At 59.7% G+C, this 50,136-nt stretch carries 45 protein-coding genes and 11 pseudogenes; 31 read left to right on the forward strand and 25 right to left on the reverse strand.

What is annotated here, in order from left to right:
- Positions 1–275 (reverse strand): annotated as a pseudogene (locus NKJ11_RS30360) (IS630 family transposase); the annotation flags it as partial.
- Between the two features lie 186 nt (positions 276–461).
- Between NKJ11_RS30360 and NKJ11_RS30365 the strand changes: the two are divergent.
- Positions 462–905: a hypothetical protein gene (locus NKJ11_RS30365; RefSeq protein ID WP_352794909.1), complete on the forward strand. Its 444-nt coding sequence runs from the start codon at positions 462–464 to the stop codon at positions 903–905.
- A gap of 350 nt (positions 906–1,255) precedes the next feature.
- Here NKJ11_RS30365 and NKJ11_RS30370 read toward each other — a convergent pair whose 3' ends face one another.
- From NKJ11_RS30370 to NKJ11_RS30380, 3 genes are all read right to left on the reverse strand, one after another.
- On the reverse strand, positions 1,256–2,002 hold the full coding sequence (locus tag NKJ11_RS30370; protein ID WP_352794910.1) for a macro domain-containing protein: 747 nt from the start codon (positions 2,000–2,002) through the stop codon (positions 1,256–1,258).
- A gap of 138 nt (positions 2,003–2,140) precedes the next feature.
- A complete protein-coding gene (locus tag NKJ11_RS30375) occupies positions 2,141–2,656 on the reverse strand; it encodes a TIR domain-containing protein (RefSeq protein WP_352794949.1) in 516 nt (171 codons plus the stop codon).
- A 307-nt stretch (positions 2,657–2,963) separates the two neighbouring features.
- Positions 2,964–3,551, reverse strand: coding sequence for a hypothetical protein (locus NKJ11_RS30380; protein WP_352794911.1), 588 nt, complete (start codon positions 3,549–3,551; stop codon positions 2,964–2,966).
- Between the two features lie 105 nt (positions 3,552–3,656).
- Between NKJ11_RS30380 and NKJ11_RS30385 the strand changes: the two genes are divergently transcribed.
- The 7 genes and pseudogenes from NKJ11_RS30385 to NKJ11_RS30410 all read left to right on the forward strand — a co-directional run bounded on the left by NKJ11_RS30385 (position 3,657) and on the right by NKJ11_RS30410 (position 12,922).
- Positions 3,657–4,427, forward strand: a complete 771-nt coding sequence (locus NKJ11_RS30385) for a DUF5131 family protein (protein ID WP_352794912.1) — start codon at positions 3,657–3,659, stop codon at positions 4,425–4,427.
- Between the two features lie 84 nt (positions 4,428–4,511).
- On the forward strand, positions 4,512–5,747 hold the full coding sequence (locus NKJ11_RS30390; RefSeq protein ID WP_352794950.1) for a three-Cys-motif partner protein TcmP: 1,236 nt from the start codon (positions 4,512–4,514) through the stop codon (positions 5,745–5,747).
- Positions 5,748–6,170: 423 nt separating this feature from the next.
- On the forward strand, positions 6,171–6,623 hold the full coding sequence (locus NKJ11_RS30395; protein WP_352794913.1) for a hypothetical protein: 453 nt from the start codon (positions 6,171–6,173) through the stop codon (positions 6,621–6,623).
- Positions 6,624–6,649: 26 nt separating this feature from the next.
- Positions 6,650–7,183, forward strand: a complete 534-nt coding sequence (locus NKJ11_RS30400) for a hypothetical protein (RefSeq protein WP_352794914.1) — start codon at positions 6,650–6,652, stop codon at positions 7,181–7,183.
- Entirely contained in the window at positions 7,147–7,971 is an 825-nt protein-coding gene (locus tag NKJ11_RS30405) for a hypothetical protein (RefSeq protein WP_352794915.1), read from the forward strand. Before NKJ11_RS30400 ends, NKJ11_RS30405 begins: the two co-directional genes overlap by 37 nt.
- Before the next feature lie 41 nt (positions 7,972–8,012).
- Positions 8,013–8,125, forward strand: a pseudogene (locus NKJ11_RS33920) (VOC family protein); the annotation flags it as partial.
- A gap of 459 nt (positions 8,126–8,584) precedes the next feature.
- Positions 8,585–12,922: a hypothetical protein gene (locus NKJ11_RS30410; RefSeq protein ID WP_352794916.1), complete on the forward strand. Its 4,338-nt coding sequence runs from the start codon at positions 8,585–8,587 to the stop codon at positions 12,920–12,922.
- A 111-nt stretch (positions 12,923–13,033) separates the two neighbouring features.
- Here the strand turns inward: NKJ11_RS30410 and NKJ11_RS30415 are convergent, their stop codons facing one another.
- The 6 genes from NKJ11_RS30415 to NKJ11_RS30440 all read right to left on the reverse strand — a co-directional run bounded on the left by NKJ11_RS30415 (position 13,034) and on the right by NKJ11_RS30440 (position 20,823).
- On the reverse strand, positions 13,034–13,972 hold the full coding sequence (locus NKJ11_RS30415; RefSeq protein WP_352794917.1) for a hypothetical protein: 939 nt from the start codon (positions 13,970–13,972) through the stop codon (positions 13,034–13,036).
- Complete coding sequence (locus tag NKJ11_RS30420) at positions 13,965–14,651, reverse strand: TauD/TfdA family dioxygenase (protein ID WP_352794918.1); 687 nt, start codon at positions 14,649–14,651, stop codon at positions 13,965–13,967. Before NKJ11_RS30420 ends, NKJ11_RS30415 begins: the two co-directional genes overlap by 8 nt.
- A gap of 11 nt (positions 14,652–14,662) precedes the next feature.
- Entirely contained in the window at positions 14,663–17,638 is a 2,976-nt protein-coding gene (locus NKJ11_RS30425; protein WP_352794951.1) for a TrlF family AAA-like ATPase, read from the reverse strand.
- Positions 17,639–18,284: 646 nt separating this feature from the next.
- Positions 18,285–18,893, reverse strand: coding sequence for an RES family NAD+ phosphorylase (locus NKJ11_RS30430; protein ID WP_352794919.1), 609 nt, complete (start codon positions 18,891–18,893; stop codon positions 18,285–18,287).
- Positions 18,894–19,580: an XRE family transcriptional regulator gene (locus tag NKJ11_RS30435; RefSeq protein WP_352794920.1), complete on the reverse strand. Its 687-nt coding sequence runs from the start codon at positions 19,578–19,580 to the stop codon at positions 18,894–18,896.
- 91 nt (positions 19,581–19,671) lie between these two features.
- Positions 19,672–20,823, reverse strand: coding sequence for an RHE_PE00001 family protein (locus NKJ11_RS30440; RefSeq protein WP_352794921.1), 1,152 nt, complete (start codon positions 20,821–20,823; stop codon positions 19,672–19,674).
- Positions 20,824–21,355: 532 nt separating this feature from the next.
- On the opposite strand from NKJ11_RS30440, the gene NKJ11_RS30445 reads away from it, so the two are divergent.
- Entirely contained in the window at positions 21,356–22,294 is a 939-nt protein-coding gene (locus NKJ11_RS30445; RefSeq protein ID WP_352794922.1) for a recombinase family protein, read from the forward strand.
- Here the strand turns inward: NKJ11_RS30445 and NKJ11_RS30450 are convergent.
- The 3 genes from NKJ11_RS30450 to NKJ11_RS30460 are packed head-to-tail and all read right to left on the reverse strand — an operon-like array spanning position 22,227 to position 25,491.
- Positions 22,227–23,363, reverse strand: a complete 1,137-nt coding sequence (locus NKJ11_RS30450; RefSeq protein ID WP_352794923.1) for a TniQ family protein — start codon at positions 23,361–23,363, stop codon at positions 22,227–22,229. The two genes, NKJ11_RS30445 and NKJ11_RS30450, sit on opposite strands and share 68 nt — an antisense overlap.
- On the reverse strand, positions 23,363–24,280 hold the full coding sequence (locus tag NKJ11_RS30455; RefSeq protein WP_352794924.1) for a TniB family NTP-binding protein: 918 nt from the start codon (positions 24,278–24,280) through the stop codon (positions 23,363–23,365). Before NKJ11_RS30455 ends, NKJ11_RS30450 begins: the two co-directional genes overlap by 1 nt.
- A complete protein-coding gene (locus NKJ11_RS30460) occupies positions 24,277–25,491 on the reverse strand; it encodes a TnsB C-terminal domain-containing protein (protein ID WP_352794925.1) in 1,215 nt (404 codons plus the stop codon). The genes NKJ11_RS30455 and NKJ11_RS30460 overlap by 4 nt, the downstream gene beginning before the upstream one ends.
- A 643-nt stretch (positions 25,492–26,134) precedes the next feature.
- On the opposite strand from NKJ11_RS30460, the gene NKJ11_RS30465 reads away from it, so the two are divergent.
- Positions 26,135–27,232, forward strand: a complete 1,098-nt coding sequence (locus NKJ11_RS30465) for a hypothetical protein (RefSeq protein WP_352794926.1) — start codon at positions 26,135–26,137, stop codon at positions 27,230–27,232.
- A 9-nt stretch (positions 27,233–27,241) separates the two neighbouring features.
- Positions 27,242–28,411, forward strand: a complete 1,170-nt coding sequence (locus NKJ11_RS30470) for a site-specific integrase (protein WP_352794927.1) — start codon at positions 27,242–27,244, stop codon at positions 28,409–28,411.
- Positions 28,412–28,422: 11 nt separating this feature from the next.
- On the opposite strand, the pseudogene NKJ11_RS33925 reads toward NKJ11_RS30470, so the two are convergent.
- Positions 28,423–28,547, reverse strand: a pseudogene (locus NKJ11_RS33925) (IS256 family transposase); the annotation flags it as partial.
- A gap of 213 nt (positions 28,548–28,760) precedes the next feature.
- On the opposite strand from NKJ11_RS33925, the gene NKJ11_RS30475 reads away from it, so the two are divergent.
- Entirely contained in the window at positions 28,761–29,183 is a 423-nt protein-coding gene (locus NKJ11_RS30475) for a hypothetical protein (RefSeq protein ID WP_352794928.1), read from the forward strand.
- Positions 29,184–29,224: 41 nt separating this feature from the next.
- On the opposite strand, the gene NKJ11_RS30480 is transcribed toward NKJ11_RS30475, so the two are convergent.
- Both NKJ11_RS30480 and NKJ11_RS30485 read right to left on the reverse strand, forming a co-directional pair.
- Positions 29,225–29,743 (reverse strand): RES family NAD+ phosphorylase, encoded by a 519-nt coding sequence (locus tag NKJ11_RS30480; protein WP_352794929.1) that lies wholly within the window; start codon positions 29,741–29,743, stop codon positions 29,225–29,227.
- On the reverse strand, positions 29,740–30,129 hold the full coding sequence (locus NKJ11_RS30485) for an antitoxin Xre/MbcA/ParS toxin-binding domain-containing protein (protein ID WP_352794930.1): 390 nt from the start codon (positions 30,127–30,129) through the stop codon (positions 29,740–29,742). Before NKJ11_RS30485 ends, NKJ11_RS30480 begins: the two co-directional genes overlap by 4 nt.
- 128 nt (positions 30,130–30,257) lie before the next feature.
- Between NKJ11_RS30485 and NKJ11_RS30495 the strand changes: the two genes are divergently transcribed.
- The gene (locus NKJ11_RS30495) at positions 30,258–30,497 is read left to right on the forward strand and encodes a hypothetical protein (RefSeq protein WP_352794953.1); all 240 of its coding nucleotides are present in this window, start codon (positions 30,258–30,260) and stop codon (positions 30,495–30,497) included.
- A 177-nt stretch (positions 30,498–30,674) separates the two neighbouring features.
- On the opposite strand, the gene repC is transcribed toward NKJ11_RS30495, so the two are convergent.
- The 3 genes from repC to repA form a co-directional block, all read right to left on the reverse strand.
- Positions 30,675–31,880 (reverse strand): plasmid replication protein RepC, encoded by a 1,206-nt coding sequence (repC, locus tag NKJ11_RS30500; RefSeq protein WP_352794931.1) that lies wholly within the window; start codon positions 31,878–31,880, stop codon positions 30,675–30,677.
- 156 nt (positions 31,881–32,036) lie between these two features.
- Positions 32,037–33,041, reverse strand: coding sequence for a plasmid partitioning protein RepB (gene repB, locus NKJ11_RS30505; protein WP_352794932.1), 1,005 nt, complete (start codon positions 33,039–33,041; stop codon positions 32,037–32,039).
- 67 nt (positions 33,042–33,108) lie between these two features.
- Positions 33,109–34,314 carry a plasmid partitioning protein RepA gene (repA, locus tag NKJ11_RS30510; RefSeq protein ID WP_352794933.1) on the reverse strand — a complete coding sequence of 402 codons (1,206 nt, stop codon included), beginning with the start codon at positions 34,312–34,314 and terminating at the stop codon, positions 33,109–33,111.
- Positions 34,315–34,670: 356 nt separating this feature from the next.
- On the opposite strand from repA, the gene NKJ11_RS30515 reads away from it, so the two are divergent.
- Positions 34,671–35,069 (forward strand): GNAT family N-acetyltransferase, encoded by a 399-nt coding sequence (locus NKJ11_RS30515; protein ID WP_352794934.1) that lies wholly within the window; start codon positions 34,671–34,673, stop codon positions 35,067–35,069.
- Between the two features lie 182 nt (positions 35,070–35,251).
- Here NKJ11_RS30515 and NKJ11_RS30520 read toward each other — a convergent pair.
- Positions 35,252–35,727, reverse strand: a pseudogene (locus NKJ11_RS30520) (hypothetical protein); the annotation flags it as partial.
- Positions 35,728–36,834: 1,107 nt separating this feature from the next.
- On the opposite strand from NKJ11_RS30520, the pseudogene NKJ11_RS30530 reads away from it, so the two are divergent.
- Positions 36,835–37,177 (forward strand): annotated as a pseudogene (locus NKJ11_RS30530) (type II toxin-antitoxin system RelE/ParE family toxin); the annotation flags it as partial.
- A gap of 3 nt (positions 37,178–37,180) precedes the next feature.
- Positions 37,181–37,507: a helix-turn-helix domain-containing protein gene (locus tag NKJ11_RS30535; RefSeq protein ID WP_352794952.1), complete on the forward strand. Its 327-nt coding sequence runs from the start codon at positions 37,181–37,183 to the stop codon at positions 37,505–37,507.
- A gap of 104 nt (positions 37,508–37,611) precedes the next feature.
- On the opposite strand, the pseudogene NKJ11_RS30540 reads toward NKJ11_RS30535, so the two are convergent.
- Positions 37,612–38,738, reverse strand: a pseudogene (locus NKJ11_RS30540) (site-specific integrase).
- Here NKJ11_RS30540 and NKJ11_RS30545 point away from each other — a divergent pair.
- From NKJ11_RS30545 to scpB, 5 genes and pseudogenes are all read left to right on the forward strand, one after another.
- Entirely contained in the window at positions 38,691–38,879 is a 189-nt protein-coding gene (locus NKJ11_RS30545) for a hypothetical protein (protein ID WP_352794954.1), read from the forward strand. The pseudogene NKJ11_RS30540 and the gene NKJ11_RS30545 overlap by 48 nt on opposite strands.
- A 60-nt stretch (positions 38,880–38,939) precedes the next feature.
- Positions 38,940–39,116, forward strand: coding sequence for a hypothetical protein (locus tag NKJ11_RS30550; RefSeq protein ID WP_352794936.1), 177 nt, complete (start codon positions 38,940–38,942; stop codon positions 39,114–39,116).
- Positions 39,113–39,157: pseudogene (locus NKJ11_RS30555) on the forward strand (hypothetical protein); the annotation flags it as partial. The gene NKJ11_RS30550 and the pseudogene NKJ11_RS30555, both read left to right, overlap by 4 nt.
- A 260-nt stretch (positions 39,158–39,417) precedes the next feature.
- Positions 39,418–39,795, forward strand: a pseudogene (locus tag NKJ11_RS30560) (DUF1403 family protein).
- A 13-nt stretch (positions 39,796–39,808) separates the two neighbouring features.
- Positions 39,809–40,535: pseudogene (scpB, locus tag NKJ11_RS30565) on the forward strand (SMC-Scp complex subunit ScpB).
- 73 nt (positions 40,536–40,608) lie between these two features.
- Here the strand turns inward: scpB and NKJ11_RS30570 are convergent.
- Both NKJ11_RS30570 and NKJ11_RS30575 read right to left on the reverse strand, forming a co-directional pair.
- Positions 40,609–41,322: an RES family NAD+ phosphorylase gene (locus NKJ11_RS30570; protein WP_352794937.1), complete on the reverse strand. Its 714-nt coding sequence runs from the start codon at positions 41,320–41,322 to the stop codon at positions 40,609–40,611.
- Positions 41,319–41,927: a hypothetical protein gene (locus tag NKJ11_RS30575; RefSeq protein WP_352794938.1), complete on the reverse strand. Its 609-nt coding sequence runs from the start codon at positions 41,925–41,927 to the stop codon at positions 41,319–41,321. The genes NKJ11_RS30570 and NKJ11_RS30575 overlap by 4 nt, the downstream gene beginning before the upstream one ends.
- A 383-nt stretch (positions 41,928–42,310) precedes the next feature.
- On the opposite strand from NKJ11_RS30575, the gene NKJ11_RS30580 reads away from it, so the two are divergent.
- The 9 genes and pseudogenes from NKJ11_RS30580 to NKJ11_RS30620 all read left to right on the forward strand — a co-directional run bounded on the left by NKJ11_RS30580 (position 42,311) and on the right by NKJ11_RS30620 (position 49,007).
- The gene (locus NKJ11_RS30580) at positions 42,311–43,075 is read left to right on the forward strand and encodes an SDR family oxidoreductase (RefSeq protein WP_352794939.1); all 765 of its coding nucleotides are present in this window, start codon (positions 42,311–42,313) and stop codon (positions 43,073–43,075) included.
- Positions 43,076–43,192: 117 nt separating this feature from the next.
- Entirely contained in the window at positions 43,193–43,999 is an 807-nt protein-coding gene (locus NKJ11_RS30585) for an SDR family NAD(P)-dependent oxidoreductase (RefSeq protein WP_352794940.1), read from the forward strand.
- A 47-nt stretch (positions 44,000–44,046) separates the two neighbouring features.
- Complete coding sequence (locus NKJ11_RS30590; RefSeq protein ID WP_352794941.1) at positions 44,047–45,069, forward strand: hydroxymethylglutaryl-CoA lyase-like TIM-barrel protein; 1,023 nt, start codon at positions 44,047–44,049, stop codon at positions 45,067–45,069.
- A 347-nt stretch (positions 45,070–45,416) separates the two neighbouring features.
- Positions 45,417–46,334 (forward strand): PLP-dependent aminotransferase family protein, encoded by a 918-nt coding sequence (locus tag NKJ11_RS30595; RefSeq protein WP_352794942.1) that lies wholly within the window; start codon positions 45,417–45,419, stop codon positions 46,332–46,334.
- A 4-nt stretch (positions 46,335–46,338) separates the two neighbouring features.
- A complete protein-coding gene (locus NKJ11_RS30600; protein ID WP_352794943.1) occupies positions 46,339–46,737 on the forward strand; it encodes an SET domain-containing protein in 399 nt (132 codons plus the stop codon).
- Positions 46,734–47,714 carry an HAD-IIA family hydrolase gene (locus tag NKJ11_RS30605; protein ID WP_352794944.1) on the forward strand — a complete coding sequence of 327 codons (981 nt, stop codon included), beginning with the start codon at positions 46,734–46,736 and terminating at the stop codon, positions 47,712–47,714. The genes NKJ11_RS30600 and NKJ11_RS30605 overlap by 4 nt, the downstream gene beginning before the upstream one ends.
- Positions 47,715–47,837: 123 nt before the next feature.
- A complete protein-coding gene (locus tag NKJ11_RS30610; RefSeq protein WP_352794945.1) occupies positions 47,838–47,981 on the forward strand; it encodes a hypothetical protein in 144 nt (47 codons plus the stop codon).
- Positions 47,978–48,177 (forward strand): annotated as a pseudogene (tnpB, locus tag NKJ11_RS30615) (IS66 family insertion sequence element accessory protein TnpB); the annotation flags it as partial. The gene NKJ11_RS30610 and the pseudogene tnpB, both read left to right, overlap by 4 nt.
- A gap of 83 nt (positions 48,178–48,260) precedes the next feature.
- Complete coding sequence (locus tag NKJ11_RS30620) at positions 48,261–49,007, forward strand: GntR family transcriptional regulator (protein WP_352794946.1); 747 nt, start codon at positions 48,261–48,263, stop codon at positions 49,005–49,007.
- On the opposite strand, the gene NKJ11_RS30625 is transcribed toward NKJ11_RS30620, so the two are convergent.
- Complete coding sequence (locus tag NKJ11_RS30625) at positions 49,004–49,210, reverse strand: hypothetical protein (RefSeq protein WP_352794947.1); 207 nt, start codon at positions 49,208–49,210, stop codon at positions 49,004–49,006. The two genes, NKJ11_RS30620 and NKJ11_RS30625, sit on opposite strands and share 4 nt — an antisense overlap.
- 91 nt (positions 49,211–49,301) lie before the next feature.
- Here NKJ11_RS30625 and NKJ11_RS30630 point away from each other — a divergent pair, with 91 nt between their 5' ends.
- On the forward strand, positions 49,302–49,466 hold the full coding sequence (locus NKJ11_RS30630) for an ATP-binding protein (protein WP_352794948.1): 165 nt from the start codon (positions 49,302–49,304) through the stop codon (positions 49,464–49,466).
- Positions 49,467–49,813: 347 nt separating this feature from the next.
- Here NKJ11_RS30630 and NKJ11_RS30635 read toward each other — a convergent pair.
- Positions 49,814–50,136, reverse strand: a pseudogene (locus NKJ11_RS30635) (hypothetical protein); the annotation flags it as partial.

The raw sequence follows: 50,136 nt of genomic DNA on the forward strand, positions 1-50,136 counted from the left end.
CAGATCGTGCTCGGCGCGAACACGACCGCATGCTCCGCCCTGAGAAATTCAGCCAACTCGACCAGTGTGATGTCGTCCTGACCTTCGATCACCGCTAGGATCGTATCCCGGTAGGCTTCGATCCGCTGGGAGCGCTTGTCTCCGCCTTGGGGCTTTGCCCGCGTCGCGCCGCTCTCTCGCCATTCGCGGACCCAGCGGACCGCGCTTGCCGCGGCAACACCGAAACGATCCGCCGCAGCCCGCCGCGACAGGCCACTCTCAACCGCTGCGATCACTCGCGAACGCAAATCCTCCGATATGGCTCTAACCATGCCTGCTGGCCTCCATACCCAGCCGACATGATGAATCAGATATTCTCCCCGATGGGAATCCCTCGCGATTCCATCAGGTCAGATTATGCTCTAGCTGCGGAGGCTCTCGTCCGGAACGGATTTCAGGCCGTTCGCAATCTGAACCACGACGTGCACAACCAGCCATTCGCGGACCTCATCGCCGAGAAGTACGGCATCCGCTATTTCATCGGCGTGAAAGCCCGAAACGAGGAACGCGACGTGGGCGGGCTGAACGAGTCCTACAACTGCGTGCTCGTGCCCGATGCCATCAACAGGCGAATGAAGGAGAAGGGCGCGACCGTCGACGACATAACTGCCCTGGCGCTCCGCCAGGTTCATCTACTCGCCGAGCGCTTCGCTGCCATCCCAGCATGGCTCACGGTTCCGCTCCGCCCCATGCAAGGGACGTACGCGGCGTATTTTGGTCTCTTGAAGGAGCTTGGCAACAAGCGTTCCATCCCGATGACGGGAGCGGCACGAGCCAGCTACGTCTGCCTGGCCGACTGGGCGGTGGACGCGCGGATTACGTCCGACCTCTGCAATGCCGCAGGCGGCGCTGGTCCCGAGTCCTAACCCGGGACACAGCCTGTGCTTTGGGGCTTCTTCCCAATTGCGAGAAAATACTTCCCATTTTCTTTGGCATTTCCACCCACAATCTCATTCTCCAGCCGCTGACCCCTCAGCCGAAGATTAGATTCGCACCCGGTTTCAGTTTGCCCTTTTATGCAACTTTCGAAGCACAAATCATGAACGTGGGATGACGTGGTGTCGGGTTCAAATTCGCCGCCAGGGGTCAGCTTCGCGCCCCATAGGTGCGGATTTTGTCATCAAACATTGGGGTACCTATCCGGTCCAGATGCTTGACGGAATAGGAGCGGGACTTGAAAGCGGCGTGGTGCCTGGTTGGGAACAGGCGCGAAGCGTTAGACTTGGAGGCTTTGAGAAAGGTAGTCGCGAACCTCAAAGAGATTGACACCAAATCGCTCGGCATCACCAGGGAAGACAACGATCGACAGTTTGTTTGAAAATACCTTGTCGTACGAAGCGTCCGCAAAGGATTGCGCGACCTTCTCGATAACCTTCTTTCTCGGCAATCCAACGCGACCGCGACCGGTGCCGATCAAACCGATCGCAGTATCGCCAAGCTCGCCCTTCATAGCCATGAATTGCCAAAGGGCCTCTAGCGCCTCGTCGAGCATTTTTGGCGTCGACTTGGCAGTACCTTCTTCATTTAGTTCGGCCATCGCCGAGAGGTAGAATGTCTTTCCATGCGAGCTGACCTTTGCGACCGTCCCAATGGGATATCTACGTTTTTTCCCCTTGCCAACCGAGTGCTCTTTGAAAACCATTCCTTTGAGGGACATAGCCAGTTGCTTGTTTAACTCAACCGTGTTCCCCAAAAAATACTTGTTCGTGAACTTCCCCTGCAAGCTGTCCGGATTAATCAGGCCGCTGGCTATGTCAGTGTCAAACGTCGTGTTTGTGCTGATCACTATGTTGGTGGCGGGCGACTCCAGGAGGTCCCCAATAAGAACCTCGTAGCTAAAATCCTTTTTTGGAATGCGATAAGAAATTCGAGATACTGGTCGCCTGGAAAGAAGGGCGGCCACCACGGCAAAACCCAACACCAAAAAGAAGCTGTACGCGCTGTATTTGTCTCGGGTGTACATGCTAAAGAAATCCAGCATATCCAGCAGAAGGTATATTCCCCCGAGAACGGCGAGAATCCTCGCTAATCCGTCAACTGATAGGATGGCATACCGCCAATACGACCAAGTTCGGATCGAGCTGAAAAAATACTTCACGATCTACAGCCCGAGATTTTTGTAGGTTTGGTCGAGGTAGTGATACGGACCGGTTTTCCCCTCTTTTCGATGCTTGGCATGACTGTCTGTCCAATTAGTCATGGCATACTCTACGATCTTCACCCCAAATGGGACGTAGATAGCCAAGCTCTCCCGAATTGCTGGCGGGCAACGGTCGTCGCGATGCCGGGCGCCATTTAGATTTACCCCAATAATTGGCAGGTCAAGCTTCAGCGCGGCTTCCATTTCCCACTTAACGAACTTCGTCAGCAGTTTTGTCTTTTCGCCGATAAGGACGATCAACAGCTTTGAGTTGGCGAAGCGCTCGCGAAGTTGACGCTTAATGCTTTCTTCTTGGCTTGTATCCCGTGCTGTATTTAAGTCATGCGCATTGTGGAAATCGAACGTGAATTTCTCATTCTCCGCCCATGCCGTCATGAGGCGATAGTAACGCATGTCCGTATCGCCGTCGAAGCAGATATAAGTCTTATTCCTGTACGCCATATCTTCCGCCGCCATTGAACGGAAAGACTTGTCACAGAACAAGAGAGTCGTCTAGCCTCGGAGTGATGGCGTTTTCCACAACCACCCAGCCGCCCTCAACATAGCATTACGCAAATTGTCATTCGCCGCGATCAATGCCCGATTGCCGCGGCGTTCGGCCGTCTTGCCTGCATAACCAAGCGCCTCGCCTATGTCGCTCATGTTCTGTGCTGTAAGCGTGATGTCGGGCGTGGCTTTGGCCGCACGCAATTGTGAGACAGAGCACCACTGCGCCGCGTTGTCGTTATTCTGCGCGCGGCAAGGAGCTGATCGTCAGCGGGCATTAGAGATCAGAGCGCAGACCCGCGTCTACCGCTTCGTCAGAGAAACCGCGGTCGATCGCCGCTATCAACCTTTCCCGTGATCGCAGGGCGTCGTGATGGGTCTTCGCGTTGGCGTAGAAGGCGACGTGCACCGCTCCGGTCGCTTGGTCTACGTCATCGATGTCTATCCAGACCGGCTCAAGTTTGAAGTGCACGTCCCATTCGTCCAGGTGGGCGGACTGTTGAAGTGTGTCGGAAACGCCGTTGCAAAGACGAGCCCAATCTTGTGGTCCAACGCGATCATAGAGGCTACTCGTCAGTTGGATATATCCGCCTGCTACGCGTCGACGGCCCTTTGGTGCCGCCGGATCGACGTGCTGCCCCAGGTCACAACCGATGGAAAACAGGGTCGTTCGTGTCGCGGCGATGCGAACCAAAAACGCTCGCAAGGCCTTCGAGGTCTCGGCCTCTGCGATGCTGACAGCCAACTCTGGTCGGCCGCGAAGATCCACAAAACCCCTGTTGCTCCGTGTTGAGCTAAAGAATGATGGATATGGCACGCTGGTATGCACTTCGTAGCCGTGCGCATTTGTTATATTCACCGGCATCGCTGGGGCTCTCCGCTTAACCAGATTGGTAGCAGCATTGATATCGAACTTGCCGCCTGAATCGCCAGCGTGCATAGATGCCCGGTGTGTGAGGAGATTGTTCCCATGGCGCAGACTTCTATTGAGTGGACGGATGTAACATGGAATCCGGTCGCAGGCTGTTCAATCGAGTCGGACGGCTGCAAATTCTGTTATGCTATGCGAATGGCTGCCCGCCTTGAGGCCATGGGGGTCAAAAAATACCGGGGACTGACTAGGAAAAGTGGCGGTCGCAGCAAATGGACTGGCAAGATATCGCTGGACGAGAAGGCACTCGCGGCGCCGCTTAAGTGGAGAAAGCCGCGTCGAGTGTTTGTCAACTCAATGTCGGATCTCTTCCATCCGAGCGTTCCAGCTGTATTCGTCGCTGCGGTTTGGGCGACGATGGCCAAGACTCCGCATCATACCTATCAGATCCTCACAAAGCGGCCGGCACAGATGGCTGACATGCTGCGCTCTTCTAATTTGCCGGTGCTCCCGAACGTCTGGTTGGGTACCAGCATCGAGGACCGCCGCGTCGCATCGAGGCTCGATGATTTGCGCCGCGCACCTGCACTCGTCCGCTTCGTCTCCTTTGAGCCTCTGATCGGGTCCGTGCGCGGAGTGAATTTGGAGAGGATCGACTGGGCCATTGTTGGCGGAGAGAGCGGCCCACATGCCCGTCCGATGAATGTGGTCTGGGTGGATGAAATTGAAACGATGTGCCGAGCTACCGGCACTGCGTTCTTTTTTAAACAGTGGGGCGGCAAGAACAAAAAGGCTTCCGGCCGACTGCTTAACGGTGAGATATTCGACGAAATGCCGGCAGTATATCAACTTGAGGCCGGACGAGCTTGACTTCCGGCTCTCCAATTGCTGCAATTCCAGCGGCTTGTGGGGAGTTGATCCATTCCACGCTTCGTTTGGAAGACTGATGGGACGCTGCCGGGCGCCAGCGCGCACAGCCTAGCGAAGTTGCGCCTCATTGATTTTTACCTCCAACGCTACTTTGAAACGGTTGCCGTCAATCCAGCTATGGACGTGCTGCGGATCACGTTTGTCGATGGATTCTGCGGCGGTGGAGCCTACAGTGATCGGGGAACGACCGTAGAAGGCTCGCCGTTGGTGCTGCTTGGTGCGGTTGAAAAGGCCCGGAGGGCGCTCAATGAGGGCCGGACGAAACCGATAAACATCGAGGCCCAGTTCTATTTCGTCGACAGTGACCAGACAGCCATCGACGTGCTTCGGGGGAACTTGGCGAAGGCGGGACACCTGACCCGGCTCGGCCAGGACATCCACCTGACGAGAGCCCCTTTTCAACAGGCCTTTCCCGATATCAAGGCCGCAATCAAAGCGAGAACACGGGGCAACGTAGGCCGCTCGGTCTTCGTTTTGGATCAGAAGGGATACACCGACGCGCCACTGCCTTTGGTCAAAGACATCCTAGAGAGTTTCTCCGGCTGCGAGGTAATCCTAACATTCGCGGTCGGTTGGTTGATTGATTACCTGAGTGACAAGCCCCAGACCCTAAAGGCCGTTGCACCCCTCGGACTTTCGGAGGGGCAGATTCGGGAATATTTGCAGCTGAAGGACCAAAGGGGTGGACGGATCGTCATAGAACGCCTGCTTCAACAACACCTACGTCGAGAAACCGGAGCCACTTTCTCGAGCCCATTTTTCATTCGGTCGGTTGAAGCCAACAAGGACCTGTGGATTATTCACCTCTCAAACCATGTGACTGCACGGAACGTGATGGTGGAAGGACATTGGCTGATCAAGAACAACTCGCTGCATTTCGGAACCGGCGATTTCGAGATGATGGGCTTTGACCCTCATTTAGACCCAGCAAGCACCCCGGATTTCTGGTTCGGCGATTACGAGCAGGAACTTATGCGCGAGCGCCTCAAAGACGGAGTACTTAAACGGTTGCGCGACCGCTACGCTTCGGAGAGCGTCGAATACCTCACGTTCGTGCGAGAGGCGGCGAACGAAACACCTGCCAGGTTGGCCGACTTTGACCACGTTGCTGGCCTTCTGGTGGACGAAAAGCAATTGAGGCTAGCGACTCCAGATGGGCAAAGTCGGCGTAGCAGGCGCCCGGATCGGCGCGACCTCATCGGCATACACCCACAAAGCTCCTTCCACTTCATTCGGCACTCGACCAAGACCGGACGCTGAGTAGCCGGCATTGGACCGACTCAAGGCCGCTGGGACGACCGGCCCACTATCCCGTCGCGACCGACATTTTGGGTGCCAAGTGAAATTACGCGGCGGGTGCCACCGATTTTTATCGGACCTATTTCCTGTATCGGCTTGAACATGCCGCGCCCGGTCTCGACGAGATCGTGCTCAAGCTGCTCGAGGACACGGTCAGGGAGAGAACCCGATTCCGGCCAGGATCGCTTCGCGCCTATGGGACGGGGCTGCTCGCCGGCGAGCCAATCAAGATCAGTGACGCGGAGGTCGAGCGCTACAATGCGCTCCAGTTCGCGCAGTCGCGGCGGTTCCTTTTCTCGCACGCCGCCAATTTTGACCGCGCCCGCGAACGCCTCGCCACACACAAGACGGGGCTGCGGGAGTTACTGATGCCCCCTCGGCCGGATGGGCGAAGGCCCGCCGCCCCGCACGCGCATGCCCGAGGGCTGGAACCTGGTCGTCCATGGTCCGCGCGACCATCAACTGTTGCACCTCGAGGAGGTTGACAAGGAAGGCGAAGGCATTACCGCGCGAACCAGCCATCTTGAGTTGCTGAATACCGTGGCAGCGGATACACGCCTCGACTACGTCGAGCTCTATCATGGTTCTCGCCAGCGCCGGCACCAAGTGAAGCTCGAACTCCTCGCCGATGCCGGCCCCGGCTGGTTCAGGGCGGTGCATTACGACGAGTCGACGCGGGAGTTCGACCGCCGGATCAGCGCGACAAGAGGCAAGAAAACGTGGTACTTCCGAGCGGCGCAAATTACTCGTCCATCCACGATCCAACATTTTCGATTCGACGCTGAAACAATTCAAGTTCATCTAAGATGGCGCTATTCCAGCCAACTGATCGGATAGGGCTTGCGTGAGGAAGACGTGCATCTGTGGCAATTCTTGATCCGCGCCTGCTCGAGCTGATCGAGACACTAGTGGCCGCGCGGCTCGACTGGCTGGCGTTCGAACTGATGGAAGGTGTCCAGGTCGGTCGGCCGCCTGAAGAGTCCGAAGAAGCACTCGCCGCGGTGCGGGAGTCGATTCGCGGCAATGCGCAGCCGAAGGCGCGCGGCGAGCCGCAGGCTATTGCGGTGGAGACAAAGCCGATTCCGCCTGAGGACCAGGTCGAATGGGCCGCCGCCTATGTCGAGGAGCGGCTCGGCGACGCGCTCGAGCAGCTCCAGGCGTCGATCGACACGCTCGACTTCGTCGTCAAGGAGACAACCGAGCGGCGAGACAAGGCTGGAGCTGTGGCACAGCCAACCGACGCGTCGGAGCCAAGGGCAGTCGCGGTGCTGCTGGATCTCGACGGCGAGCGAAAGAGCGGCCGCGACGACGTCGTCGTCGCAAGCGAGAGCTTTCCCACCCTGCGCACCGCGCTAGCCGAATGGACCGCGAAATCGCGCGGACAGGCGACGACGTGATGATCCCAAATGTCCAATCCGCCCTCGACACGATCGTCGGCCGCATCACTACGCTCGAACATGCCTCGGGCGCTGGGCGCATCTTCGAGCTGTTCGTCATGACCAGCCTCGCGCGCGGCTTGCGCAATGCCGGGTTCAGCGTCTGGCTGCAGCGCTCGGACGGGACCATTATTCAGCCCGGCGACGCGGACCGCCGCTTCATCCAGCGCGGCGGCGCGCCTACAGGCGTTCCCGCGGCTTCAGCCGGGCCTGACAATGCCAGCGTCATCGGGTTCCGAAGGGGACGCCGTCAGAAATGGGAGATCTGGAATGGCATCCAGTTCGCGGGCCGCAGCTCGGCGACACACGAAATCGACATCTCGATTGTCCCCGGCAGCGTCGGGACTGCGATCCGTGGGACCGGCGGCATTCCGGTGGGGCGCCCGCGCGTCGCGATCGAATGCAAGGATGTGGGCACTGCGGGTAGCCTCGACGAGATGCGCGCCTTCATAGCCCGGCTCTACGATGTGACTCTGCTCCATGCGCATCATCGCCATATGCACTTCCCGCACGCCCGCGCGCTCCATCCGGGCAGCCCTAACGAGCCGAAGCACCGCGCGATCGTGACCTATTGGCAGGAGAATCGGCGCACCAAGAACATCATCGCGCGGCGGACCGGTTTCACCGGCGGGACCGCGCCGCTCGGCGACTATCACCGTATCGAACCGCATCGCCAGATCAGCGTCGGTAGCAGCACCGTCGACGACCTAGTCTGGTCGGTGGTCCACTGGGCGGGCCGCAATGCCTGAAGCCGACGAATTCACCCGGCGGCGACGCATGACGTGCAGCGGCTGCGCGCCTGGAGGCCGCCGGCGTTGCCGTTGAGCCAATCCGGATCGACCCATATATGGATCAGCGGTTCACCTTTTCAGCGACCCAGATGGATTGCCGCTGGAACTCTACGAGGCCCGATAAGGAACGGTTCGTCGTCGAAGGTGGGGACGCCACCTCCTTTTGAGAATGGCAGGTTTCAGGAACGGTACTTGGCTCCTTGAACGACGGTCCCTTGTTGGGTGTGACCGTCCTGGCTGATGATTCCGACCGGCGTCAGTCAGCAGATATAGTCCGCCAACTTGGGTGCGTCGCCGGGCTCCTTCCCACTGGAGCCGGACCGCTTTGCGCAGCATACCGGTCGTAGCGACCAGCTCGTCGTATCCCAGAAGCTGAAATCATTAGCCCCGCAGTAGGGCTCGCTACAAATAGAGATTTGTAGTTGTGCTGATGTGCAAGCGCTTGTGTAACAAGAATTCTGACGCAAATCCGGCTCATGGGCTTTTCAATCACCAGCCGCGGTCTAGGCGGCGTATGTTAAGCTTCGGAATCAATGACAACGACAGCCTAGTGACACAGTTGAAAAAACATATGGATTTTGAGAAAGCCAAATCAGAGCTCGCCTCGCGCCTCCGTGCCCTCGACGCTGCGGGGCCGTCTGGTTTTGAAGGATTGATGAGAGACGTTTTGTCTGAAGTCACCGGGGAGCTTTTCAGGCTCGCGAAATCTGGCCCTCAGGGCGGTTCCGACGTCAGGGCAGTCAATAGCAATACGATCAAGATTGGGCTCGAAGGCAAACGGTACGGAGAAAATACAAGGCTCGGGCTGGATGAACTGCAAGCAAAACTGATTGACGCGGCGATGCAGCAAGACCCGGTCGACTTATGGGTGCTGGCGGCTACACGAGAGATTTCGGCTTCCGATTATGAGCAGCTATCCAAATCGGGCATATCCCACGGGATTTCAATCCTTCTCCTTGATTGGCCAGTGGCAGCTGGCGTCCTCCCCGATCTCGCTGTCTTGTGTGCTGAAGCCCCGCAAGCAATGGAAGCGCACATCGGGAGCGACATTTCTATCGCCAACTCGATCGCGACAATCCGAATTCACGCCAATTTCGAGAGGTTTCGTGATCGCCTGAGAAATCGACTTGGTGCGGCGGACATAGGCTATGCCGCGGCCACAGAAGCAATGCACGGCTGGATGCTAGTTGCGCTTCGAAACCAAGCAAACGCAGGGGCACGCTTGGGCGGCCGAGGGCATGATCTTCTCGCGTCGCTGGAAACGCGGATAACCCGCAAAACACTCGACGAACAACTCGATCGATGGTCGGCAAGTTCGCGTCCGGCGGTACTTGTCGGCAACGAAGGCGTTGGCAAGACATGGTCGTTCTTGTCCTGGTGGATTGACCGGACTGCGCGGCCGGAGCCTTTGCCGCTCACGATCTTTGTATCAGCCAAGGAAGTCCGCGACGAGAACGTCGAGGATTTGATCAGCCGACTGCTTGCCGGGCGCCTCGAACATGGCGACCGCGTGTTTTGGCAGCGTCGGCTCGATCAATGGCGGCGTGCCAATGTCGATGGTCCTCAATTCATCCTTGTCATTGATGGCCTCAACCAAAACTGGACGAAACGCGACTGGGCGGATTTTTTCCAACCCTTGTACGACGAGCGGTGGATTGGCCGGGTTGCGGTCTTGATGACATGCTGGCCTGACCATTGGGCGGACCTGCAGAAGCTCGCGCCTCTTACGCCGGAACCTATTGAGATTCCTGTCACCAACTTCAGCGAAGCGGAGCTCGACTTATTGCTCGCTAGCCACGGCCTCACCCGGAATGGGTTCGCCGACCCCATGCTGGCCATGATGAAGGTTCCTCGTCTTTCGTTGCTGGCCATCATGAGACAAAAGGAACTTGCTGGGAGCGGAGACGTCACCCCAGAACGTCTGGCCTACGAGGATTGGAAAAATCGTATCGCCCGGCGCGGTTCGGCGCTCGCCATCACCGATGCGGAATTTCAGGATTTTGTTCGTGAAATCGGAACAACACTTAGAACCTCGGTTGAAAGTTCGGCCTTCACCCGAAGCGAGTTGCTTGATCGATTGGGAAGGGACAGCGGAAAGGAACGGAAGGATCTACTTGAAACCCTTGGGGAGATCGTTGCTGGACGTTGGCTGGAGCCGGGAACGCGCGCGAATGAGTTTCGCGTCAACCCCGAACTTACGCCATTCGCGCTAGGACTGACGCTTGCGCACGAATTGAGAGAGGCCTCTGATGACGGATCAGCCGTCACGATCATCGCCGGTTTTGTCGACCCTTTCAAAGGCCAAGGATTGGGTGTTTCAATCCTTCGTGCCGCGACAACCGTCGCCTTACTTGACCCCGAAGTCGGTCGTGGCGCCCGGCGAGCCATATTGAAACGTTGGCTTTCAGAACAGAACTTCATGCAAGTTGACTTCGATGCCTACTGGCGCCTGATCGGGATCGATGTTGATCTCATGTGCCAGAATATTGAGGAAACGTGGCTTTCACGGGAGGGAAGCGGGGTCTTCTCCGACGAAATCCTTATCAAAGGAATGGTGCAGGCTTATCGATTCCCAGAAGTTGCCTCACATCTTGTCCGCCGATCGGAACAATGGCTCGGATGGCTTTGGGAAAACCCCGACGAAGGAAGCTTCCTGGGTCGGATTGACCCCAACTCGCAACGGTCGCTAGAGAACCGGGCTCGGACCAGAGCGTCTCTCATAGAATGGCAGAACGTCGAACGTTCGGAATGGCCGCACATCGAACTCCGCACATCCGGAGATGTCAGCTGGTTTAGCCACAGGGTATTCGGCATACTCTCGTTTCTGCCGCGAGCGCCATTTATTCGTGCTTATGTTGCATGGGGGCTCAGCCGAGCAGTGATGGGCGTGCCACGCCATTGCGACGAACTTGCCTGGGTCTTCCGACTTAACAAAGAGGACGCAGATCCTTTCGAATTGGCATTTTATGAATGGATCGAACGGCTTCGTACCATCGGCGGCGCCATTGCTGACAACGCGGCGAACTACCTTCTCGAGGCTGTCGCAGATCCGCGCGCCCAAGATATGCTTGATAGAAGCGGAATCCCAAAATCGGGAGATGGAGAAACGGCGGAGCCAGCATGGACCGACCCTCGAAACCCATCGCAACAGCCAGTTCACAATACCCAGAAAGAGCGCATTCGTGGTGGCTTATTGTGGCTGCATCACCGCCAGAACGGCGACGATGATATTCGTTTGGAACGCGTCAAGACAACCTTGGCGCGCCTCGATCCGACCGTTCTGCAAGAAATCGCGGTTGAGGCGGCCAGAAGTGCATCGGACCGAACCTCTGAACAACTGTGGGGCCTCGTGCACCGGACGCACCGCATCCTTATGCTGTTGTCTGCCGAGGAACGCCACACCCTCGTTAAGGCGATAGACCGCGTACTCGACGGCAGCGAACTCTCCGATGAGAAGGATCTCCTTTGGTGGCGCGCTCGTCGGCTGGAAATACGGCTTTGGGGTACTTCTCTGAGCGAGCAGCTTACGATCATTAGGGAAGAATGCCAGGACGCGAACGAACTCGCCCTGCTCTACGGCCCATTACCGCATTTGGACCAGCCGCTTCTTCGCGAAGAATTGGCGACATTTCCCCTCGCCGGCACAAAGGCTCAAAAGCTTGTCTCGTTATATTATCTGACCCAGAGGTCGGCGGACGCGACATTGGGCGGATGGAGCGATTTGGCTTCTCTCATATCCGACGGGGATGAAGATGTCAGGCGTTTGGCTATTGAGTTGGCGCCTGCAACACGTGAGCCTTCCGTCATGGCGGCGGTCGCGGCAAGCGGCAGGGATGCAAAATCGGCGGCAAATCGCGTTGATCGGGCACATATTTCGCGCGCGCTGCTCGCCGCAAGTGAGGTTTTGGGACAGCCAGACCTCCTAAAGAGGGCTGACCCGGAGGTGGTTGCCCTGCAGTTAATCTGGCATCCTACCGAAATCACCATTTCGCAGGCTTACGATGCGTTTTTGCGAACGGCCCTGCAGAGGTCGCTTGTATTGCGATCTGGCCCGATTGGCGATCACTGGGTTCGGCACGAGGGGGCAATGCGAGCATTGATTTCCCAGGATCCGAACGGCTTCCTGCCCTGGCTGACTAGTTGGCTCAGTGAAATCGGCGATGTTCCGAATTTTGTGCTCATGGATGAATTTCCGCTTATCTCGCTTTGCCGGGCTCTTTTCCAAGCGGGCGCGCCGCAAGCTGAAGTCCTTTGGGATAAACTCACTGAGGCGATGGCGAGCGGAATTATGAAAAACGAAAGCCTGTTGCTCCTGCCGATGGAATCACCCGTGGGTGAAAATGGTGACCGGATGCGCACCCGTATACTGTCGGCGGCAACGACGGATCAGGATTTGGCAGCCCTGGTGCAAGCCGCTCTCAAACACGGTCATACTGGCTGGCTTGAGCGCATCATCCGTGACGGTGAAGCAAGTGGCCGAGCCGGCGACATCGCTAAAGCTTACACCCTACTTGGGTATTCCGATGCCGTTAGCCCGTTCATCAACCTTTGGGACGAGTTCTCGGATCGGAAGCCCGTCGATGGATGGCTGGCATCGGTCTATCAAGGTAGCCATGCAGCCTTTGAGCTAAACAGTTGGGCGCGCCACTGGTACCGCGCATATCTCGATGCTCCCGACCCTGCCGCGGCCTTCGCAGCCTTTGAGCTGCTTTTGTCTTGCCTCGATGGTCGGGCATCTCTTTGGATCAAAATAAGATCTGAATTGGAGCCCGGTGAACTATATCTGAAAGCTCACTGGGATTCCAACGTGCATGAACTAAACGACGTCATAAAAAAATCGCGAGATAAGCTGAAGAAGACTCTATTTCACACCGCCATTATGGAGCAAACTCAGCACCCGTGGCTATAGCCGTACGGCCTGTCCGCCAGACTAGGCTGTCGATCGACGGTCTGCGTGGGCTCAAGTGTGGGAGGTCCACCAAATCTCAGAGTGCTTGCGCGCCTTCGTTAAGCCCGCAAGTTAGTCATTGCCGTAGTCAGGCTCATGCTCCATCTCGCGCTCTTGCCGATCCTCGTAGATATAGTCCAAACCGCCGGCTTCAATTTCAGCGCTACCCGTAAGCGCTAGATCGCACGTCGGGCAGCGGAACTCTTCGCCGACGAATTCGCGGTCAACGATCTCCCAGATGGCTTCCTCATCGCGCTCTTCGCTGATGTCTTCACCTGTTTTCTCGCCGGTTATGAAAGCGCGGCAGTTGCAGGCCGGGCAGATCTCCGTCCAAATCTCGTCATAGTCCCCCTCAAAGAGGTCCCTTTGATGCTGTGGCTGCCGCAATAGGGCCTCAGCCGCCAAGCGCTCCCGCTCCGCTTTCTTCAATGCCTTGAACTGTTCCTTGGCGGCCTCGACGCGAAGCTTGACCGCCGAATCAAGGGCTTGGGCAGCTTCATCAAGCAACTGACGCGGAGCCTTTGCATCGGCCGCGCCCAGCCATTGTTCCAGCGAAGATCCCATCTGGTTAAGAATCGTGTCGCAAGCATGCCAATAGCGCGCCTCCCAGGCGTCAAGACGCATGGTCCGAAATGGGAGGTCGGCTGAGTGGAGCTCCGTGTTACGACGCTCCGCGATGTCCTGGCAGAATTTTTGGATGGTCTTGTCGAACCTCGGAACGAGGTGCGCAAGGCGCTCGAACAAGGTTTTTGCCGTGATGGTCTTCACATCGGTCGTAACATTGATGCCGGCGGCAACGAACATCGACTGCCAGTGGGTCGGATCGACCACGAGGCTCGGGTGCGTGCGCGCGAGCGCGGCTTTGCCAAGCAGCTCGAGCGCGAGCGAAGCCCAAAGCTGGTATTCGTCGAGTTCGCCACCGCCCTTCCTGGCCAGGGCGCGGCCTATGTAAACCTTCGACTTCGCATGGAGCGCGTCGCCGTTGATAGCGATGAAGACGTCGTCAGGCATCGATGAGAACCCTCGCTAGACGTCGGCCGGAGCCTTGGTCCGTCGGCCCGCGTCCGTGAAGGACGCGCCAGTTGTCGATGACTAAGATGTCGCCCTGGCGCCAACGGTGGACTTCCGGGGAGCCGCCGGTCAACCGATGTTCCACAAGCCTCAGGGCTGCCTGTCCGCGCTCATCGACGGCTTCAAGACAGCCAGGATCGTATCGGAGGAAGGCGCGATCGGGGGACAGAATGGTCGAGTAGAAGGAGCGCCGGCCGGTTCGCACGAGGATCGGAGCGCCTTCGAGAAGGTGAAGCTCATCCGGCGAAAAGCCGAGGGTTCGCCAATCGAGTAGCATCGTCACCGCGCTAGGCGAACCCGGCTCGATGCACCCGAGAAGGAGATAGCGGCAGGGTCTCGGTCGGTGGCTGAGTTCGGCGTGGAACGGCAAAGCGTTCAGCCCATAACGCGCGCTCAAGGATCGAGGATGTGCATGGTCGGCCGTTCGGGGTCGGACGAACTCCTCCAGCGCGCCGCCTCGGCCCGCAGTGCGCCTGCCGAGAAGATCGCCCATACGGCCGATTTCGCTGACGATGGCTTGGGCCTCTGCGGCACCTGCGACATGGCGGGCCCAACCGCATTCGGTCAGCGGGGCCAGGAGCCGCTGCGGAGCGGTGATAGCTGTGTCCTTAGTGACCATCGTTGCCCGGCCTATCGATCGAGACGAACACGAAGCCGCCGCGCACGCTCGCGGAAGGCGGCCTCGCCACCCTCAAGGATGTCACACACGGCTTTGCGGATTGCGGCGTTTTCCAGCCCGCCCGCCACATAGCTGATCGGCGGAAGACCGCCCGACGGATGTGGGCCAGCTTCGGCTACGATGATCTGGTCAGCGTCGGTGTTGATGACGAGATTTGCGTTGTGCGTAACAATAATGACCTGACGCTTCGACTTGGCCGCAATGAACAGCGCCACCAGTTCATCGAACACGGACTTCGGATCGAGATTTTCCTCCGGCTGGTCGATGATCAACGGACGATCGTCCGAATCGTCGAGAGCGAGGTAGAGCAGCAAAAGAACGATGCCGCGCGTGCCTGGCGAGAGCTTCCGGATGTCGACGCCGTCATAGGAGATCTCGTACCGAACGATGATGTGGTCGGTCCCGAAAAGCCAGTGCGCGAATTGCTTCGACCAGGCGCGGAACTCGGCTTGTTGCGTGGGCGCATAAGGCGCGTGCGAAAGAAGGTCATTGGCGTATTTTCCAATGAAGGCTGTCATCGCAGCCTGAACCTCCGCCGCCGAGCCCGTCTCCCACGCGGGTTTCAGTGCCTCCGTTGCGGCAGTAATAAGCGAGCGGCGGCCATAGAAGGGACCGGCTTTGCGTCTGTCGAGGAGTTCTTCCTCCGCTACCGAGCCCCACGTTTCGACGTCGGCGATCCTGCGAACCGAGAAGCTGAGCTTGTTGAGGGTGCCTGATGCCGCTGCAAGCCTCGCCATTAGCGGCGCGTAGAGGCCGGCCAGTGCGTTCTGTTCGCTGATGATCGCCTCGAAGACTCGCCCGTATGTGTCATCTCGCTCGGTTTGAAGCTCCTTCCTACGCCCTGCCGCCCCTTGCGCATCGATAAGCCGGGTTTCGAGGGTCTGAAGCGCAGAATTCTCTTGCGCGATTCGGCCGGTCAGTGCCGTGTATTGGTCCTGCACCAGCTTGTCTGCGCTGAATAGGGTCCCGAGGCGTGTCATCTCAGCGACGATCGGTGCAAGCGGAAGTATCGATAGATCAGCATTGTCCGCAACCAGCGCGACATTTGGATCGCCAGGCGGCGGCGGAACGCCGTTGAGCTTCCGAACCTCGCCATCCGCCCACGCGATGTAAGCCGTCAAGCTCTTGTCCACGTCGCCCTGGTAGATCAGTAGGAAGTCTTCCCACTGCTTGCCGTCCAGACCGCTATTGGCGTGCCGCGCCTGGGCTTGACGGAGCATTTCCGGCGCGCCAGTGGCACGCATGCTCCGAGCCTCGTCCTGCAGGGCGACGAAGGTGCGGCGCTGATTTCCAAAGGCCTGGATCTTGTTTCGAAGATTCTGAGCCACTCCGCTGAGCTGGGTGTGACGCGCCACTTGCGCTTCCGTTCCTTTGACAACGAGTTTGGCGCGGTCGGTTGTGTAGTCCGCGATTATTTTCCTCTTCTGTGCGGCCTGCGTAGTCAGCGTGGCAACGAGGCTTTCTTTCTCGAACTCGCTGGCGATGCGGTCGGAAACGTCCGAGATCGCCCCGGCTTCGCGCTTGCGTGCCTGCTGGAACCGTGCAGTTTCCTGTTCGCGCAGCTCGGCAAAGTCGGATGCCCAGTCACGATCCTCCTGCGAATGCGACTCGAAGATCACGCGCTCGATCTCGTCCACGAGACCATCGGAGACACCCTTCGCCGAGCAAAGCTCTTCGACGAACTGCTGGGAGAGATAGCGGGCGCGAGGAAAGGACATGTGGCCGTTGGCGTCGCTGCCGTCTAGGGAACGGGTGACTTCCGAGCCGCTGCCCCAGGAGAGCGTCGTCGTGGCATTGCCGATAAGCCTGCGGGCTCGCGCCAAGAAGGACGGGCTAATATTCTCGTCTGCATCCCAGCCGGAGGACGAGATTGCATCGCAACCTGCCGCAATGACGTCGGCCAGGGCGGTCTTGCCCGACCCTCGCGCGCCAATAATGGCTACAAGACCGGGATTGAGCGGGATATCAGGCGTGGTGGCCCAGTCCGCATTGTCCATCCTGACGTGCGAGATGACCTGCGACGGCATTGCCGACCGCGGCGGCTGCTCGCCGACATAGGCGCGGCCCTCCGGGTCGATGCAGGCCTGACGGAGCGAATCGAACTCCAGGGCGCCCTTGATCCATGAGAAGCGATTATCGACAGGCTGGCCGATCGATATCTGGTCGTGGGAGTCGCTCCCGTGAAGACAAGGCTTGCAGCCGTCATATCGCGAGCGCAGCTGTTCGACGGTCACGCCCCGCTGGCCGAGCCAGAATTCTCGCTGCGCCGGGCTGCTTGAGAAGATGATGTGGGCGAATTTCTCGATTTCTTGTCGAACGGTCGCGTCGGCGGCCTGCCGAAGGCCTGACGTGCCGTCGCCGGCGGCGCCTGCGACGGCGATCAGGATGTTCTTCTTCGCCCATTCGCTTTCGTGAATGACCTTGCGCAGCTGGTCAAAATTGACCTTGACCTGCGTCGCACCGTGCCGAAGCGCCGCGCCGTCATCGATAATTGTCGGGTCGGCGCGCTTTCCGAGCTTGATCAGTTCTTCGCGGGTGCAGTCATAGCGATCGTTATGAGCGCCGAATTGCAGGCGCTTGAGGATGCGCTTGACCTCTTCGACGTGGTTTGGATCTTCCGGGCTGACCAAGAGGTGGATGTTCACAAACCCCGACTTTGCCGCCGCATCGAGGCGCAGCTCGATGTTCGGGAAGAGCAGCTTGACGCCGGGGAGTCGGCCGGCAGCTTTGTGTTTGAGGAATTCCTCGTAGGTGTCGGTGACATAGTAGTCGGTAACGGCGATTGCCTCGATTTCGGGCGTTAGGCTTTCGAGCGTCGCCAGATAGAAATTCCAAGGATCGGTGGCTCCGAACTGGTTGTTGAGAATGGTACCAGGAGCATGAATGTGTGGCTCCCATCGATGCCATTCTGAACCGCGATTGACCAGCGCCTTTGTTCTGTTGTCGTCAACGTCTTGCACTGCACTCAACTCCCGCACTTTCGAATATTACTACATTAAAGACCCATGCGCGTGCGCGGTAAGGTCATGATCGACCTCTCCACCTCGCTAGATCACCACGTCGGCCACCAAGATTTTTGCGCAGCTGACAATAAAATGCGTGTCCACTGTGTAGTCGTAGTCCCCAGCCATTCGGCTGCCCAGCTTTTCTATATCGAGGCTCCGCCATTCAAATTTCCGGCCTTTTTTAGTTCGACGACAGCACAGTTGTACAGAGTTCGTCTGCGATGGACGATGATGTCAGGGAAGACGGTGAGAGCCGACGCATCATCCGGGATGTTTTTAGTCTCTCCGGCCGTGAAGGTTCTTTCCCGCATCCCTAAGGGATTGGATTCGCAATCGACATGCCACTGATTGAAGTGCGACGCGAGGCTATCCGCAGTGCACCAAACCTACCGCCCTCTCCGCGCCGGCTACCGAGGCAACTCTGGCCAACGGCCGCTAAACCTGCTTTCACTTTCGAAAGCCGACGGACTGCAACCGTGAAACACCGGTCGTTGCGTTGCTCCGGCTTAGTGGACGATTCTGGCGCTACAGCCATCTTTGCCACACGATACGGATACGAGCTACATCTTCACACCAACCCCACCCTGAAATCCTCCAGAACCTGAGCCAGCCCTCGCGCGCCGAGAAGGGTCAAAACGCGCTTCGGCTGAAGCTTCGGTATCGCCCGGTCGTAGATGGCGAGATTGATCGCCCCGTTGAGGCGCGAAGGGTAAATGATCCCGTCGGGCTCGGATGGGTGCTCGTGAAACGCCAGTGACCACCGGCGTGCCAGGTTCTGGCGCTGTGCCCGAACGACATCGGTCGGCACACCCATCCGAACGGCATTGTCGCCTCTGAGATCGACCAGGCGTAGATCTGCCGTGGCCGCGATCTCCGCATAGCGCCGCTGGGTCAGTTCCACCTCCTCTATTGGAAGATCGTCAAGGGTCCCTTCACGGCGGTCGCGGAGCACGGTCTCGAGGAAGCACACCTTCAGGGAGTCACCGAGGTAAAGAACGCCAAACCGGTTGGCGTCAACGCGGCGTCGAGGATCGCTGAATCGGCTCAGCGACTTCCCGTATCCCAACGGATCGGGATAGGTGTTCCAGTAGATCCGGCCGAATGTCCGTCCCGGCGATATGGTCTCGATTTCGAGCTTTGCACGCCCGAAATCGGCTGGAGGTGGAACGCCGGGCATTCAGTCGAAATCGCCCCTGGCCATGCTTTCCGCCGCGGCCAGCACCGCGACATCGTCACCCTGCTGAAGGGCTCGAAGGCCCGTCCGGCCATCGAGGGCGCCATGGCGCGACACCAGAAACCGATAGACCGCCCAGGCGCTGTTGCCGAGCGTCTCGTGGAGCGCCGGCAATGTCCCGAACGGTCGGCCGTCCTTGTCGAGTTGCCAGACGGGAAAGCGGAAGCCGCGCTTGGCGCCATCGATCCCGAGCACCTGCCCGCTTTGCCGCCTGGCGTTGACCGTCACCCGCGACGTGCCGAGCAGCTTGGCAAAGGCATCCGCGCTCAGCATGTCCTCGCCGGCGACAATTTCGGCAACACGCTTGCGGCCACGCACGCGCGCTTCGGCAAGCGCCGCCTCGAGTTCGGCATCGGGCTTGCCCGTGTCCTCGACGGGAAAAGTATCGTCTGAAGCGATCGATTGCTCCTCGACCGGCGTGATCGTCTGCGCACCAGCCGTTGGATCGACCTCTACCCGGAACGATACGCGATGGCCGATCTTGCGGCTGCGTGCGATCGCTTCCTGATAGCGTTCGAGCAACACCTTCTTGAAGTCTGCCTGTGCCGGCAGCTTCGCGGTGAAACTCAAGGCGGCGACTCCCGTATGCGATGCGGTTCCGCTATGATTGCTGCGTTTTGGAGCGGCCATGATGAGAACCTCCTGCTGTCACCCAATATGGTTGCAGATCGCAAGTTCGTCAAGTTCGATAATTTCGTAAGGTGTGGAGAATGGCTGCGGACTAAACAATTCCCCACGCCCGAAACCGCCCCCTGCCCGTCATCTCGCGCAGCCCAAGTTCGCCGACAAGATTGAGCGCCCCCTGCTTTGTCACCTTTAGCCGCTCCTGGATCATTCCCGTCGAGACGAGCGGCCGCGACAGCACCAGCTCGACCAGGTCGGGCAGTTTCGAGCTGGCGCGCCGTTGTTTGAGCCGCCGCTCCATCTGGCTTTTGGCCAGCACCAGCCGATCGTGTTCCTTCAGGCCAGCCACTGCTGCGTCGTGAATGGCATCGAGCAAGGCGAGCAGCCGATCGCCGCGATTGCGCGCCCGCCGCCGCTCGCGCGGAATGTTTTTCGCGCCGAGATGCAGGCTTGCGAGATGGTTGGCAGCAGGCCCCTCGTGGCGCAGCAGTGCGGCAACAAGCAGCGGCCCGAGCCAGGCGGCATGCTGCAGCACCTCAATGTCCGACCAGGCTTCGAGCAGGATTGCGGCGCGCAGCACCGACGGCCACTCCCGCGTGTCGGCGAGCACGGCCTGCCATTCGGCCAGCCGTTCTTCTTCATTCCAGTCGAGATCGTAGATCAGGCCGTTTTGCGGCTCCGGCCGGTCACGTCGTGACGTTTCCTCCTTTCGACCAGGCACGTCGGCGCCGCTGAGAATCTTCGACGAGCGCGCCAGGACGGCATCGATCTCGGCAAATTCTTCGGCCAGCAGATCGTTCTCAACGCAATTCCGATCGTCGGCTTCGAAAGAGCTGGCTGCAGCCCCCTCCCCATCCCCTCCCCGGCCCTTTTGTTCTGATGCCGCCGTCGCGCTACCGCGGCCGGTCAGCGCCAAAAAACCGTCGCGGCTGAGGGTCCAGTCCGGCTTCTGTGCAAAAATCCGCCGGCGGGTTCGCAGCACCGCATGCGCGCGCGTCAACTCGTGGGTCGGGGTGCGGATGTCCATGTGGGCGTCGTGCAGCACGAGGTCCTCGAGGTGGACGAGTTCGCCCTCGAGCCAGAGCGCGGAAGCCGCGTCGGCAAAATGCTGGCGCTCGACAAAGCCGTCGCGGACCGGCGAACGGGCGACCCGCTCGTCGAGGCGGACCAAAGCCGCGGTCGCGCGGGCAACCGGCCCGATCAGGGTTTCCAGGGGCAGTTTGTCGAGTGTGTAAGCCATTGTTTTCATGATGGCTGATTCGCGTTGGTCAAGCTAGTGAAGGTATTACTGGACTTACATCATGTTTCTTCAGGGACAAAAATGACTATCGATAATGACCTCTTATCGATAGCGATGGATTTGGCAGCCAAGAGGCGCTAGTGTCGGTCGTCCTAGATCGCTGGAAAAGCCCAGAAACGCGCGGTCTTGGGCGTCTTTCTCAACCCCTATTCGGTGGATTCTCCGCCCGGTTTTGGCAGGCGGATCGGCCCAGTTGAATGGATTCCGGCGCCTCGCGGCGGCTCCAACGGCGCGTCTGAGACCGGCTGGGCGCCAAAGCACGCTGCTTTCCCCTCTTTACCTTTCCCAAAAGCCTGGAATTCCGCGTTCGCGGCCATATCGGCCCTTTGGACGCGATTTGATCCTCTCCGAGTCCTTGGACACCGCCGGAGGCCTCGATCGCGCTCTACGGCCCTGCCAATCGGTCGATAAAACACGCCTGCAAAGGTTCCTTTTCTGACACATTGCAACTTTGTAAAAACCAAGCCAAAATGCGCCGCAAATGGCCAGTCCGCGCACCCAACCCACACTCCTTTCCCGCCCCCGCCGCCTGATCGGCTATGCTCGGGTTTCCACCGAAGACCAGGTCAACGACGCCCAGGTCGACGAACTCAAGGTCACCGGCTGCCAGACGGTTCACCAGGAGCACGGTTCCGGCGCCTCGCGCTCGCGGCCGGTGCTGGCCAAGCTGATGCGCGAGATCGCCGCCGGCGACGTTCTCGTCGTCGTGCGGCTCGACCGCCTCGCCAGGTCGGTCAGCCATCTGATGGAGGTCATCGAGCAGCTTGAGGCGCGGGGCGCGCACTTCCGCTCGCTGCGTGATCCGATCGACACGTCGACGCCGCAGGGCATGTTTTCGCTGCAGGTGCTCGGCGCCGTGGCGCAGCTCGAGCGTGCGCTGATCGCTGAACGCACCAAGGCAGGGATGAAGGCAGCCAAGGCGCGCGGCAGGCTGGCTGGCAACCCCGGGCTTCGCGAGCGCCGTCCCGAAGCTGTGCGGGCGATCGCCGCGGCGCGCGAGCGCGCCTATATCGACGATCTCATCACTTCGGCGCAGACCTGGCTGCCGACCGTGCGTCGCTTGCGGCCGCAGCACAGCTGGGACGACGTGGTGCGGGTGCTGAACCGAAAAGGGCATAGCTGGACGATCGAGCGGCTGCGGCGCGCGGTGCATCGGCTGGTTCGCGAACGCATCGCCGAACCGGCTTTGATCAAACGAGCCCCTCGCCGGCCACCAGAGGACCGGCTGATGACACTCGTCGCCAGCATTGCTCTCGCCGATCCGGATCTTACACTGCTCGAGATCGGCGCTCAGCTGGGACGGATGCATGAACGCACGCCCCGTGCCGGCCGCCAATGGCAGCCGTCGTCGGTCAAGGCGCTGCTGGATCGTGCCCGGCGGCTTGGCCTCGTGGTGCCCGATCCAGTGCCTGGCTCATGAGGCGGCCGAGCATCCGATCCCGTGCCGCCCTGCCGGCACTTCGGACCTGCGTCCATTCGGGGCTAGTCAGGATCTTTTCCGCCAGGACGCGGTATTCGGCGTCGGAGCGCAAGCCGATCGGCTTTGCGGATGGTTTCTTCTCGCCTGGGAGCTCCTCTTTCCCCGGCGCACGCAACGATACGTCCATACCGCCGGCGGAAAACATGGTCAGCAGGACGGCCGGTGGTGATCCAAAGCATTGCCTTGCCCTGGCAAGGTCGAGCAATCGCGCGGCGCCGATCAATGTCGCCGTGCGCCATGCAAGCGAGGCCGTCGCAAGGGGCGCTTGACGCTCCGACGGCATCCCGCGCCAGCCTGAAGAAAGGCTGGGATCGAGCCACATGATGAAAGGCTTGCCATTGGCCTGCGAGGGGGCCCACAACAACCGCGCGGCGCGCGTGATTCCCTCCCGGTTGGCGTTGCCGCCAGGCGCCAGAGCGTCGACGGCGAGCGAAATCTCCCTGCAAAGCGCCAGCAGAAAATCCATCCTCTCGGGTGACGTCTTGTCGGGCGCGACGCGCGTGACGACGGTCGAGCAGTTGGCGCAGATCAGCCGCGCCTTCCCCTCAACGCAGTGGAACCGAAAACCGGCGCGACTGAAGCAGCGCCCGCAAATGTCCAGCAAGGCCGTGCCATGCCGGGCGCAGACCAACGCTTCGACATGGACCCAGGAGCGTCGGACATAGTGGTCGTGGCCGCCGGTTTCGTCCTCGCGAAGGCAAGCGGGACACACAGCTTGCCGATGCGCGGCGAGATACCAGGCAAGCGGTCGCTGCAAGCGGCACAATGCCATTTTTGCGAGAGGGCTCTCGGCCATTCTGCATGCCTGCGCCCACGTCCGGATCATCGTGTCGGCGGGTTTGAAGTCGCGTTTTTCGAATCCGATTGGTGGACGATCGGTGCGCCGATCCAGCCACAGTTCAAGTTCAGCCGCCGTTTGCCCATAGCGGCATGCGACGCGGTCCTGCCAGCGGGAAAGCAATTCGTTGCCGAACGGTCGCGGTGCAATCGGAAGGAAATGTTTCGGCATCACCGGGCGATCCGGCGCTGCAGCTGCTTTTCTGCCTGACGCGTCACGGTGACCAGCGGCGGCACAAGGTCGTCGTTCGCGAAACTGTCGGCTGTGATGCACTCGCTGCCGTTGCGGATCGCCTCGACCGCCACGGTCTCCATAAGGCGAAAGATGCGCACGGTCACCCCATCGGTCGGGTCGAGGACCCGTCGACGGGCAGCGGCCGTCCCAAGCTCCGAGGGCCGGCGCAGCGGTAGAATCCCGCCCAGGCTCGACAAAAGCTGGGAGAGATGGAGATCGTTTGCCCAGCGCCCGAGATGGAAAGCCTCGAAGCGTTCGGCAAGCTGGGGGTCGGTCAGCAGCGCCTGCCGGGCAAGATCCGTCCCCGCACAGATCAGCGGAACCTTCAGGTCGTTGGCGAGGAACCGGATGACATTAAGAAAAATCCGCTGTTGACGAAACGTGCCCGCCAGCAAGGCGTGAATCTCGTCGATGATCAGCATGCGGGCGCCCATGCTGCGCAAAAGGCTCCGGCAAATCTCCTTCTGTCGATAGATGGAATCGGTTGCCGGGCCCGGCGCACCAAGCGCGTTGAGAAGTTCGCCGTAGACGTCCCGTTCCAGCGATTCAGCCGGCATCTGCATGGCAACCACCGGCATGGTCGTGACGCCGGTGCCTCTATCGAAAGAGGCCGGGTGGTCGCGCAGGAATTTGCGGATGATCTTGGTCTTGCCCATGCCGGTATCCCCGTAGAGGAGCAGGCAGGGCATGCGGTCGCGCGCAGGATAGGACAGCAGGTCCTCAAGCCGCGCCAGGGCCGACCAGGCCTGAGCGGTTTCGAGCCATCGATCGGCCCGGATCCAGGCGGTACGCTCGGCATCGCCCAAAGCAGCCTGCCGTCGATAGGCCGGAAGCAGGTGCGCGTAATCGCTCAAGACCACTCCTCAACTGGCAACGGAGGCAGATTGCCAGCCGGTCCCTCATCGGGCTCGACTTCCCGATCGAGCGAATTCTCGCCGCTTGTCGCCGCCAGCGATCGGTCACGCCGCTCGATGCGACGTCGCGCGACTTTCGTCTCCCGCACAGCCGCCTCGACGAGAGCACGCTGCTCCTCGATCGTCTCGAAGATCAGCTGTTCATCGGTTGCCCTGACGCCACGTTCCTTAAGCGCTGCGCGAGCCATACGATGCTCGCCAAGCGTGATGCGCGGACGGCTGAGATCTGCGAAGCGGATCGGCCAGTTGGTGCCGTCAGGTCCCTCCACGAACACGCATGACAGGTCCCGCGGGTCGTATCTGACGCGCATCCGATGCGAAAACCTGCCTGCCCAGGCGCTCAAGACATCGTCCCAGTAGCGAAGTCCGAACAGATGCACGCCGTCGCGCCGGATGCTGCGCTCCTCGAAGGGCAGAAAATCACGGAAAAACCGGTCGACGTCATGCGGCAGGCGGAGCGGTTCAGACCGTGCTGCGACCACGTCCTTCCACATCGTTATTGGCGGAAGCTGCAGACTAGCGTGGATCTCGGCATGGTAGCGGCCGACGATCTCGAGCGCGAGCCACCGCTCCAGTTCATCGAGCGTCATTGCGGCATGTTTTTGCGGATCGTAGGAGCCGCGCGCGGCGATGTCGCTAGACGTCGTGCCCGGAAGGAGGTGGACCGCACCCATCATCGTGCCGATCAGCCGCTCGATATGGCCCCCATAGTGCGGCCTTGCGACGGGCCGAAATTCAAGGGCAATGCCATGCTCCGCCGTCCCGCGGGCCAGCGCCTTGCCATGGAATTCCTTGCCGTTGTCGACGTGGATCACGTCAGGCAAGCCGAAGACCGGCCAATCGCCGTTGACCTCACGAGCCTCGAGCCAAGCCGCTTTCGACATCACCATGTGCTGAATGGCGAGCGCCACAGATGCCGACGACGGACTTTCCAAAGTGAGGTAGAACCCCGCCACCATGCGGCTTGCAATGTCGATGGCCAGCGTCAGCCAAGGCCGCTGAAGGGGCCGGCGATGCACGGCATCAACGATAAACAGATCGACTAATGTATGGTCGATCTGGACGATGTGAAGCGCATGATCGGCACCATATTCCTGCACCACGGGCTCAAAGCGTTGACGTGCCGCCTTTGCCCCTTCCCGATCACGCATCAGGAGCCGCGGATCGGCAAGCTTTACACGGGCTCTTACCGCTCTCCAGGAAGGCGCGACCTTTCCGCAAGCTCGGCACAATTCTCGAACGCGGTCATGCAGGGCGGCGATCGAAGATTTCTCCCGCCTGCGGTAGGTGTCGCGCATCGCGGTCTCGATGAGCGCCTCCATCTCTTCCGACAGGCGCCGCCGCCCTTTCGGCGGGCCGGGATTGTGGCCAAGCAGCGAACTCGTGACAGGAGAGACCCGGTATCGACCGACAAGTTCATAAAGGCGTGCCTCACACCGAGCTGGCGGCATGCGAGGCCTATATCGGCGGGAGACAAGCGATCCTTCGACGCCAGAGGGCGGGTGACGGCCTCGCGCGCTACGGCCCTGCGCCAGTCGGCATCATCGGCCGCGAACTTATCGGGGTTACGACCCATGACCGTCGCCCTCGCTTCGTCCACCAAATCAGGGTAAGAATCCACCTAACCGGGACGAATTCCACTCGATTAGGATGAGTGACGGATGTTACAAAACAAAGACATGCTGTCCACTCGACTAGGAAGAGTGACAGCCAGAATCGTGCAGATGATGACCGCCGGCATCGTACGGCCGGCGTTCTGGGCGGCCTTTCCCGGCCGATAGAGAAGCACCCGGCATGTGTGAGCAAAAACCCGTCCGCCTGCCCGACCCCGCTTCCGTCGAAACCGTGCTCGCGGCTCTGCAGCCGCAGTCGGCCGACGCCGAACTCGCCCCTGCCCTGAACCAGGCCTTTCCGGGCTTCGCCTTTACCGTCGCGAGGATCGACGACCCCTACTGGTGCAACCCTCATACTGTCGTCGCTGCCGATGGCACGCGCCGCGGCGACCATCGCGCCTGGGTCGAGCGCGCACTGGCCGATGTCGGCGGCGACCTCACCGCCTTCTGGAACCGGCATCGCGAGAGCGGAGAAAAATTCACCGAATGGCGCGGCACCAGCGCCTTCGCCTTTGCTCCGACCGGTCCGGGCGTCGCCGATTTTGTCCAGCTCTCGCTCGGCCGCGAGACGGAACATCTGGCCGGCCCGGTGGTCGATCGCGACTATCGCCCCACCAGTGCCGACCATCTGTTCGAGCCGACCTGGGTTTCTCGCGAGTCCGCGGTTGAGGCGCAGCAGCTCGCCGGACCGGTCTACCGGCTGCGCGGCCGCACCGGCGGCGGCATCGTCCACATGAGGAGTTTCTTGGCGCGCCGGGCCCGCATTGAGCGCGAGCAACGCGAAGCCCGCCGGCCCGAGCTCGAAAGCCGCGTCATCCACGAGGTCGGCTCCGAGGGTGTCAGGGACATTCCGTTCCTGGAAGCCAATCCCGGCTGGTTCGATTTTGTGCCGCGCGAAAACCGCTTTTTTGCCGACTGGGCGCGCTCGAGCGCTTGCGGCCACCGCATCTTTGACCATTGGGCCTTCGATATCCACGATTTTGAGGGTCCCGGCCAAAAACGCGAGATCGGGTTTATCCCGCGGCCGCTGAAGAATCCGGCCGAGCGGCTGCTGGGCGAAGAGGGCGCATCCGTACATCGGCTGATGGAACGGATCGAAGCGATCGACGAAGAAGTCGGCCTGGCCTTCGCCTGGTTTTTTCTCATGACCCACGGCCATTTTGTCGATCCGGATGTCGGGCACATCATCGCCGACGGCCTGCGCGCCGGGCGCGTGCGGCTGGCCGATCGTGACGCCGCCGTGCTGCTTGCCTGGGCCGACCGGCCCTATCTGTTCTGAGCCGCCGTCATGGACCTTCGTCTGCCAAAACCCGCATCCGACCAGAAACTGCGCCGCGCCGAGGCACTCGACGCGCTGGAGTCGGTGCTGCCGTTCGACCGCCGCGATTTTCTGGCCGACATCCTCACCGACGATGACGTTGAAACGCTGCGCCATCTCGCCAAGGAAGGCATCGGCGAGAATTCGCTGCGGGCGCTGGCGTCGGATCTCGGCTACCTCGAAGCCTGGTCGCTTGCCGCGACCGGTTTTCCGCTCCCCTGGCCGGCGCCGGAAGCGCTGCTGATCAAATTCGTCGCCCATCATCTCTGGGATCCCGCCAAACGGGAGACGGATCCGGCGCACGGCATGCCCGCCGAAGTCGCGATAACGCTGAAAGCTGAAGGGCTTCTGCGCATTGACGGCCCGCACGCGCCCGCCACCGTGCGCCGGCGGCTGTCGAGCTGGTCGACCTTGACCAAATGGCGCGGTTTGCGCGGCAAATTCAATGCGCCAGGCCTGCGCAGCGCGATAAAACTCGCGGTGCGCGCCAGCGCCCGTCCCCGGGGCCGCAAGAGCAAAAAGGCGGTGACCGCCGATATTTTGAGCACCCTGCTCAACACCTGCGCCGGCGACCGTTTCGTTGACGTCAGGGATCGCGCGATCCTCATCACCGCCTTCGCCTCAGGCGGCCGCCGCCGCAGCGAGATTTCGTCCCTGCGTGTCGAGCAGTTCGTTGAGGAAGAGCCGGTGTCGGCCGATCCCAAGGATCCAGAGGGGCCAAAACTGCCCTGCCTAAAAATCCGGCTTGGCCGCACCAAGACGACACAAGCCGACACCGACGCTTTTGTGCTGCTCGTCGGCCGCCCGGTGCTGGTCCTAAAAGACTGGCTCGAGCGCGCCGGCATCACCGACGGCGCCGTTTTTCGCGGCATCGACCGCTGGGGAAATTTAGAGAAGCGAGCCCTCACCCCGCAGGCCGTCAACTTGATCCTGAAACGCCGCGTCGCCGAGGCTGGCCTCGACCCCCAAGTCTTTTCTGCGCACGGCCTGCGCTCCGGCTACCTTACCGAAACCGCCAGACGCGGCATTCCGCTGCCCGAAGCCATGCAGCAGTCGCAGCATCGTTCCGTGCAGCAGGCTTCCAACTACTACAACGACGCCGAACGAACGCTCGGAAGGGCAGCAAGAATCGTCGTTTAGGAACCCGGACCGCCGGTTGCGGCGCCGTCCACCATCTCTATCCGCCGCTCGGTGGCAAAGCGATCATCCCGCGCAAAAGATCGGCGTCTGGGGTCTTCACCACGAGCGTGCGGCGGTTCATCATGTCGTCGGTCATCGGGTGGGTCCTTCGAATCAGGTTGGTGTGAGCAGCCCGACCTTGCCAGCGAACATCGATGCCCCCGCTACGCCGCTCGCTACAGCGTTGTTGAGAGCGCGCTCGCGGGCGACTTCGTCACCGCCGGGTACACCATGCGGCGGGGCACTATCGAGAACAGCTCGTGGTACCGACCTCTGATGCGTTGGCATCTATATAGGACGCCGAACGACAATGCCCGTCAGCTTTAAAGACATACTGTTAGCTTTCGAATTCGTCAGTTCTGGGGGCACGGGAGAACATCAGGCCTTTCTGTGCAAGCAGTCAGGCACGCTCTACTGGCATTCCGAATTCACGGGTGATTTGGACGAATTGCCGGATGATATCGACGACAGCGACAAATACGCCCAAATACCTGACAAGAAAGAACTCGACCTGGGCAAGCCGCTCGTACTGGACTTAGCCCGCCAATTTCTGCCTGACAACGTCGGTGACGTTCAAGAAATCTTCAGCAAAAGAGGCGCGTACGCAAGATTCAAGATTCAAGGATCTGTTGCAGCGAAGGGGTGCACTCGATCGGTGGTACGCTTTCGAAGCGAATGCGGAAGAAAGAGCGTTGCGGATGTGGTGCGATCTCAATTCGATCGAGGTCGGTGATTGATATCGCCCCGAAAACGTCCCTGCCCTTCGCGGATGCTTCATCGCCAGGACAGCTGGTCCTTTGGCAGCCGGCCGCTCGGGTCGAATACAGTTACCTTGTGCGGAAGATGCGGACCCCAGTCCCACAGCACCAGGTTGCGGTCCTCCGTCTCGGCGCCCGGAGCAAAACTCGGAACCAGAATACCGGCAATGCCTTGAGGCCGCAGTCGGTCATGGATCGACCATGACGCTGGGCGATTTCCATCGCTGAGAGCCGTCGCCCAGGCGCAGGCCATGTCGTCGAGCGTGACGGAGAATTCTCCCCTCGCCTGCTCTGTCGTCAGGTCCGCAACGTCGTCGCAATCGACTTCGTAGGAGCATAGCACGCAAGGGTCGATCCGATGCGCGAAACCCTGGTTGGCTTCCTTGACCGCTGTCATGACGGTCAGCGCCAGATAAAGCGCCGGCACACCCTTGGGATTGAAGCGCGCACCCCGGATCGCCGCTCCATCACCGGAAGTCGGCTTGAATGCCCAACGTGGATCGTGCGCCCTGTAGCAGGTTCCGGCAAACCTCAAGCAAAGCCACCAACGGCCATGTGATCGAGATAGTCACGGACCGCAGCGGCCTTGCCCTCCTTCACGAGCGCTTCGGCGGTGCGCCCGCCGAATGCCGGAAGCGGCTGGGCTCGATACCAGGCCATCGCCTGTTCCTTGCCGCCCGCCCAATCCGCCACGCGGCTGATGATCTCGAGCATTTCACGCAGACGTCCCTGTGTCTTTACCGTCCGGCTGCGCTCGGACCGATAGAGGGTCTCGCGAGCAAGACCGGCGGTCTGGGCCAACTGGCCCTTGGACATGCCGAAGCCGTCCGCGACCTGCTCGATTGCGATCTTCCCGTTCCGGTCCATATAGGACAAGACGAGAGGTTCATTCTGCGCAGGTAGCTCGAGTGCGTGGCCCATAGGAGTCATTCACCATACAAATAGTCATATTTCTTGTGCAAGAGATATGGCATTTCTCGACCGCTTTCAAGTCCGGAATCGAACCAGCTTGAGCGCCTGCATGAGCGGATACCGAGGGGAGGTGCTCAATGGTCGGCTTCGTCAGCCAAGAACCTGCTCCATCGAGCCTGAAGGCGGTCTCGTCGCAGAACCAGTCATCTCGTAATCTAGATTCGAGAGAGTTCATCCTGCTGCACGCACCGCCGTCAGTTTATAGTCCGCGGCTGACGCTCAACATCTCCGAGCCGCTTGTACGCCACCCAGGCATCCGCAGGGACGGCGCTGCCGGCCCGCGCCAGCCAAGCCGCGCGATCGGCCTCATCAAGTGAGTTCCACCACACCATCCCGGCGGTTTCATCGGGTGTCGGCTGTCGGTCGTCCTCGTTTTTCATGTCCTCGATCCTTGCATAGGGCGTTCTTACCGACAAGCGCTGCAGCCACGATCCACGCCCTATCGCGCGATCAAACCCTGAGCCCTCGCTCGGCAAATCCCGGTACCCACACACTCATCCGGTCATCCGCGCCGTTGCCCCGTTGGCCTTCAGCGCCGCCATCAGCATCGGTCCGACCGAAAACTGCCCCGCCCGCGCCTTTTCGGTCAGCACCCGCAGATAGCCGCCCGCGGAGTTGATGTGCTGTGCCCTTTGCACAATGCAGGCAATCACCATTGCGGCGACCTCCTGGCCCATCACATGGCAGGCCTCCTCATACGCCGAGGGCGAAACGCCAAGGTAGCCCCGCACCTGGGCCGCCGTGATCATTAAATCGCGCCAGTTGCCGATCCCGTCGACGGCGTAATCCGAAAATTCCGGGCAGGCCTTCAGCACAAGCCCTAGCGGATAGGTTTTCGGGGGCTCTGCGGTCCTCGTCCTTGGCTCGGCCGTCGACCCGCTTTTCTCTAGAGCAGGTTCAAATTCAAAAATAGAGTCGGTATTTGAATCAGATTGCTGCCGCTCGGTTTGAGAGTCATTGCCGCTTGGATTCGTGGATTTCATGTGAACTTCCAGCAGCTTATCCACTTCGTCACGCAACGCGGCCAGCTCGGCAACGATCGGCTCGAGCTCGACAACGGAAGCTCGGCGCGGAATTGCCTCCACAACGGCGCGGAAACGCTTCCACAGGCCTCCCCAGTCGCCTGGCACATCTTCCTCAACCGCCGCCTCGACCAACTTCTGGATATCCCGGCGGTGCAAAGTGATCCGCTCACGCATAAGCCTGAGCGCCCTGTTGCCGGCGCGAACACGCTCAGCCGCCGCCTCGAACTCGTGAGCACGGGCCAGCAGCGGCGCCAGTGAGAAGCCGAATGCTTCCTCGATCTCCCCTCCCCGGCCCTTGCGCGCATAACGCTTGCCGTTCGGGCTGTCCCGACGGACGATCAGCCCGCAGTCCACAAGGGCTGCCAGCTGCCGTCTGACTGTGGGTTCGGGCATCCCATGAGCTCTAAGGGACAGCTGTGCGTTCGAGGGAAACACGATGAGGCCGTTTTCCTCACTCAGCTCGCTGTCAGGATAGAATGATAGCAGCGCATTCAGGACGGCCAGGGCGCGATCGCCAATGCCGACGATGCTCTTGCCCTCGCAGAGGTCGCGGTAGACCTGCCATTTCTCAACGACCCTGTCCTTGGGGATTTCACGTGAGTCGTTTTGTGCTGCCAGCATGGTAAGCGACATCGGCCGCCGCCCAAAGGGCGTCGTTGCAATACCCGTTTCCATTTCTTCCTTCGCCTTCAATTAGGCAAAAGAAATTTGCTCGCCGAATCGACGCCTAGACTCTTGACAGTGATTCGCGAAAATGTGATTCTCAGCTTGCTTAAGAATGAGAAGGGCTTCCGCGACGGTGACGTTCGGGGGCCTTTTTCTTTTGCGGGTTTAGTCTCCTGTTGCCTCTTCTTTCGACGTTCTGAATGCCTCGTAAAGGCTGTCCAGGTTCTCCGAAATGTATTCGCCGAACTCGGCCGCGTCTTTCGCTTTCAGCGCCAGACTGAAGGCCTTTCCATTCTTTCTAATCGTCGCGGCGACCGATTTGTCAGCCGATGCCCAGGTTCTGTCGTTTCGCGGAGCTAGCCCTTTCCTGATTGCCTTATTGGATTTCGCTCCAATCAGAAAATCAAAGAGCAGGTTGAAACGCTCGTCAGAATCCGCAGCCGCGAAATCTTCACTGGCCACATAGCTCTTGGCAATTGGCGTGTTCTTGGGGTTCTCGACGAGTTTCCGAAGATCCAACCACCGGTCGCGTCCAATCCCTTTAGCCGGCCCAATCGCATCAATGACGACCGCGGGGATAGCTTTCGGAATCGTCAGCATCTTAGAGAGGGTCTGGTAGTCGACCGACAGAGCAGATTGGATGGTTTCGCGGCTGAAACCAAGCCCGTCCAGTTGCTGGGCGAACAGAACACGCTCAATAAACGTAAGATTGGCGCGGGCGGAGTTTTCCTGCCCCTGTGCGACAACGTGGTCGATGTCTGCCAGCGTCTTCACCACGGCGCGGACAGGCCTCCCGAGTTGTTTGGCAACTCTCACCCGTCGGTGTCCGAAAACGGCCATGTAGCGGCCTTCGGTGCTGGGATGGGGTCTTACAAGGATTGGTGTATCCTGTCCCCTCTCCCTCACTGCCTCCAGCAGTTCGTGGTATGCGTCGTCCTGATCAACGCTCATGCGGTCGGGCACAAATGACCTGTCGACAAGGTCGGGATCAAGTTCAATAACCGTTTCGCCTTCGGCGAGTTTGGAGGCCTGCCTGGCCAATTCATCGATCGACGATGAGATGGACCTCGCCGCTCCGAATTTGCGAAACCCGGAAGCTGGCTCGCCATCTTCTGCCGTTTCGGGCTCGGATTCCCGCATCAAATTGTCGAAAACGTTCTTTCTTGCCATTTCAGCGTCCCGAAATTTGGGTCATTCATCTGATTTCATTGCAATAAAACCTGACTTAGACGGCCGTCTATTTCGTACGTCCCCAAGCCCCGTGGATCAGTTCTCTGATTTCCGCGTTAACCGCTTCCATCGACTCCATGGCACGGTCGTACGTTGCCCTAATCATCCCGGATTTCTCGACCTCATAAAGCGTCTGCTTCGTTAGCCCAGCATCCGAAATCGCGGTCGATTTCAACATCGGCGTCTTGAGCATTTGTGACGCGAGCATTGACTGCATGAATCCGACCATCTGGGCTTGCGGGACGTCGGTCGGTTCGTATCGAGTGATCAAATATCTGAACCAATCTAAATCTACGTCGCCGCCCGCCTGGCGAATTGTCTTCAGGATGTCGCCGAGCATCAGAAGGAACTGCGACATGGACATCAGGTCGAGCATCTGCGGATGTACAGTGATCAGCACCGAACTCGCCGCCGACAAAGCGGTCAGCGTCAAATAGCCCAGCTGGGGCGGACAATCGATTACGACCACGTCGTATCGGTCATCGACCTCCCGCAATACTTTTTCGATGCGATTCCAAAACGTCTTCCCGACGACGGAATTCTTGTCCTGCATCGCCAGTGGAGTGTCATACTCATATTCCTGCAATTCTAGCGATGCAGGGATAAGTTCCAGGCCTGGAAAGTTTGTCGGCAAGATCACGTCGGTGATGGGCTTCCGCTCGTCGTCGTAACGGATCGCTTCGTAGATCGACGGATTCTTGTCGAGTTCGGGTTGGATGCCGTACAGGGCCGACAGCGAAGCCTGTGGGTCGAGGTCGATGGCCAATACGCGGTGCCCCGTTAGCGCCAGATGTTGCGCAAGGTGTGCGGCCGTCGTTGTCTTTCCGCTGCCCCCCTTGAAATTAACAACGGCAACGACCTGCAGCTTCTCGTCCCTGCGGCGGTGAGGAACGTATTTCTTCACATCGGCTCGGCCGTGACGGTCGAGCCATTGACGCAGCTCCATGATCTGCTCTGCCGAATATGTCCGGCGACCTCCGGCATGTATAGTTGGCTCGACACCCTTGCCTTCAAGGTGCAGCTTCTTGAGATTGCTAGTCGAGACCCCGAGAAAATGCGCCGCTTCCCCGAGTGAAAATTGCCGCAAGGTCTTCCTGGCGTTCGGTGGGAAGGTCTCGAAACGAAGCTGGTTCAGCTTCCTGGAAATCTCGCGGCCTTGTGCCAGAATAGTGTCGTCGAAGAGGGGTTTCGACACGGGCGCTAAAACGTTCATGCTTTCCGGAACCTCAAGTGACGGCATTTCGCCGAAATTCTTTCGAATGCCGTCATTATGTCCGATTCGTTTGTCCCGACAAGAAATTTTAAGTTAACAAAAGGTTAACGCTAACTGGCGGCAGAAGGTCATACGGAATTGGTTTATTTGAATTTGAAACTCGGCGCGGTCAACGCGTCTGTCCCGGGCAGGTGCGAAATGCGATCCAACGATTTTCGATGAGGCATTTCTTCGAATCGCACCGCCTACCTGCTCGCCGCTTCACCCCGCTCGATCCCTGATGTCTTCGAGGCGATGTACGCCAAGCCCGAAGTCGCTCGTTTTCAAAGCTGGGAGACCTGCACCGAAGATGACGGATGGGCATTCCTGGAATCGACGCGCTGCGCAATCCAGGCAATCCGGGATGGTTCCAGTTTGCTCTTGAGCGCAATGAAGATCGAAGGATTGTCGGCGATAGCGGCCTCAAGACATTCGAGGCGGATACTCGGCTGGCGCAGATCGGGTCCACTAGAGGGCAGCAATATTGGAATCACAGTTACGCTACCGACGCGGCCCGCAGTTTGATCGAATGCGCCTTCTACAATTTCCCCCATTCACCGCAACATTGCGTCCTGTCGACTGGCGCTGTCCGCGTTCTCGAAGAATCCGGCTTCGTGAAAGAGGCTCATTTCCGGCTATCTGAGTGGTTCAAAGGCGTGTGGACAGACGACGCGATCTATGCGCTCCGCTGGAGCAGGCTTGCGGCTGCGCTCTGAATATTCGAACTGAGACGCTTCCGGTCTTGTTGGGCCCCTTTCGACCTCGCGTACAACAGGGCACTGTCAGCTGTCCGATTGTTTTCACTAATTTTTTTGCCATTTAGACGGCAGTCTATTTGATGCGAGGTAGCGAGTCCGCCGCGCAAATAGTCGACGGCAGAAAGGTCGTGCCACGGCCCCGGCGCGTTGAACTTTGCCACCAAGCCGCGCCATATCGTAAGCGTCGACCAGTTCGACAGCCGCCCGCGAACCGTCGAGGGCGCGTGCGGCCCGTCGCTGCGTAATAGCCCCCTCGGGTTTCAGCGTCGCCGAGACGTCGGCCGGCATGCCGTGTGCAAGATCGGCTTCTCGCTTTGCGGGATCCCACAGATGATGCGCGACGAACTTGATCAGCAGCGCCTCCGGCGCCGGCTAGGGCAGGGGCTCCACACCTAAGGCGGCCTGGCACCAGGCTTCAAGATAGCTGAGGTCTACGCAAGCGCCGTTAGCGAGTTTTCGCCAATACCTCGTTTGGCAGATGGCGCAGCAGCGTCTCGATGTCGCCGTCGGGCAAGATCCCGGCCAGAAACGCGCGGCGGTCGAAGGGCGGCACCGAATCCAACCCAGCCGCGATCGCGTGGCCGACGTCCGGATCAACCCGCTGCCCGTGCGTCATCAGTAAGAACCAGGCAAAGGGCAGGCCGTTTTGCGTATCGATCGCCTCAATGCGTTCCGTCAGCCGGTGCACCGAGATGCCTTCGTCGGGGAGCACTCGCTCAGTTGGCATTTTCATCGGCCACGGGATAAAGCCGATCTCGCGCCGGTCGCGCCCCTCAAGGTCGTGGATGTCGAACGCCCACTGGGCAAAAATCCGGTGAGCGCAAGCGCAAGACCGCTCCCAGTCCGGCAAAGAAGCGGTTTTCGCGCGGCACATAATCGAAGCAGTCGGGGGTGGCTCCCAGGAATGGGATCTCCCGCGATCCCTCGGGTCCAACCTCGTGAAGGACACGGTTCTCAATCTCGGTTCGGCGCGCCTGCCGCTGCTCGCGTTCGATGCGGGCCCGGCGCCCCCAGAAACCTTTCATGTGGATAATGCCGCCGCCCGTGCGGCCGCGTAATCCATCCACGGACCTGCTGTGGCCGAAAGCACGGAATTCCAGAGTTTTGGGGAGGAGAGAGTTTGCAAGTAGCGCGTTTTGGAACCAGCCGGGATCAGAAGCGCACCTTAGGGCTTCAATTGAGATCCGGAAGTGAAAGCGACAGTCGGTCACCCTAGATCGCTGGAAAAGCCGGGAACGTGCGGTCATTCTCATCCTGGTTCGGTGGACTCTCGGCCGAGTTTGGTGGACGGATCACGCAAGATAAGTGGATTCGGCGCCTCGCCGCAGTCTCCCAACGGCGTGAAAATCTGACTCGTCGATGTTCACCTTACCGCCTTCGATGCCTCTGCATGGAGAGGGGAGGGGCCTTTTGAGCCGCTGCTTGATGGGATGGATACCGAAGCTTTTGCATCATGCTTCGCTAAGCAGCGCCCGGCCTGGGTCCTGCAGGGGCATCGCTCAGTGATGATGAGGCGCTCCATCCTCCTTGCAATTGTGAAGTGTAGTTCCAGTTTTGCAAGGAAAAAACAAGCAGGGCTTCAGAGCCCTGACGCCTTGATGAGGTTGGTCCGGGACCGGCCCGCGCCGCCTCTGGTATTATCGGTCATCTCGGCCGATCGGGGACGTGGTCACAGTGCTAGCATCTATCTTGAAATAGATAGCACCAGGTGCTATCTAAAGCCATGAAGGAATGGACTTTCAAGACGGGCTGGTTCACCAAGGCGGCGCGCAAGGCGCGCATTTCGGACGCCGATTTGTGCAAGGCGATCGAGCAGGTGGCTTTGGGACAGGCCGACGATCTTGGCGGCGGCGTGTACAAGAAGCGCCTGAACGACAACAGGCACTGATCGATCAACTGGCAAATCCGACCGATTCTGGGTCTACGACTATCTTTTCGCCAAACAGGACCGGGCCAACATTGACGACAAGGAGCTTACCCAATTCCGGAAGCTGGCGAAGGCCTATGTCGACTTGACGGACCGACAGGTCGAGCGGCTGGTGTCGGCGGGAGATTTTTTGGAGATAGCCATGACCAGAAGCAGCAATAGGTACAAGTCGGACGCTTTCGAGGCGATCCACAGCTCGGCGAGCGCGCTTTACAAGATTGGCGCGATCGACAAGGCGACGCTGCGCAGCTTTGATGAAAGCTGTCTGACGGTGCCGCAAAAATTCGCGCCGGATGAGATCAAGGCGCTGCGTGAGAAGAGCCATGTCAGCCAGCCGGTGTTCGCGCGCTATCTTAATACGTCGGAGTCGACGGTGCAGAAGTGGGAGAGCGGCGCCAAGCGACCGAGCGGCCTGGCGCTGAAATTGCTGGCTGTGGTACAGAAGCACGGGCTGGAGGTGCTGCGCTAGGCGTTTTGCGGTTGGTACGTCTGTCGCTTTCACTTCCCGATTTCAAATCCCGTCCCTCCGACCGTCGCATGGCGACTTCTATCGGGTGAGGGGAGGGGGCTTTCTCAAAGCCCGGAGGCCTTGGTGAGGTTGGTCCGGAACCGATCGCGTCGGCGCTGATATTTGCGGGTCATCTCGGCCGAGGCGTGGCCGAGCTGCTTCTGGACGTAACGTTCCTCGATGTCGGCCGACGAGGCGAGGCCGGCGCGCAGCGAGTGCCCTGAGAACAGCAGCTCACGTTCCCCTTCCGGAAGATCGGACCGGACGCCGGCGGCGAGTGCGGTCTGCTTGACCAGGCGGGCGACATGCTTGTCGGAGAGCCGCTCGACGTCGACGGTCTTGTTGTCCTTGAAGATACGGCGGAAGAGCGGGCCTCTTGCGATACGGGCGAAGTGGATCCAGCTCTCGAGGGCGGCGACAGGGCAGGTCTGGTCGGAGGCGCCGAGCCCGACCTCGACCTCGCGCCAGCCGGTTTTGCCGCGCAGCGTCACCAGGACGCCTTTGCCGTCAAAAATCTCGATCCAGCCGGCGCCGTCACTGTGATCGTCGCGCACGACGTCCAGACCGACGATTTCGGAGCGCCGAAGGCCGCCGGCAAAGCCGAGCAACAGGATCGCCCGGTCGCGCAAGCCCCGCAGATCATGGCCAAGCGTGTTGACCATTCGCCTTGATGTCGTCTACAAGCACGGCTTCCTTCTGCCGCGGCGGCTTTGCGTGCTTGCGGCGTATGCCGGCAAGCACGGTGGCAATATGCCGGTCGGCGCGATCCATTGGTTGGCCACGCCGGGTAAAGTTCCAGGCGAGGCCGGACAGGCGCCGCTCGATTGTCGCGACCGAGAGGGCAGGGGCGCTGCGTTTCGGATCGCCGACAGCGGTGTCAATGACACTGCCTGAGGCGCAGGCGCCGATCTAGAGACCGATGACCTGGCTCGAGGGCGGCAGCGGATCGAAGCCTTCCCGACGGCACCAGGAGGTGAAATGCCGCCAGTCCTTGGCGTAGGCATTTTGCGTGTTATCGGAACTGGTGGCCTTGGCGTAGCTTGTCGCAGTCGCGACAAGGGATTCCAGAGGCGTTGGCGCCGGCGGGGCGGGGGGGTGAGGAGCCCATCTCCATGACGAGATCGACGATGTCGGGTAGACCGTCATGGGCTATATCGTCGATTTTGGGCGCATTTTCGGGGCGATTTTGCATGGTTTGGCAGGCTACCGCCATATGTCCGATAAGGCAATTACCGGACATAAAACAACATCGACAGGCGCGGCGATTTTCCGCTTTTATGTTGCTAAAAACGCCGTCATGATTCAACCTATCGGCGATGATTCTTCGACCTAAATCGTCTTCCCGCCGGCATGGGCCGCTCGCCAGCGTCGCTCTGACCGCGCCGCCGCCCCCGTGCCGGACTGGCTGCGCCGGGCGGTTCATGACCCGCAAAGCCTTGCAGCACAGGGCGTCGAAGATCTTGCGATCGTGATGGGTGCCGCCATCGGTGCGCTCGATGCGGTGGTGCGCCGGGAAAAAAAAGGGCCGGCGCCTGGCGGCAGCGCCTCGCACTCGCGGCGGCCGCAATGACGGCGCGACAGGCGGGGCGCGTTGAGGATGAAGCGGCGCTGCGCGACGCCGTGCTGCTGACCCGCCCAGGAGACGAGGTCGGTCCCGCCGGTCTTTTGCTCTCCCTGGCGCCGGCTGGCCGCCCGGCCCGCGGAGGATCTTCTGACGAAGAGAAACCTAGGCGCTGCATTGGAGGAATTCGGTCGAACTCACGACGACGAGGCGGTCAGCGATCTGGCGGACGAGCTTCGGCAGCTCGGCGCCAGCGTCGGGACGGTCGAAACGCGCCCTGCTCGCCCAACGGCTGGGCTGGGAACATGCGGTGCCGCTGCTCGGCGCCGAGCCCGCCTTGGGTGCGAGCCGCCCCCGTCGCGTTGCGGCCGGCGCCACGGCGCCAACCATCGAGGCGGGGCCGGAACGAACAAAAGCTTTGCTTGCCGGGCAGGCGCGTGCGGCGCTGCGCGCCATCGATCTTTCCGCCGACCTCGAGCGCCGCGCGGACCGGCTGCTTGCGGTCGCGCCGAAACTCAGGGCCAAGGCGGCGGACGTTGTTGTCGAAAGACTCCTGTCCGACGATGCGATCGTTGCCTAGGAAAAGATCTCAGGCATGGGCGACCGCGGGCTCCGCCGCCTGTTCGACCGGCTGGTCGACCTCGGCGCCGTGCGCGAGCTGTCCGGGCGATCGACCTTCCGCATCTAGGGATCTAAAAACGATGGCGGAGACGGCTCGCGCAAGACGGGGGAGGGGGCGACCAGATGACCATCGGTCAGGCGACCGCCTGTTTGATCGCGAGTTGGATCATCTGCCGGCGGAGGTGCGCTGGCGGGAATGGATGCATCGCGTCGAGGCGACGATTTTTTGCCGCCAGCGAGCCGGTTGCCCGTGAGACGCTGGCGCGGATAGTCGGCAAAAGCTGCAGCATCGATCTTTTGATCGACGATATCCGGAAAGAACTGCGCAGCCGACCGTACGATCTGGTCGCCGTCGCCGGCGGCTGGAAGCACCTGACCCGGCCCGCCTATGCCGATGCGATCCGCAGTGCATTTGGCACCGCCGTCGGCAGGAGCGGGCGTGCCGTAGACCTGACGCAGTCAGACGTGCTGGTGCTGATGTGCATCGCCTATTTCCAGCCGATCACGCGTGGAGAGTTGTCGTCGTTTTTTGGGAAAGAGATCTCGCGCGACCTGATCGGCCATCTGCGCGGCGCCGGCTTCATCGCCTCCGGGCCGCGTAGCCCGAGGCCCGGCGCGCGCTACACCTATGTCACGACGAAAGAATTCCTGCTGGAGTTCGGGCTCGACACGCTGCGCGACCTGCCGGATTTCGAGGCGCTCGAGGATGCAGGCCTGCTGTCGAAGGACAAGCTGCTGGCCGGCGACATCATGCCGGGGTTTGCGGGCGGAGAGGGAGAGGATGCGGCAATCGCCGGTGATGAATAGCATGCTGCTCCCAATCTCGTCACGAGTTCGCCATCCGGTAGGTGAGCGGCCGGGGGCGCTCAGGGCGTCGGGATTATAGCCCAATCTCGGCGGCCTGTCGGCGCCGACTATTTCCACCACGGTGGTCGGACATCGCCCCGCGCGACGGTTGGCCCGGGTTTGAACTGGATCTTTGGTCGTCATCGATCTCTGGCGCACTTACTGAGGCGCCAAGCCTATTTTGTAACGCTTGGGCGAGAGCCCAAAACCAGTCCGCGTCCAGATCAACCACTCGTTCTTTTTCTCGGACAGCATGACCTGCGCGGTCAAACAGTGCATAGCAAAGGGCTTCATCATCGTGCCTAGCGTAGTAGGCGATTCCATCTGCATTGATATGGGTCGACAAGGCTTTCGACCAAGCTTGGGGTACGTCGTAGGGCAAGCCGCCATGTACAACCTCCGCCGTCGCGCCCAAAACTGCAAGGCCCGAGCCCGCGAGCTTGATCAGCTTAAGCTCAGCAGTGATTGAGAGCCGAGCGTAAGCCTTCTGCCGGAGGAGGTCCAGGTCAAGAAGGGTCCGACCGGGGCGTCTCAAAAAAGTCTCGGCGAATGCGCCTGTTGCGTTGCGTGCGGCGTAAAGAACGCCGTAGCTTGCGTCAGGTGCATTGAGACGACCGTCGCGCGACGTATCGAAGTAGATAGGGTCGTACCTGGCCGTGAAGAAGCGGTGAATACTCGTGCCAGCCGCAACTATGATAAATTCCGGCTCTCGTCTCGCGATATCCGCGGGCGGAAGAGGAGCACTCACGCCCCCTGCTGACCTATGCGTCTAGCCGCCTCGACGACCATTTCGATCTTGCCATCCTTAAGGAGATCGATCGGTTTCCGACCCTTGAGCCGATCATCTGGATGGACAAGGAAATTTAGCATCGCCCAAGGATTCCGTGTGGGAATGGCTGCTTGAACAAACTTTAGGCCATCAACGATCGTGCCATCGCGATTGAATTGCAGAGTTGGAAAACTGCGTCGGTTGCTAGGGCCGGGAACCGCAAGGAGGCTTCCCTCCTGCACCCTTTTGTCGACGGCTTGCCGTGAAATGCCCCGCAGCAGCGTCTGTACCTGCTCTAGGTCATATGCGCCCCCAGCAGCGCGGAGGTCCTCTTGAGAGATGCGGACTCCTTCGAGAATCGCCATTGAGCGAGCGTCCGGTTCGAAAGCATCTTGATTGATTACGGTGGCCTTCGGGACGCCTGCATAGACGGTTCTTAGTCTACCAAACCGCTTCTTGCCGATACGCTGTACCTTCTTTACCGCATCCGGACTTGAGGAGACAATTGCGACCTTGGTGCCCGCTGGAAGTCTTACGTCTTTCAACGTGACGGCCGGGTCGCCGCTTACCATTAGCATGGTCATAACTCCACCTGGGGCCTTCACACGAGAAGGCCTAGCTCGGTGAGCAGAAGCTCGAGATTTGACCTTGGGTGCCATTGTAATCTCCTGAGCGCCTAACGTGGTCATACCAAGCAACTTTGTCAACCCTGACAACTTACGCCAGGCCTATCGTGATTGGAATTCCGTCGGGCGGGTTGCGCGAAGTGGGGGCGCACGCATGGCCGTTGCGGAGCTTATCGGCGTGCATGCGACACAAATGTAGGGAATCTGACGTAAGAGCAAAACCGACGTTTTATCAGCAGGGCTACCCTGCTGTTTTGAGCGGATTTTTTCGCTTGGCACGGTACATGCTTGGCTGCCTGCGACGGTGCCAAGAAGCATTGTGATGTTAATTGGGGTGAGAAATGGATTTAGGGCTTGATGGCAAGGTGGCAATGGTCGCGGCCGCCTCCAGCGGCCTAGGTTTGGCCACAGCTGAGGAGTTAGCCAACGAAGGCTGCCGCCTGTCCATCTGTGGGCGGAATCCGGCGCGACTAGAAAGAGCGGTGGATCGGTTACGCAGCACAGGCGCTGAAGTGCTGGCGCGCGCGACCGATGTGACTGACTGCGCGGACGCAGCAGCTTGGGTTGCCGAAACAGCAGAGCATTTTCGATGTGTCGACATCTTGGTGACGAATTGCGGCGGCGTTTCTGCCGGGCCACCCTCGGCCATGACGCCTAAGGATTTCGACGATGCGTTTGACCGAGTGCTTTTACCTTCGATAAATCTAGTTACGGCTGCCTTGCCGTATCTGCGGCGCTCGCCGGCGGGGCGAATATTGATGCTCGCTTCCGAGGCTATTGTACGGACCCCAGTACATTTCGCGCTGTCGGGTGTCGCACGAGCAGGGCTAGTGCCCTACTGCCACACGCTCGTACAAGAATTGTCGGGCGAGAGCATCACCGTAAACGTGCTCGCTCCTGGAGCACACAGTACGGCGATTCATGAAGCCAATCGCCTCGGCGACCACGCTGAAGCCATCCGTTCGCTCGAGGATAGGACCCCGGCCCGACGCCTTGGCGATCCCTCGGAATTCGCGGCAGTTGCTGCATTCTTGGCCAGCGCCCGCGCCGCCTATGTCAGCGGCGCCCTGATCGTCATCGATGGTGGGCTGAGTGCAACCGTCTGAACAATTCGTCGCACTAGGAGCCATCGCATGAACGGAACCAACGCAAACAGAACCGTCAACGATCTCGGCCGTTCAATCGCACATGCGTGTATTCATAGCTCGAGTGGATAATCTATTATGTCTGTTACAGCTCATAATGCTGCGACTGCTGCAGAACGATACCAGGAGCTCTTCGGAATTGATGGCAAGGTAGTCTGCATTTCAGGCTCGAGCCGCGGTCTAGGGAAGTCGCTCGCCACCTGCTTTGGACGATTGGGGGCGAAGGTAGTCCTTTCCTCGCACAATGTTGAAGAACTGGCCGAAGCAGAGGCCGAACTCGCGGGCCAAGGGATCAACGTGACGGCTATCCGCGCTGATGTGCGGTCGCACGGCGATTGCAAGGCACTGATCAGTGGCACGGTCGACCGGTTTGGGCAGATCGATGTGATGGTCTGCAACGCAGGTATCGACATCATTAAGCCAGCGCATTCATACGAAGAGCCGGAATGGGACGAAATTGTCGATACCAATCTGCGGGGCTATTATTATTGTGCCAAGTTTGCCGCCCAAGCAATGCTGGGTCAAGGCGGCGGCAGCATCATCATGACTTCTTCGGTCGCCAGTTCTCTCGGCGTACCGGGCCTAGCTGTCTATGCTGCGAGCAAGGGAGGCGTCAATCAACTGACGCGCACTATGGCGGTAGAATGGGCCAATAAGGGTATTCGGGTAAACGCCGTCGCACCTGGATTCATCAATAACTTCATGGATGGGGTGCACCCCAATCTCGATAGCCCTTATCAACGCCGCGCAATGGAACTCACTCCGATGCGACGCCGCGGCAATCTGTCCGAATATTTCGGACCCTACATTTTCCTCGCGAGCCCAGCTGCATCGTTTGTAACAGGCGAGATTCTCTATGTCGATGGGGGCTACGCGGCGGGCTGATTCAGGATGCTTCGATGTTGTGGCGGTATTTTTAGGAGTCTGGGCAAATGTTAATCACAATACCAGATGAAGTGAACTTCCTAGACTGCACTTTACGCGATGGGGGCTATTACACAGGTTGGGATTTCGCGCCCGAACTGGTGTCGGACTATGTCGCTACTATCAACACTCTGCCGGTGCGCATGGTGGAGCTGGGGCTCGCCGGAAAGCCTGAGAGCCACGGATATTTCGCCAGTGTGACGAGTTCTAAGGCCGAACAGGTGGCTGCCGGTCTCCTGGTCAAGGCATGCGTGATGATCGATGCCAAGGATGTGCTTGTGAGCGAACTGCCTATACCCCTTGCCGTCGCCCGTCTGACAGAAGGGCTAGTGCCAGGGCATATCACGACCGTCCGAGTGGCGACGCATTACCGCAACTTGGCTGCCTGCCGGAACATTTTCGCTGAGTTGTCTCACAGGGGCTTCCGTGTGTTTTTGAATCTCATGCAGATCGACGCAGCAAATGCTGCAGAAGTTGAGACGTGCCTGAAGGACGTAAAGCAGATCGACACCATCGACGTGCTATATATTGCCGATTCCTTTGGCTCTATGACGCCGACTCGCGTTCAGGAAATTATCGGCCGGTTTGCGGATCGAATTGAGCCTGACATTGGATTCCACGGCCATGACAACCGCGGATATGCAGTGGTCAATTCAGTGGCCGCCGCTATGGCGGGAGCGACCTGGATAGACTGCACCATGGGCGGCATGGGACGCGGGGCAGGAAATACGGCTAGTGAGCAGCTCCTGCCGATTCTCACCCGTCTCGAAACATCCAAGGAACGGGCACTCCTCGAGCACGTCTCGCGTCACTTCGATCCGCTTCGCAAACGGTATGGCTGGGGCAGCAGCGCGGCATATCAATTCGCAGGCTCAAACTTCATCCATCCGTCCTATGTTCAAAAGCTACGTGAAGGCGGGGCTTTGTCTGACGCCGCGATTATCAGGCGCCTTTCGGACCTTCGCGCCGATGAACGGATGAGTTTTGCCGATGAAAAGCTGTCGGCGCTGATGGCGCACGACATCGCCTGATCGCAGATATCTCCGTTGAGGTGCCCCTTTTTCCCAATTTGGAGGAAGCCATGACTCTACCAAATGCGGTTGTGAAACCATCGGTCCTCCCCTCGGATCCGCGGTTTGCATCAGGCCCTTGCCGTAAACATCCTGGTTGGAGCGTGCACCCGACTATGCTGCGCTATGTTGGACGAAGTCACCGGAGCTCCGAGGGAGCAGAAAGGCTAGGAGAGGTAATCAGGCGCATGGTCTCTTTGCTAGAGCTGCCTGATAGCTGGCTCTGCGGAATCGTGCCCGGTTCGGGCACTGGGGCCTGCAGCATGGCCTTACAAAATCTACTCGGCCCATTTCCAGTCGAGACATTCTTGTCAGACAGCTTCTCGCAGTATTGGGCAAATGAGATCGATACATTGGCGCTTGCCCCCCAAAGCCGGCACATTTGTGCTTTCGGAGATTTTCCGAACACTAGCAGGATCGACCCCAATCACGACATCGTTCTGGTGCTAAACGGCACCAGCAGCGGCGTTTGTCCCCCGGATCTTGACTGGATTCCTCCTGACCGTGCCGGGCTTGTGATCGCAGATGCCGTCTCGGCAGCTTTTACGAGGCATATCGACTTCGATCGGATCGATGTTCTGTGCTGGTCATGGCAGAAAGCGCTTGGCGGCGAAGGCGGCCACGGCATGATCGCGCTCTCGCCTCGAGCCCAGGCACGGCTGAAAGCCGGCACACGCAAGCCTGTAGCTAGGCTCATGAGACTGCACAACCCCGACGGATCTGTGAACAAAGCGTTCTTTGGCGGCCGGACGATCTCGACCCCCAGCATGTTCGCCGTCGAGGATATCCACTCTGCGCTCGACTGGGCCGAAGCGTGCGGCGGACTACCCGCGCTTCTGAACAGGGTTGCCAATAACTACGCTGTGATCGCCGACTGGGTGAACTCTACTCCTTGGATTGATTGGACTTGCACGAATCCGGCAGCACGCTCCACCTGTTCAATTACTCTTCGGCTTGTACGAGAGCAGCTTGCTGGCGAGAAAGAGGACGACGGCAAAATCGTCGCGGGGATGATCCGTCTACTCGAAGCCGAAGACGCGGCTTTTGACATCTGGAGCTACGGTGACGCGCCACCGGGATTTCGGATATGGGCGGGGCCTACGGTTGAGGCAGATGACTTGTCGATTTTATGCGAGTGGCTGGCCTGGGCTTACAGCGAGACGTGCGAGGCCAGCATACCCCCCGACGCGATAGTCGCGCCTGATAGAGAGCTTGTGCAGGGGTGATATCATGACAAATGATACTCAACAAGGGCAGCCGTTATACTCCGAACATACTGCAGGCCTGTACTTTCGTGTCAAACTGCTGCAGAAGATTAGTGCTGTCCAGCGCGCAAATGGGTCGATCAAAATGCAATGCAACGTTGACCCCACTCGATGTGGCGTTTTCCCGATAAGGTCCGTCCGCAAGGGCGAAATCAATGGACGGTTCGGTGCCCGCCTCCTTCCAGCCGATTCGATCGAGGCCTATGTGGCTAAGGTGCGCAAGTTCAGCCATCAGGTTCATCGGCGCTGGTACGTTCGCCCCGAAAACGCTGATGAGATCTCACGGATCGGAGTGATCAATCATTGCTGTGAACCTAATGTCGGCCACTCCGATGCGCTCACGCTTGTGACGATGCAACAATGACCGGATCTCCGGCAGGCGGCTTTTTCGGCTGTAAGTGTCGCGCCTCACACTGCCCCCTACCAACGCTCGAGCGTCCTCCTCAGACACTCGCAGATTGCTATGACGCGATACTTTTCGACGCGATGGGGGTCCTGATCAGCGAAAATGAAGCCCTCCCCGGCGCCGCTGATATCTTGGCCCGACTTAATATGTCCGGTCAGCCATACTACATCGTGACGAATATCAGCAGTGGATCGGATGAAACGATATTCTTACGTCTCTGCGGCGCGGGACTTCCGATTCCGGCGGTTGACCGTATCGTGTCCGCAGGAGGTGTTGCGCGACATCGCGTACTCGAAGAGCTGGCGGCGGGGCGGACAGTTTCGTATGTGGGCAGCGCACACGCTGCGCATGAGATCTTCGGCAAGCATCCAAATCTTCATTGCGCTGACACGGCCGAGACATTCGACACACTCATAGTGCTCGATGACGAAGGTTTCGATTTCAAACGGGCTGCCGATCACATCCTGTCCGCGTTTCAACGCAGACTGATCGAGACGGGCGAAATGCCTCGTATAATAGCGGCAAACGCGGACATCATTTATCCTAGCAAGAACGGCTCACTCGTCTTTGGACCAAACATAATAGGGCCGATGCTTCAGGCGGGACTAGCGCCCTTCGGAGCTCCTCCAATCTCAGTAGAGTTTATGGGCAAGCCAGGAAGAGCGATTTTCGAAGAGTGCATCGCTCGGGCCGGTACCGACCGTCTTTTGATGATCGGCGATCAGGTTGATACTGATATCAAGGGCGCAAAGGCTGCCGGGCTCGATGCACTTCTCGTAACCACTGGCCTCAACAGCTGCGGCGAGTTGCGTCAAAACGAGAACGGCGCTCCCGATTATGTCGCAAAGAACCTCGATCAGATCTTCGACGGCAGTTTGTTTCCACACCTTCGATCGGCGACGTCGCTGATTTGCAAGGAGCACAGGCGGATGTAGTGGGACAACAGTGATGCCAGGCACTTCCGTCTTACCGCCGCCGTTGCGCTCAACCCGCCGCCCGCCGTCCGGTGTCCAGTCGCTCCGCCTCCGACGGTCGGTAATCAGTTCCACGCGGCGATAATGATCATCTTCGTGCCTGTCTTGATGGCCGGGATCGCCAGTCGGATCGAGCTTGAGATGGGTGGAAGCTGCCTCGACCTGACGGGTTCAGTCGAACCAGACTTGGCGATTGCTGTTGTGGGTACGGTGCGAGTGGCGCAGTGATTGCCCTTGCGGTTGAGGTGAAGTCGTTGCAGGCGACACAGCCTGTCGATTTCCGCCGCGGCATAAACGGCCTGATTGCGCTGGTCGCAGCCTCTCTTGCGGCCGATTCTATGCGCCTACGTCTTTGTCTTCCACCCCAAGCGCAGTGATAGGGCTGCGGCCCACATTTTGGGACGGCAACACGGGCGCTCTAGTGAGGGCGCGTGTTGCCGTCCCAGCGAGGAGGAGGTTCAGGATCCGGGGGCAACCGAGGGTTCCATGTCGCATGAAAGGAAAGTGATGACTAAGAAAAAGGCCGTTCGCAATAACGTGAGCATACCGGTCATTAGCAAGGAAACCGGAAGCGCAAGGGTTTATTCCGAGCTCCGCCACAACATCTTCAACATGTCTTTGCCGCCGAGCTACCCGTTGGACGAGATCGGCCTCAGCCAGCATTTCAATCTTTCGAGGTCGCCGATACGCGAAGCGCTGGTCAGGCTGGCGAGCGAAGGGCTCGTTCTGACGCTTCCGAACAGAAGCACCATCGTCGCCCCGCTCGATTTCAGCAGCGTACCCGAACATTTGGACGCCCTCGACCTCCTACAGCGCGCCACGCACCGGTCGGCGGCTGTGTGCAGGTCGGAAGAAGAACTTAATGAAATCGAGGAGTCCGAACGGTCCTTCCGCCTGACCGCACAAGAAGGTTATGAGAGCGGCGAGTGGCTGGCGATCATCGAGGGCAACTATAATTTCCACATAACGGTCGCGAGGGCGGGTCAGAACCAGTATTTAGCCAGCTTCTACAAGCGCGTGCTTGAGGAAGGCAGGCGTATGCTCTACTTCCGCAACGAATTTCTTTTCAAAAGCCTCGGAGCGACCGTGGATCGGCTTAATCTCGGTCACGCCGAGCTCGTGGAGGCCATTCGCGACCGGGACGCCGACCGAGCCGAGCGGTTGGCGCACGAGCACGCCAGCCAGTTTAGGGGCAGCTTTCTCGAGTATCTGGAGCAGTCAATCACGTCAAAAGTGAAGATCGTGATGGCCTAAGCCGGGCTGCCGGCCGCGAGATCATTGAGCAGGTCGAGGCGGCGCCTGCCTGACTTGACGATCAGCCTGTTCTGGTGATGGAGACGATTGACCATGAAGCGCTGGTCGCCATGCTCGACCGGCCGATGCTGACTGCTATCCGCGACAAACTCGACGGCCTGCTCGACGAAGCGCGAGGTGGCCACCTGTCCTAGGTCGCGCATGGTGACGCGCTGGCGTTGCTTGGCCCGCCTGGCTCGCGCAAGACGCCCTGGCGGTCGGCATTGGCCGCGAGCCATCCGCCAGAATTACAACGTGCAGTTCGTCACGGCGGCCACGCTGGTGGCGATGCTGGCCAAGGCCCACAGCGACAGCTCCCTCGATAAGCAGTTGACGATTCTGTCGCGGCCGAAATTGCTGATTCTCGATGAACTCGGCTATCTCCCCCTCGAGGCCAATGCCGCCCACCTGTTCTTCTAACTGGTGTCGCGACGCTACGAGAAGGGATTGATCCTGATCACCTCCAACCGCTCGGTGGGCGAATGGGGAGCGTTCTTGGAGATCCCGTGGTCGCAACGGCAACCTGGACCGCTTGCTTCACCTCTCGGCGACAGCTATCGACTTTGCGAAAAGCCGCCGGTCCGGCCTCTGCAGAAGATCGGACCAGCGCTCGAAACAAACAAAACTGCAAACCAATAAAGGAGGGCAATTCCTGGATTCGCTTGACAAGATGTCGACAGTGGCGGGCGGTCTGAATCTCATGCTGATCGCCCGCGCCGCATCGAGCAACTCACTTCTCCTGGAGATGTGTCCGTCCATAACGAGACTCAGAGTGCTTCGCCTGGCGGTGCGGAAATGTGGCAGGACGCATAGATGTAGCCAGTCGTGCGCTCTAGGCGATCCTCTATGCCGAGTTTGGCCATAGCCTTCAGGATCGCCTGTCGTTCCGTCGGCGAAAAGCGGCACTGGCGCTGTCTGAACCGTTCTACGAGCCTTGTTTCCAACGAGAAAGCCCGAAGGGCCGCCGCGATGTCGTCATAACTGAAGCGGTGCGATGCGAAGGCGACGACCCACGGGCGTGACGTCGCCGACGCCTCATACACGCGTGCAAAGGTTGCCTCAGTGGCGTAACCCACACAGCCTGTGCTGA

The organism is Mesorhizobium sp. M0243 (assembly GCF_040321775.1).
In the GTDB taxonomy this organism is placed as follows: Bacteria; Pseudomonadota; Alphaproteobacteria; order Rhizobiales; family Rhizobiaceae; genus Mesorhizobium.

Coding starts and splice junctions, on each gene's coding strand:
- NKJ11_RS30470 (WP_352794927.1), top strand. CDS start 27,242: ATGGACCTTCGTCTGCCAAAACCCGCATCCGACCAGAAACTGCGCCGC.
- NKJ11_RS30395 (WP_352794913.1), top strand. CDS start 6,171: ATGGGCGAAGGCCCGCCGCCCCGCACGCGCATGCCCGAGGGCTGGAAC.
- NKJ11_RS30405 (WP_352794915.1), top strand. CDS start 7,147: ATGGACCGCGAAATCGCGCGGACAGGCGACGACGTGATGATCCCAAAT.
- NKJ11_RS30515 (WP_352794934.1), top strand. CDS start 34,671: ATGGGCATTCCTGGAATCGACGCGCTGCGCAATCCAGGCAATCCGGGA.
- NKJ11_RS30590 (WP_352794941.1), top strand. CDS start 44,047: ATGTTAATCACAATACCAGATGAAGTGAACTTCCTAGACTGCACTTTA.
- repB (WP_352794932.1), bottom strand. CDS start 33,041: ATGGCAAGAAAGAACGTTTTCGACAATTTGATGCGGGAATCCGAGCCC.
- repC (WP_352794931.1), bottom strand. CDS start 31,880: ATGGAAACGGGTATTGCAACGACGCCCTTTGGGCGGCGGCCGATGTCG.
- NKJ11_RS30580 (WP_352794939.1), top strand. CDS start 42,311: ATGGATTTAGGGCTTGATGGCAAGGTGGCAATGGTCGCGGCCGCCTCC.
- NKJ11_RS30445 (WP_352794922.1), top strand. CDS start 21,356: ATGGCCAGTCCGCGCACCCAACCCACACTCCTTTCCCGCCCCCGCCGC.
- NKJ11_RS30430 (WP_352794919.1), bottom strand. CDS start 18,893: ATGCCCGGCGTTCCACCTCCAGCCGATTTCGGGCGTGCAAAGCTCGAA.
- NKJ11_RS30545 (WP_352794954.1), top strand. CDS start 38,691: ATGGGCTATATCGTCGATTTTGGGCGCATTTTCGGGGCGATTTTGCAT.
- NKJ11_RS30385 (WP_352794912.1), top strand. CDS start 3,657: ATGGCGCAGACTTCTATTGAGTGGACGGATGTAACATGGAATCCGGTC.
- NKJ11_RS30380 (WP_352794911.1), bottom strand. CDS start 3,551: ATGCCGGTGAATATAACAAATGCGCACGGCTACGAAGTGCATACCAGC.
- NKJ11_RS30485 (WP_352794930.1), bottom strand. CDS start 30,129: ATGGGCCACGCACTCGAGCTACCTGCGCAGAATGAACCTCTCGTCTTG.
- NKJ11_RS30375 (WP_352794949.1), bottom strand. CDS start 2,656: ATGGCGGCGGAAGATATGGCGTACAGGAATAAGACTTATATCTGCTTC.
- NKJ11_RS30610 (WP_352794945.1), top strand. CDS start 47,838: ATGATCATCTTCGTGCCTGTCTTGATGGCCGGGATCGCCAGTCGGATC.
- NKJ11_RS30620 (WP_352794946.1), top strand. CDS start 48,261: ATGACTAAGAAAAAGGCCGTTCGCAATAACGTGAGCATACCGGTCATT.
- NKJ11_RS30575 (WP_352794938.1), bottom strand. CDS start 41,927: ATGACCATGCTAATGGTAAGCGGCGACCCGGCCGTCACGTTGAAAGAC.
- NKJ11_RS30625 (WP_352794947.1), bottom strand. CDS start 49,210: ATGCGCGACCTAGGACAGGTGGCCACCTCGCGCTTCGTCGAGCAGGCC.
- NKJ11_RS30415 (WP_352794917.1), bottom strand. CDS start 13,972: ATGCCTGACGACGTCTTCATCGCTATCAACGGCGACGCGCTCCATGCG.
- NKJ11_RS30535 (WP_352794952.1), top strand. CDS start 37,181: ATGACCAGAAGCAGCAATAGGTACAAGTCGGACGCTTTCGAGGCGATC.
- NKJ11_RS30370 (WP_352794910.1), bottom strand. CDS start 2,002: ATGTACACCCGAGACAAATACAGCGCGTACAGCTTCTTTTTGGTGTTG.
- NKJ11_RS30410 (WP_352794916.1), top strand. CDS start 8,585: ATGGATTTTGAGAAAGCCAAATCAGAGCTCGCCTCGCGCCTCCGTGCC.
- NKJ11_RS30475 (WP_352794928.1), top strand. CDS start 28,761: ATGCCCGTCAGCTTTAAAGACATACTGTTAGCTTTCGAATTCGTCAGT.
- NKJ11_RS30495 (WP_352794953.1), top strand. CDS start 30,258: ATGGTCGGCTTCGTCAGCCAAGAACCTGCTCCATCGAGCCTGAAGGCG.
- NKJ11_RS30605 (WP_352794944.1), top strand. CDS start 46,734: ATGACCGGATCTCCGGCAGGCGGCTTTTTCGGCTGTAAGTGTCGCGCC.
- NKJ11_RS30435 (WP_352794920.1), bottom strand. CDS start 19,580: ATGGCCGCTCCAAAACGCAGCAATCATAGCGGAACCGCATCGCATACG.
- NKJ11_RS30450 (WP_352794923.1), bottom strand. CDS start 23,363: ATGCCGAAACATTTCCTTCCGATTGCACCGCGACCGTTCGGCAACGAA.
- NKJ11_RS30465 (WP_352794926.1), top strand. CDS start 26,135: ATGTGTGAGCAAAAACCCGTCCGCCTGCCCGACCCCGCTTCCGTCGAA.
- NKJ11_RS30600 (WP_352794943.1), top strand. CDS start 46,339: ATGACAAATGATACTCAACAAGGGCAGCCGTTATACTCCGAACATACT.
- NKJ11_RS30585 (WP_352794940.1), top strand. CDS start 43,193: ATGTCTGTTACAGCTCATAATGCTGCGACTGCTGCAGAACGATACCAG.
- repA (WP_352794933.1), bottom strand. CDS start 34,314: ATGAACGTTTTAGCGCCCGTGTCGAAACCCCTCTTCGACGACACTATT.
- NKJ11_RS30460 (WP_352794925.1), bottom strand. CDS start 25,491: ATGCGTGATCGGGAAGGGGCAAAGGCGGCACGTCAACGCTTTGAGCCC.
- NKJ11_RS30420 (WP_352794918.1), bottom strand. CDS start 14,651: ATGGTCACTAAGGACACAGCTATCACCGCTCCGCAGCGGCTCCTGGCC.
- NKJ11_RS30440 (WP_352794921.1), bottom strand. CDS start 20,823: ATGAAAACAATGGCTTACACACTCGACAAACTGCCCCTGGAAACCCTG.